General features: G+C 71.2%; 47 protein-coding genes, 8 tRNA genes and 1 other RNA gene. 33 read left to right on the top strand and 23 right to left on the bottom strand.

Translation table 11 applies throughout. The features are described 5' to 3' along the window. Positions 1–82 precede the first annotated feature (82 nt). Together ACFQ7Q_RS22655 and ACFQ7Q_RS22650 are read right to left on the bottom strand one after the other, a co-directional pair. Complete coding sequence (locus ACFQ7Q_RS22655; RefSeq protein WP_383558113.1) at positions 83–2,305, bottom strand: DEAD/DEAH box helicase; 2,223 nt, start codon at positions 2,303–2,305, stop codon at positions 83–85. Positions 2,306–2,505: 200 nt separating this feature from the next. After that, positions 2,506–3,024 carry a hypothetical protein gene (locus ACFQ7Q_RS22650; RefSeq protein WP_383558110.1) on the bottom strand — a complete coding sequence of 173 codons (519 nt, stop codon included), beginning with the start codon at positions 3,022–3,024 and terminating at the stop codon, positions 2,506–2,508. Between the two features lie 438 nt (positions 3,025–3,462). Between ACFQ7Q_RS22650 and ACFQ7Q_RS22645 the strand changes: the two genes are divergently transcribed. The 15 genes from ACFQ7Q_RS22645 (at position 3,463) to ACFQ7Q_RS22575 (ending at position 13,076) form a co-directional block, all read left to right on the top strand. After that, complete coding sequence (locus ACFQ7Q_RS22645; protein WP_383558107.1) at positions 3,463–4,137, top strand: response regulator; 675 nt, start codon at positions 3,463–3,465, stop codon at positions 4,135–4,137. Continuing rightward, on the top strand, positions 4,134–5,357 hold the full coding sequence (locus ACFQ7Q_RS22640) for a sensor histidine kinase (protein ID WP_383558104.1): 1,224 nt from the start codon (positions 4,134–4,136) through the stop codon (positions 5,355–5,357). Before ACFQ7Q_RS22645 ends, ACFQ7Q_RS22640 begins: the two co-directional genes overlap by 4 nt. A 125-nt stretch (positions 5,358–5,482) precedes the next feature. Beyond that, positions 5,483–5,797: a response regulator transcription factor gene (locus tag ACFQ7Q_RS22635; protein ID WP_383558102.1), complete on the top strand. Its 315-nt coding sequence runs from the start codon at positions 5,483–5,485 to the stop codon at positions 5,795–5,797. Between the two features lie 123 nt (positions 5,798–5,920). After that, complete coding sequence (locus tag ACFQ7Q_RS22630) at positions 5,921–6,202, top strand: hypothetical protein (RefSeq protein ID WP_383558100.1); 282 nt, start codon at positions 5,921–5,923, stop codon at positions 6,200–6,202. An 82-nt stretch (positions 6,203–6,284) separates the two neighbouring features. Continuing rightward, positions 6,285–6,836 (top strand): stage II sporulation protein M, encoded by a 552-nt coding sequence (locus ACFQ7Q_RS22625; protein ID WP_383558097.1) that lies wholly within the window; start codon positions 6,285–6,287, stop codon positions 6,834–6,836. After that, positions 6,821–7,495 carry a hypothetical protein gene (locus tag ACFQ7Q_RS22620; RefSeq protein ID WP_383558094.1) on the top strand — a complete coding sequence of 225 codons (675 nt, stop codon included), beginning with the start codon at positions 6,821–6,823 and terminating at the stop codon, positions 7,493–7,495. The genes ACFQ7Q_RS22625 and ACFQ7Q_RS22620 overlap by 16 nt, the downstream gene beginning before the upstream one ends. A 110-nt stretch (positions 7,496–7,605) precedes the next feature. Further along, entirely contained in the window at positions 7,606–8,142 is a 537-nt protein-coding gene (locus ACFQ7Q_RS22615) for a hypothetical protein (protein ID WP_383558091.1), read from the top strand. Next, a complete protein-coding gene (locus ACFQ7Q_RS22610; protein WP_383558088.1) occupies positions 8,132–9,853 on the top strand; it encodes a hypothetical protein in 1,722 nt (573 codons plus the stop codon). Before ACFQ7Q_RS22615 ends, ACFQ7Q_RS22610 begins: the two co-directional genes overlap by 11 nt. Continuing rightward, positions 9,850–10,494: an ATP-binding cassette domain-containing protein gene (locus ACFQ7Q_RS22605; RefSeq protein WP_383558085.1), complete on the top strand. Its 645-nt coding sequence runs from the start codon at positions 9,850–9,852 to the stop codon at positions 10,492–10,494. The genes ACFQ7Q_RS22610 and ACFQ7Q_RS22605 overlap by 4 nt, the downstream gene beginning before the upstream one ends. After that, positions 10,491–11,465: an ABC transporter ATP-binding protein gene (locus ACFQ7Q_RS22600; protein WP_383558082.1), complete on the top strand. Its 975-nt coding sequence runs from the start codon at positions 10,491–10,493 to the stop codon at positions 11,463–11,465. Before ACFQ7Q_RS22605 ends, ACFQ7Q_RS22600 begins: the two co-directional genes overlap by 4 nt. Further along, positions 11,458–12,213 (top strand): ABC transporter permease, encoded by a 756-nt coding sequence (locus ACFQ7Q_RS22595; RefSeq protein ID WP_383558080.1) that lies wholly within the window; start codon positions 11,458–11,460, stop codon positions 12,211–12,213. Before ACFQ7Q_RS22600 ends, ACFQ7Q_RS22595 begins: the two co-directional genes overlap by 8 nt. A gap of 121 nt (positions 12,214–12,334) precedes the next feature. Further along, entirely contained in the window at positions 12,335–12,685 is a 351-nt protein-coding gene (locus tag ACFQ7Q_RS22590; RefSeq protein ID WP_383558077.1) for a metallopeptidase family protein, read from the top strand. 109 nt (positions 12,686–12,794) lie between these two features. Next, positions 12,795–12,867: transfer RNA gene (locus ACFQ7Q_RS22585), tRNA-Glu, on the top strand. Positions 12,868–12,906: 39 nt separating this feature from the next. Then, positions 12,907–12,980, top strand: a tRNA-Asp gene (locus ACFQ7Q_RS22580). Positions 12,981–13,002: 22 nt separating this feature from the next. Continuing rightward, a tRNA-Phe gene (locus tag ACFQ7Q_RS22575) sits at positions 13,003–13,076 on the top strand. Between the two features lie 95 nt (positions 13,077–13,171). Here the strand turns inward: ACFQ7Q_RS22575 and ACFQ7Q_RS22570 are convergent. Genes ACFQ7Q_RS22570 through ACFQ7Q_RS22560 form a run of 3 tightly spaced genes read right to left on the bottom strand, consistent with a single transcriptional unit; the run spans position 13,172 to position 15,134 of the window. Beyond that, positions 13,172–14,002: a cytochrome c biogenesis CcdA family protein gene (locus ACFQ7Q_RS22570; RefSeq protein ID WP_383558075.1), complete on the bottom strand. Its 831-nt coding sequence runs from the start codon at positions 14,000–14,002 to the stop codon at positions 13,172–13,174. After that, positions 13,999–14,730: a DsbA family protein gene (locus tag ACFQ7Q_RS22565; protein ID WP_383558072.1), complete on the bottom strand. Its 732-nt coding sequence runs from the start codon at positions 14,728–14,730 to the stop codon at positions 13,999–14,001. Before ACFQ7Q_RS22565 ends, ACFQ7Q_RS22570 begins: the two co-directional genes overlap by 4 nt. A 56-nt stretch (positions 14,731–14,786) precedes the next feature. Then, complete coding sequence (locus tag ACFQ7Q_RS22560; RefSeq protein WP_383558069.1) at positions 14,787–15,134, bottom strand: hypothetical protein; 348 nt, start codon at positions 15,132–15,134, stop codon at positions 14,787–14,789. A 100-nt stretch (positions 15,135–15,234) separates the two neighbouring features. Here ACFQ7Q_RS22560 and hrpA point away from each other — a divergent pair, with 100 nt between their 5' ends. From hrpA to ACFQ7Q_RS22545, 3 genes are all read left to right on the top strand, one after another. After that, positions 15,235–19,173, top strand: coding sequence for an ATP-dependent RNA helicase HrpA (gene hrpA / locus ACFQ7Q_RS22555; protein WP_383558066.1), 3,939 nt, complete (start codon positions 15,235–15,237; stop codon positions 19,171–19,173). Between the two features lie 109 nt (positions 19,174–19,282). Continuing rightward, a tRNA-Asp gene (locus ACFQ7Q_RS22550) sits at positions 19,283–19,356 on the top strand. A 126-nt stretch (positions 19,357–19,482) separates the two neighbouring features. Continuing rightward, the gene (locus ACFQ7Q_RS22545) at positions 19,483–19,662 is read left to right on the top strand and encodes a DUF6274 family protein (protein ID WP_383558062.1); all 180 of its coding nucleotides are present in this window, start codon (positions 19,483–19,485) and stop codon (positions 19,660–19,662) included. 319 nt (positions 19,663–19,981) lie between these two features. Here ACFQ7Q_RS22545 and bldC read toward each other — a convergent pair whose 3' ends face one another. Further along, complete coding sequence (gene bldC / locus ACFQ7Q_RS22540) at positions 19,982–20,188, bottom strand: developmental transcriptional regulator BldC (protein ID WP_003949541.1); 207 nt, start codon at positions 20,186–20,188, stop codon at positions 19,982–19,984. A gap of 536 nt (positions 20,189–20,724) precedes the next feature. After that, positions 20,725–21,591, bottom strand: coding sequence for a hypothetical protein (locus ACFQ7Q_RS22535; protein WP_383558059.1), 867 nt, complete (start codon positions 21,589–21,591; stop codon positions 20,725–20,727). A gap of 158 nt (positions 21,592–21,749) precedes the next feature. Here ACFQ7Q_RS22535 and ACFQ7Q_RS22530 point away from each other — a divergent pair, with 158 nt between their 5' ends. Together ACFQ7Q_RS22530 and ACFQ7Q_RS22525 are read left to right on the top strand one after the other, a co-directional pair. After that, positions 21,750–22,844 carry a Leu/Phe/Val dehydrogenase gene (locus tag ACFQ7Q_RS22530; protein WP_383558057.1) on the top strand — a complete coding sequence of 365 codons (1,095 nt, stop codon included), beginning with the start codon at positions 21,750–21,752 and terminating at the stop codon, positions 22,842–22,844. A 312-nt stretch (positions 22,845–23,156) separates the two neighbouring features. Next, positions 23,157–23,417 carry a DUF3073 domain-containing protein gene (locus tag ACFQ7Q_RS22525; protein ID WP_383558054.1) on the top strand — a complete coding sequence of 87 codons (261 nt, stop codon included), beginning with the start codon at positions 23,157–23,159 and terminating at the stop codon, positions 23,415–23,417. A 142-nt stretch (positions 23,418–23,559) separates the two neighbouring features. Here ACFQ7Q_RS22525 and purM read toward each other — a convergent pair whose 3' ends face one another. Together purM and purF are read right to left on the bottom strand one after the other, a co-directional pair. Further along, entirely contained in the window at positions 23,560–24,627 is a 1,068-nt protein-coding gene (gene purM / locus ACFQ7Q_RS22520) for a phosphoribosylformylglycinamidine cyclo-ligase (RefSeq protein ID WP_383558053.1), read from the bottom strand. A gap of 42 nt (positions 24,628–24,669) precedes the next feature. Beyond that, positions 24,670–26,196 carry an amidophosphoribosyltransferase gene (gene purF / locus ACFQ7Q_RS22515; RefSeq protein ID WP_376445131.1) on the bottom strand — a complete coding sequence of 509 codons (1,527 nt, stop codon included), beginning with the start codon at positions 26,194–26,196 and terminating at the stop codon, positions 24,670–24,672. A gap of 305 nt (positions 26,197–26,501) precedes the next feature. On the opposite strand from purF, the gene ACFQ7Q_RS22510 reads away from it, so the two are divergent. Together ACFQ7Q_RS22510 and ACFQ7Q_RS22505 are read left to right on the top strand one after the other, a co-directional pair. Continuing rightward, entirely contained in the window at positions 26,502–26,594 is a 93-nt protein-coding gene (locus tag ACFQ7Q_RS22510; protein WP_374214546.1) for a putative leader peptide, read from the top strand. Between the two features lie 172 nt (positions 26,595–26,766). After that, entirely contained in the window at positions 26,767–28,209 is a 1,443-nt protein-coding gene (locus ACFQ7Q_RS22505) for a sulfatase (RefSeq protein WP_383558049.1), read from the top strand. Positions 28,210–28,247: 38 nt separating this feature from the next. Here ACFQ7Q_RS22505 and ACFQ7Q_RS22500 read toward each other — a convergent pair whose 3' ends face one another. After that, the gene (locus tag ACFQ7Q_RS22500) at positions 28,248–29,078 is read right to left on the bottom strand and encodes an META domain-containing protein (RefSeq protein ID WP_383558046.1); all 831 of its coding nucleotides are present in this window, start codon (positions 29,076–29,078) and stop codon (positions 28,248–28,250) included. A 58-nt stretch (positions 29,079–29,136) separates the two neighbouring features. Further along, positions 29,137–29,925, bottom strand: a complete 789-nt coding sequence (locus ACFQ7Q_RS22495; RefSeq protein WP_383558043.1) for a sterol carrier family protein — start codon at positions 29,923–29,925, stop codon at positions 29,137–29,139. A gap of 77 nt (positions 29,926–30,002) precedes the next feature. On the opposite strand from ACFQ7Q_RS22495, the gene ACFQ7Q_RS22490 reads away from it, so the two are divergent. Continuing rightward, a complete protein-coding gene (locus ACFQ7Q_RS22490; RefSeq protein ID WP_383558041.1) occupies positions 30,003–30,407 on the top strand; it encodes a nuclear transport factor 2 family protein in 405 nt (134 codons plus the stop codon). Here the strand turns inward: ACFQ7Q_RS22490 and ACFQ7Q_RS22485 are convergent. From ACFQ7Q_RS22485 to purS, 5 genes are all read right to left on the bottom strand, one after another. Next, positions 30,395–31,225: a M23 family metallopeptidase gene (locus tag ACFQ7Q_RS22485; protein WP_383558040.1), complete on the bottom strand. Its 831-nt coding sequence runs from the start codon at positions 31,223–31,225 to the stop codon at positions 30,395–30,397. The genes ACFQ7Q_RS22490 and ACFQ7Q_RS22485 overlap by 13 nt on opposite strands. Positions 31,226–31,250: 25 nt before the next feature. Next, on the bottom strand, positions 31,251–31,757 hold the full coding sequence (locus tag ACFQ7Q_RS22480) for an ArsR/SmtB family transcription factor (RefSeq protein ID WP_383558038.1): 507 nt from the start codon (positions 31,755–31,757) through the stop codon (positions 31,251–31,253). Between the two features lie 112 nt (positions 31,758–31,869). Beyond that, positions 31,870–34,119: a phosphoribosylformylglycinamidine synthase subunit PurL gene (purL, locus tag ACFQ7Q_RS22475; protein WP_383558036.1), complete on the bottom strand. Its 2,250-nt coding sequence runs from the start codon at positions 34,117–34,119 to the stop codon at positions 31,870–31,872. Continuing rightward, positions 34,119–34,799 carry a phosphoribosylformylglycinamidine synthase subunit PurQ gene (gene purQ / locus ACFQ7Q_RS22470; protein WP_329118159.1) on the bottom strand — a complete coding sequence of 227 codons (681 nt, stop codon included), beginning with the start codon at positions 34,797–34,799 and terminating at the stop codon, positions 34,119–34,121. Before purQ ends, purL begins: the two co-directional genes overlap by 1 nt. After that, positions 34,796–35,041, bottom strand: a complete 246-nt coding sequence (gene purS, locus ACFQ7Q_RS22465; protein ID WP_015035032.1) for a phosphoribosylformylglycinamidine synthase subunit PurS — start codon at positions 35,039–35,041, stop codon at positions 34,796–34,798. Before purS ends, purQ begins: the two co-directional genes overlap by 4 nt. Before the next feature lie 323 nt (positions 35,042–35,364). Between purS and ACFQ7Q_RS22460 the strand changes: the two genes are divergently transcribed. The 8 genes from ACFQ7Q_RS22460 (at position 35,365) to ACFQ7Q_RS22425 (ending at position 39,860) form a co-directional block, all read left to right on the top strand. Beyond that, positions 35,365–35,718 (top strand): Lsr2 family protein, encoded by a 354-nt coding sequence (locus ACFQ7Q_RS22460; protein ID WP_383558033.1) that lies wholly within the window; start codon positions 35,365–35,367, stop codon positions 35,716–35,718. Positions 35,719–35,830: 112 nt separating this feature from the next. Continuing rightward, a tRNA-Gly gene (locus ACFQ7Q_RS22455) sits at positions 35,831–35,902 on the top strand. An 80-nt stretch (positions 35,903–35,982) separates the two neighbouring features. Then, positions 35,983–36,055, top strand: a tRNA-Gly gene (locus ACFQ7Q_RS22450). 169 nt (positions 36,056–36,224) lie between these two features. Next, entirely contained in the window at positions 36,225–37,142 is a 918-nt protein-coding gene (locus ACFQ7Q_RS22445; protein ID WP_383558031.1) for an ABC transporter ATP-binding protein, read from the top strand. After that, positions 37,139–37,903, top strand: a complete 765-nt coding sequence (locus ACFQ7Q_RS22440; protein WP_383558029.1) for an ABC transporter permease — start codon at positions 37,139–37,141, stop codon at positions 37,901–37,903. Before ACFQ7Q_RS22445 ends, ACFQ7Q_RS22440 begins: the two co-directional genes overlap by 4 nt. An 18-nt stretch (positions 37,904–37,921) precedes the next feature. Beyond that, positions 37,922–39,148 (top strand): sensor histidine kinase, encoded by a 1,227-nt coding sequence (locus ACFQ7Q_RS22435; protein WP_383558026.1) that lies wholly within the window; start codon positions 37,922–37,924, stop codon positions 39,146–39,148. Then, the gene (locus tag ACFQ7Q_RS22430; RefSeq protein ID WP_383558023.1) at positions 39,145–39,762 is read left to right on the top strand and encodes a response regulator; all 618 of its coding nucleotides are present in this window, start codon (positions 39,145–39,147) and stop codon (positions 39,760–39,762) included. The genes ACFQ7Q_RS22435 and ACFQ7Q_RS22430 overlap by 4 nt, the downstream gene beginning before the upstream one ends. Before the next feature lie 22 nt (positions 39,763–39,784). Continuing rightward, positions 39,785–39,860, top strand: a tRNA-Gly gene (locus tag ACFQ7Q_RS22425). Between the two features lie 54 nt (positions 39,861–39,914). Here ACFQ7Q_RS22425 and ACFQ7Q_RS22420 read toward each other — a convergent pair. The 6 genes from ACFQ7Q_RS22420 to ffs form a co-directional block, all read right to left on the bottom strand. Continuing rightward, positions 39,915–40,814: a phosphoribosylaminoimidazolesuccinocarboxamide synthase gene (locus ACFQ7Q_RS22420; RefSeq protein WP_383558020.1), complete on the bottom strand. Its 900-nt coding sequence runs from the start codon at positions 40,812–40,814 to the stop codon at positions 39,915–39,917. 119 nt (positions 40,815–40,933) lie between these two features. Continuing rightward, entirely contained in the window at positions 40,934–42,394 is a 1,461-nt protein-coding gene (locus tag ACFQ7Q_RS22415; RefSeq protein WP_383558017.1) for a N,N-dimethylformamidase beta subunit family domain-containing protein, read from the bottom strand. Between the two features lie 209 nt (positions 42,395–42,603). Further along, positions 42,604–44,478: a hypothetical protein gene (locus ACFQ7Q_RS22410; protein WP_383558014.1), complete on the bottom strand. Its 1,875-nt coding sequence runs from the start codon at positions 44,476–44,478 to the stop codon at positions 42,604–42,606. Between the two features lie 217 nt (positions 44,479–44,695). Further along, positions 44,696–45,946: a phosphoribosylamine--glycine ligase gene (gene purD / locus ACFQ7Q_RS22405; protein ID WP_383558011.1), complete on the bottom strand. Its 1,251-nt coding sequence runs from the start codon at positions 45,944–45,946 to the stop codon at positions 44,696–44,698. 61 nt (positions 45,947–46,007) lie between these two features. Next, the gene (locus ACFQ7Q_RS22400) at positions 46,008–48,143 is read right to left on the bottom strand and encodes a DNA polymerase III subunit gamma and tau (RefSeq protein WP_383558008.1); all 2,136 of its coding nucleotides are present in this window, start codon (positions 48,141–48,143) and stop codon (positions 46,008–46,010) included. A gap of 36 nt (positions 48,144–48,179) precedes the next feature. Further along, an RNA gene (gene ffs / locus ACFQ7Q_RS22395) (signal recognition particle sRNA small type) lies at positions 48,180–48,278 on the bottom strand. Positions 48,279–48,386: 108 nt separating this feature from the next. On the opposite strand from ffs, the gene ACFQ7Q_RS22390 reads away from it, so the two are divergent. Beyond that, positions 48,387–48,474: transfer RNA gene (locus ACFQ7Q_RS22390), tRNA-Ser, on the top strand. A gap of 227 nt (positions 48,475–48,701) precedes the next feature. On the opposite strand, the gene ACFQ7Q_RS22385 is transcribed toward ACFQ7Q_RS22390, so the two are convergent. Then, complete coding sequence (locus ACFQ7Q_RS22385; protein ID WP_383558114.1) at positions 48,702–50,150, bottom strand: helix-turn-helix domain-containing protein; 1,449 nt, start codon at positions 50,148–50,150, stop codon at positions 48,702–48,704. A 269-nt stretch (positions 50,151–50,419) separates the two neighbouring features. Between ACFQ7Q_RS22385 and ACFQ7Q_RS22380 the strand changes: the two genes are divergently transcribed. Continuing rightward, positions 50,420–51,163 carry a DUF4232 domain-containing protein gene (locus ACFQ7Q_RS22380; RefSeq protein ID WP_383558005.1) on the top strand — a complete coding sequence of 248 codons (744 nt, stop codon included), beginning with the start codon at positions 50,420–50,422 and terminating at the stop codon, positions 51,161–51,163. Positions 51,164–51,225: the final 62 nt, after the last annotated feature.

Raw genomic sequence — 51,225 nt, 5'->3', positions numbered from 1 at the left:
CAAAATCCTCGCCCTTACACGCGCTCCGGCCCCGTCCCACACCCAGGTGTCGTACGGGCCCTTCTCTTCAGGTCACACAGCGTCAGCCGTTGCGCTTCCAGCGCGGCTTGTCGTCGCGGCGGCCGAAGGAGCCACCGGTCGAGCCGGTGCCGCGGTGGTCGCCGCCGCGGTGGTCGTCACGACGGCCGTACGGGCGGTCGCCGCCACCGGCGCGGAAGCCGCCCGCGGGGCGGTCGTCGCGACGGTCGCGGTTGAACGGACGGTCACTGCCTCGGTGGCCGCCGGTCGGACGGTCGTCGCGACGGAAGCCACCACCCGACGGACGGTCGTTGTCACGACGGTCGTCGCGACGGAAGCCGCCACGGTCGTCGCGGTTGAAGCCACCCGAGGGGCGGTCGTCGCGGCGGAAGCCACCGGACGGACGGTCGTTGTCACGACGCTCGTTGTCGCGGCGGAAGCCACCGGACGGACGGTCGTCACGGTTGAAGGAACGGCCGCCACGGTCGTCGCGGTTGAAGCCACCCGACGGACGGTCGTCACGGCGGAAGCCACCGGACGGACGGTCGTTGTCACGACGGAAACCACCCGACGGACGGTCGTCACGGCGGAAGCCGCCACCACGGTTGTCGTCGCGACGGAAGCCACCACGGTCACCGCCACGGTCGTCACGGCGGTCGTCGCGGCGGAAGCCGCCACGGTCGCCACCGCGGTCACGGCGCTCGTAGTTGCCCCGCTCGTCGCGGAACGCCGGGCGCTGCTCCTCGCGGCGCTCCTGGACCGGCTCGGACGCGACCACGGCCGCGGCGACCTCGGCCTCGGCGGCCTCCGTCACCTCGGCGACAGCGGCCTCCGGGTCCTCGCCCCGCTCGCGCGCGGAACGGGCGACCAGACGGTCGGCCTCCTCGCGGAGCTCGGCGGCGCGACGGGTCAGACGCTCCAGCTGCTTGGTGAGGTCGGCGACCTCACGCTCGGCCTGCTTGGCGGCGTTGTTCGCGGAGTCGGCCTGGACCTCGGTGAGCGAACGCGCACCGGTGATCTCGGCGACCTCCGGGTCGAACGCGCCGGCGCCGCCCACGATGTGACGCGAGGCGTCGACGCCCGCGTCCTCCATCAGACGGAAGATCTGACGGCGCTGGTGCGGCAGAGCCAGGGAGACCACGACGCCCGAACGGCCGGCACGGGCGGTACGACCCGAGCGGTGCAGGTAGTCCTTGTGGTCACCGGCCGGGTCCACGTTCAGGACCAGGTCGATGCCGTCGACGTGGATACCGCGGGCGGCGACGTCGGTGGCGACCAGCGCGTTGACGTAGCCGTCCTTGAAGTCGGCGAGGACGCGGGTACGGGCACCCTGCGTCATGCCGCCGTGCAGCGCGTCGGCCTTCACGCCGGCCTCGACGAGCTGCTCGGCGATGCGGTCGGCGCCCAGCTGGGTGCGGACGAAGATGATCGTGCGGCCCTTGCGGGCGGCGATGGCGGCCGTGACCGGCGCCTTGTCCTTCGGCTTCACGACGAGGACGTGGTGGGTCATCGTGGTGACGTTGCCCTGGGCGCTGTCGACCTCGTGGCTGACCGGGTTGTTCAGGTAGCGCTTGACCAGCGTGCCGATCTCGTTCTCCATGGTGGCGGAGAAGAGCATGCGCTGGCCGCCCTCGGGGACCTGGTCCAGCAGCTCGGTGACCTCGGGCAGGAAGCCCAGGTCGGACATCTGGTCGGCCTCGTCGAGGACGGCGACCTGGACGTTCTCCAGGGAGCAGGCGCCACGGTTGATGATGTCGCGCAGTCGGCCCGGGGTGGCGACGAGGATGTCGACGCCGCGCTCCAGGGCGTAGATCTGGTTGCCCATGGACGTACCGCCGCAGACGACCTTGATCTTCAGGCCGAGCACGTCGCCGTACGGCTGGAGGGCGTCCGCGACCTGCATCGCGAGCTCACGGGTCGGGGTGAGGATGACCGCGCGGGGCTTCTTCTTCTCGGTGTGGCCGCCGGCCAGCTGGGCCAGGGTCGGCAGACCGAAGGAGAGGGTCTTGCCGGAGCCGGTGCGGCCGCGGCCGAGGATGTCCTTGCCGGCCAGGGCGTCCGGGATGGTCGCCGCCTGGATCGGGAAGGGGGTGGTCACGCCGTTCTGCGCGAGCTTGCGCACGACGCCCTCGGGCAGGCCCAGGTCGGCGAAGGTGACGGTGGGCTCGGAGGACTCGGCCTCGGTGACGTCGGAAGCCTCGGTCTCGACGATCTCGGTGGCCTCTACGGCCTCGACGATCTCGTCGTTCTCGGGCATGACGGCGTGGTCAGAACTGAAAATGGACATGCGAAATGCGAAACCTTCCGGAGTCTCGGCACGCGCCCGTCAACTCCGTGAAAATCGCAAATCGACCGCCTCAATGCGGTCCAGCCACGGCTAGGGAGAGTACGCGCCACGCGGCGCTCTTCTGTGTCGGCGCCGGGCAATGGGATCAAACGATCTACCACCATACGCACCCTCCCCCACCTATGGCAAACCGGACTCCGTCACACCGGTCCGACCTGCGGCGATGCCTCCGGCTCCACCGACGCGCCCGGCCCGTCCGCCGCCTTCATGGCACCCATGTGGGTGTCCGCGCCCGGCGTCGAGGTGGGTGCGTCGGTCGGCTGCGTGGTGGGCTCCGCGCTCGGGGTCGGCTCGGGCTCCGGCTCCGGGGTCGGCGTGGGCGTCGGCTCCGGCGGATCGACCGGCGGTGGCGTGACCTCGCCACCCGGCGCGCTGGGTCCACCGGCCCCACCCGCCCCACCGGGCTCCTGGCCGGGCTTCGGCCCGCTCCCCGGGCCCACCGGCGAGTCCGGTGCCGGCTTGCCTGAGGGCGACGCGGATCCGCTCGGCACCGGCGAGGCCGAACCGGCCCCGTCCGCGTCCGGCCCGCTCTTCCCTCGGCCCCCGGCCCCGCCGTGCCGGCCCGACATCCCGACCCCGCCGTCCGACTCGGCCGCCACGCCCTGCTTCCCCGCGGACTTGCTGGGCGCCGGCTTCGCACCCTCGTCACTCACACTCATACAGCCGCTCATACCGGCACAGGCGGCGACCGCCAACGCGGTCGCGGCCCATCTCACGCGGGTGGGCAAAGGGCGCACGGAGGGCACCTCCAGGACATATCGTGCAGAGCGGGGAACGTAGCGTCCTGCCCAACTCCCCCGACACCACAAGGGACACGCCCGGGCGCGCCCCGGCACCACGGACCCCTCCGCCACCGCCCCGGCCGCCATGGAGTCGCCACAAAGCCTCCACAGGGCCCGCCCAAACCCCCCTGTATCCTCACTCCCTGTAACGGTGACCTGTCTCCTGGGGCGGATGCGGCGTCGAAATTCGCACTTTCACAGGTCGGCGGCGCCGCTTGCCATCGAAGTGTCGGATCCCAGAGTGCGACCGAACAGCCGGGCTGGCCCTCAGCCCTCAGCCTTCAGCCGCGCTGGGCAACGGGGGAGGAGGGGTTCATGCATCCCCTCAGCGTCATGGTCGTCGACGACGACAAGCTGCTGCGCCACGGCCTGCAGCGCATCCTGGAGAGCGCCGGGGACATCACCGTGCCCGTGGTGTGCGGCGGGGACGAGGCGGTGGAACTGGCCGTACGGCACCGGCCCGGTATCGCGTTGGTCGACATCCACATGGGCGACATCGACGGGATCGACGTGCTCAAGGCGCTGCGGGCGCTGGACGAACCGCCCGTGGTGGCCATGCTGACCGGGTTCGGGACCAACGAGAACGTCTCCCGTGCGCTGGCCGCGGGGGCCGCCGGGTTCTTCCTCAAGGATGCTGCGGTCCGGGAGTTGATCCCGGGAGTCCGTCTCCTCGCGGCCGGGGGCAGTGCCCTCTCCTCGCGTGTGGCGCGATCGATGGCCAGGGCGCCCGCCTCCGATGCCGCGTTCGCCGGGGCGCCGCTGTCCAGCCTGGCCGACGCCCCGCTGACCGACCGGGAGCGGGAGGTGCTCTCCCTGCTGTCCGCGGGACTGACGAACGGCGAGATCGCCGGGCGGCTCACCCTGAGCGTGGCCACGATCAAGGACCACGTGAGCTCCGTCCTGGGCAAGCTCGGCGCGGCCAACCGCATCCAGGCGGCGGTCCTCGCCCACACCCGCCCGGCAGGCAGGGGCGGCGGGGAGCCGCGATGAGGTGGCGTCCGCCGACGTGGGCGGTGGATGCCACGTTCGTCGCCGTCGCCGCCGCGGAGCTGGGGACGGTACTGGGCCGCATCGGCCCGGCGGCGGTCGGCGTGTACTCCCTGGCGGTGGCTTCGCTGGCGGTACGGCGGCGGTGGCCGCTCGCCGTGGTCCTCACGACCCTGCCCGCCGCCGTCCACGGCTATCTGTGGCTGGCGCCGATGATCGCCCTCGGCACCGCGGCCTCCCTGCTGCCCCGGAGGCGCGTGGTCTACGGCTGCGCCGCCCTGTTGTTCCTCGCGCCGTTCGTCCAGGTCGAGGAAGCCGAGGAAGCGGGCCCGGCCAGGGAGGAGTGGGCCGTCGACGAATGGGCGGAGGACGACTTTCCGATGGACGAATGGGCCGACGCCCTTCTCGGTCACGCCCTGTTCTGCGCGGGACCGACGGCGCTCGGCCGGCTCGCCCGTACCCGGCGTGAACTCGCCACGCACCTCGCCGAGCTGGTCGCGAGCCGGGAGCGGGAGCGTGCCGTGGCGGCCGAGCGGGCCGTCGTCGCCGAACGGGCCCGGCTCGCCCGCGAGATCCACGACGTGGTGTCCCACCAGGTGAGCCTGATCGCCGTGGAGGCCGGGGCGCTCCAGCTCACCGCCGCCGACGCCGAGGCCCGCGGCAGCGGCGAGCGGATCGGGGCGCTCAGCACCAGGACCCTGGAGGAGCTGCGCGACATGCTGGGCGCACTGCGCGTCCCGGATTCCCGGGACGGCCCGCCCGGCCTCGCCGAGCTGCCCGCACTCGTCGCCGACAGCGGGATCGCCGTCCTCGACGGGGAGCCGCCCGAGCCCGTGGGGGCTGCGGCGGCCGAGACCGGCCGGGCGGCCTTCCGGATCGTCCAGGAATCCCTGACCAATGCGTCCAAGCACGCGCCCGGCAGCACGGTCCGGGTCAGCGTCACGGCCGAGCCGGCCGCCGGTGTCCTGGTGGTCGAGGTGGTCAACGGCCCACCGCCCGTGCGTGTCCCCGCGCCGCGGACCGGCGCCCGGCCGCCCGTCTCCGGCTACGGCCTGGTCGGCCTGGCCGAGCGGACGGCCGTACTCGGCGGCACCCTGCTCAGCCGCCCGACGGCGGACGGCGGCTTCGAGGTCCGGGCGGAGCTGCCCTGGCCCGGCACCACCCACCGGACGCTGCCCGGACCCGCCGGTTCGGGGAACCCCCGCCGGCCGACCCCCCGGTGAGAACCGGTCCAAGGGCGGATGTTCACCCGCTGAGCGAGATGCCATGATCCATCGAAGAGAATGCCTTCCGGTCTGACCGCCGGGAGGTATACGGGGAATGCAAGTGAACACAATGGGGGCACACCATGCCGACTTCCGGAGGGCATCGTGGGCAAGCACGTCAGACCTTTCCGACCACGGTCGACGTAACCGATCTGGAGCGTCTCACCGCGCGGGAACGTGAAGTACTGCACGCTCTGGCGCACGGAGAGACGAACCGGGTACTCGCGCGAAGATTCGGCATAGCCGAGCGCACGGTCAAAGCCCATATCACCAGCGTCGTACGGAAATTGGAGTTGAGCTCACGGATCGAAGCGACTCTGGTTTCGCTTCACCACCAGGATCGCCTGAACAGTTGCGATCATCCCTCACTCGGTGCCCCGGAATCCATTGCCTCATGAGGCAATGCCCCTGAGGGTCATGCCCTTTGAGGCAATGGCGGGCATCCCCTTCCAAGGCCAAGATCGAGAAGTGCCTCGGCAGCGAATGCCGTGGCTCTCGTATGGGAAGGGAAGTACCGAGTAATGAACCGCTCGTTCGTCCGCCGCGCCCTGCCGGCGGCCGCAGTCTCCTCCGCCGTCCTCGGCGCCTTCATGGTGGCCGCGGTGGCCGCCCCGCTCTTCCTCAAGAGCACCTTCAAGATGAGCAGCGACTCCGCGTCGGTCGCCTACCAGTCGATCATGGCGGGCATGGACGTCGCTTCGGCCATCGGTCTCGTCTCCGGTGGTCTGGCCATCGGCGGCGTTCTCATCTTCGCCGCGAAGCAGGCCATCAAGAAGGGCGGCCGCAAGGCCTTCATCGCCTGACGTACGGCATTTTGATGAACGGCTCGCCGGGACTCCGCCACTCGCGGAGTCCCGGCGAGTCCGGGCAGAACAGGCGGAGAACATGACCGAGAACATGACCGAGAGGAAGGCCGGGCTCTTCCGCCGTCAATGGCCGAGCCTTCTCTGCGGCGCACTGCTCTGGTTCGCCGCTTTCGCCGTCGGGTGGGCCAATTCCCCCACAGACCCGACGGACATGACACGTATTCGAAGAGAACCCAGCGGGACTCTCTTCCTGGAGATCCTGGGGACGAACGTCAGCGTCTCCGCCGCGCTGTTCCTGGGCGTGGTCACCGCGGGTCTGGCGACCCTGCCGGCCGCCATCGTCAGCGGGGCGCTCGCCGGATACAGCTGGGGCCAGGCCCTGCCGCTGCTGGGCGGCGACGGGTTTGCCCGCCATCTGCTCCCGCACATGCCGCTCGAACTGGCGTCGATCGCGGTCGCCGCGGGCGCGGGTCTCGTACCGCTGGTCGCCTGGGTGCGCTCCGGGATCGGGCGGCGACGGCTCGACCGGGCCGGCTGGTGGCTGCAGTTCGTCGACGCCAGCCGTCTGTGGGGAGTGTCCCTGTTGGGTCTTGTAGCAGCTGCGGGAGTGGAGACATGGGTGAGTACGTAGACCGGGCGCCGCGCACGAGCGGGCTTCCGGTCCTTCCGGCAGAACCGGCGGAGGCCGCGGAGCGGAGTGCGGTGGAGGCTGGGCAGCCCGGTCCCCGCGACCCGTCCGACGGCCTCTGGGCGCGGCTGCGGACCCGGCGCGGGCATGCGCTCGGCATCATCGTGCTGCTGTTCGCCACCGCTCTGTTCAGCTGGCCGCTGCATGCCGAGATACGCGCCCAGGTCGAGACGCGGCTGCCCGACGCTCCCGAGGGGGCGCTGGGGATCGGTGCGGCCGTCGGCTGGTCCACCGCGACCCTGGCCAACATCGCCACGGTCGGAGTGCTCGCGGTTCTCTTCGGCGTCCTGGGCGCGCTGGGGATGAAGTGGGCCGCTCCCTCGGAGGAGTTCACCGCGCAGCGGAGGACGTTCACCCTCGCCTGGGCACTCTTCGTCCTCGTGAAACTGGTCGGCTGGACCCTGCTCGCGCCCCTGCTGGGCGGAGAGGCGGCCCAGGCCGTGCCGTCGCTGACCCGGATCGACTGGGCCCTGCCGCTGCTCTTCGGCGCGCTGCTGTGGGCCGCCCGGGCCGCGGGGCGCGCGCCCTGGCCGCGTGCCTGCGCGGTGGCATGCGCGGTCACGGGACTGTACGTGGGAAGCCTGCTGGCGCTGCCCTCGTGAGCCGCGGCTGAACCTGCCGGGCCGACGATCCGTCTAACCGACCGCAAGAACGCGACCGCGAGAACCCGACCACTCGAACCGTCCCGACCCGCCCGCACCGCCGGAGAGCCGTGATCCACCGCTTTGTCTTCAGCATCCTGGGAAACCGGAAGCTCATCGAATTCGCCCTGCGCTGCTGGACCGCGATCACGGAAGGGCTGGCCCATCCGGGCTTCCGTATCGCGGGCGGCTCGGCGGCCACGGCGGCCGGGGTCTGCGCCCTCGCGTACGTCGTCCGCTTCCGCGCGACCGTCGAGGAGACCCGCCACGCGGTGGAGACCTCCACCGACCTCTCCGGCGACCCCGGCGACGTGATGGACATCGTCCAGCTCCTGAGCATCGTGTGGCTGATCACCGGGATCGTCCTCGTCGTGGTCGGCCTGCTGGTGGCGGTCGCGCGATCCGGGAGCCTGCTGCTCATCGTCGGCGGGGTGGTGTGGTGGGCGCCGCTGGGGTTCCTCGCGCTGAACCTCCCGGCGGCCTCGGGGCTGCACGCGCTCGCCGGCGTGTTCCTGGCGCTCCTCATCCCCGCTGTGCTGCTCTGTCCCGCCGAGCGGTACGCCGGAAGCGGACGACGCCGGACGGAGCCCCAGCCCGATGAAGCCTGAGCCCCGTCCCGACGCCATGGGGGCGCCGACGGGGATACGGGTGGGGATACGGCCCTGGAGCCGTACCGTCTTCGTGCTCTGCCTGGCCGACCTGCGCAGGCGCCTCAACCTGACGGCGGGCCCCGGGGCCGCCGGGCGCAGCCGCCGCCGTATCGCCGGGCTCGTCCTGGGCGCGGGCGCCGCGGCCGGCTTCGGGGCCCTGTTCCTGCTGGGGCGCACGCTCGGAGCCCTCGCGCCGGCACGGTCCGCGACCGCCGACGATCTGGCGGCCTGGACCTGGATCCCCGCCGCGCTCTGGGTCCTCCATCAACTTCTCAGCGCCGAACCGGCGTTGGGGCGCTCCCTGGTACTGCCTCCGGACGAGTCGGTGCTGCGGACGCTGCCGGTCGACCGGGGGCAGCTGTTCACCGCGCGCCTGGTGCTGCCCGCGGCCGGGATCGGGCTCGCGGTGCTGCTCGCCGCCGGCGCGGTCGCGGTGCCCTGGCTCGCGGCCACCGACCCGGGCCGGGAGCTGCTGCCCGCGCTGCTGGTCAACCTGTGCGGCGCGGTCGCGGCCGCCGCTGCCCTGCGGGCGTTGCTGGTCAGCGCGTTCATGGTGCGGGTGGTCCGGGTGGCCCATCTGCCCCGGCTGGTCCTCGCGGCGGTGGCGGGCTGGCTCCTCGGCAGACTCGCGGCTCCGCTGCTCGGGGCGCTCGGGTCGACACCCGGCCAGGCCGAGTCGCGGCTGGCGCGGCTGCTCGGGCAGGTACTCACCGACAGCCGTCCCCAGCTGTGGACGGACATGCACACCCCGGGCCGGCTGGCGTGGACGGCCGCCGGATACCTCGCACTGGTCGTGGCCGCGGGGACGGCCGTCACGCTACGGGTCCGTGCCACCGCCCGCCGCGACGCACCGGGCGCCCGCCCCACCGAGGCCCGGCCGCCCACCTCCTCCCGGCTCGCCCTGCCCACCACGTCGCCGCTGGCGATCTGCCTGCGCCTGGCCTGGGCGCGGCTCCGGCGCGGTGCCCCCGCGGCGGTCGGCGGTGCGGCCCGGCTGCAACGGCTGAGCATGCTGCTCGGAACGGCCTGTGCGAGCGCCGCGGCCGCCGCCCCCGCGCCGCCCTGGCAGCTGCCGGTCCCCGCGCTCGCCGGCCTGCTGGTGGCGGTCTCGCTGATCGCCACGGGCGAGGTGATGCAGGTCTGCGGCATCGAGGCGGAGCGCGGCTGCTGGGACGTCCTGCGCCAGTCCCCCCTGCCGACCGGGGCCTGGCCCGCGGCCAAGGCCGTCGTCTCCGCCCTGGGGGTACTGGCCGTGACCACGCCGTTCTACCTCGGCGCCGCCGCGCTCTGCGGAGTACGGGGAGGCGACTGGGCGGTGGTGCTCCTCGCCCTGCCCGTGGTGGCGCTCGGTGTGGGCTGCGCGATGGTCCTCACCTGGTACGCGGTCCCGCGCACCGAGAGCTTCGAGGGGGCCAGGGTGACCCGGGCCCCGGCGGCGGACGTGGTCGAGGGCGTACTCGCCGCGCTGCTCACCGCCCCGGTGACCGGCGGCCTGGCGCTGTGCGCCGCCGCGGCGGCGCACAGCGGCACGCTCGGCACCTGCCTGCTCGCGCTCGTCCTGGCGGCGTACGTGCTGGGGCTGCGCCGGCTGAGCCGCAGCGATCTGCCCACGCTCCCCGCCACGGCGCGAGCGCGACACAATCCACGGACTACGGGGGAACTGAAGTGATCGACATCGCCGGCCTGACGGTCCGGCTCGGGGACAGCGAGATCCTCGGCGGCCTCACCACGCGGGTCGCGGAAGGGGAAGCCGTCCGGCTGGCCGGCCCCAACGGCTGCGGCAAGAGCACCCTCCTGAACGTCCTCGCGGGACTCCGGGCCCCGGCGACAGGAGAGGTCACGGTCTGCGGCCGCTCCCCCCGGCACCGGTCCGTGCGAGCGGTGCGCGGCTTCCTCCAGGAGCCTCCCCCGCTGTACGAACAGCTCACCGCGCGCGAACAGCTGGGCCTGGTGGCCGGGTTGTGGGGCGTACGTCCGCGTCTCCTGCTGGAGCGGGCCGACGCGCTCGGGCTCGCACGCCACCACGACGTCCTCGTGGGCGAACTCTCCCTCGGGCAGCGCAAGAAGCTCGGCTACGTGTGCGCCACCGCGCACGAGCCCCGCCTCCTGCTCCTCGACGAGCCCTTCAACGGTCTGGACTCCGCCGCTGTCACCGCCGTGTCCAAGGACCTGGCCCGCTGGAAGCGCGAGGGCCGGACCATGATCCTCGTCTCCCACACCGACCCCGCCGAAGGGCTCCTCGACCGCACCCTGGACCTCGGCGCCCCAAGCCCCCGGGCAACCCTCCGACCGACAGGAGGCGGCGCGTGATCGAGGTACGGAATCTGGTGAAGTCGTACGGGGGGAGGCGGGTCCTGAACGGCCTGTCCTTCCAGGTCGCTCCGGGGCGGGTGACCGCGTTCCTCGGCCCCAACGGCGCCGGCAAGTCGACCACCCTGCGCATGATCACGGGCGCGGGACGGCCGGACTCCGGCAGCGCCACCGTGCTCGGGGTGCCCTACCAGGACCTCGCGTCGCCGCTGCGCTCCGTAGGGACGCTGCTCGACGCGGCGGCGGTGCATCCGGCCCGCAGCGCGCGCGGCCATCTCGACTGGCTCGCCAGGACCCACCGGCTGCCTCGCGACCGCGTGGTGGAGGTGCTGGAGCTCGTGGGCCTGTCCTCCGTGGCCCGGCAGCCGCTGCGCGGCTTCTCGCTGGGCATGCGGCAGCGGCTCGGCATCGCGGCCGCCCTGATCGGCGACCCCGAGATCCTCATCCTGGACGAGCCGATGAACGGACTCGACCCGGAGGGCATCCGCTGGCTGCGCGGGCTGCTGCGGGCCCTGGCCGACCAGGGGCGGACCGTGCTGGTCTCCAGCCACCTGATGAACGAGATGGCGGCCACGGCCGACCACGTCCTGGTCATCGGCCGGGGCCGGGTGCTCGCCGACGGAGCCATCGGCGAGCTCACGGGACGCGCGACGAGCGGCGTCCGTCTGGGCTCGCCCGACCTGACGGAACTCGCCGAGGTCCTGCGGACGGCGGGCGGACAGGTCGCGTACGACGGCGACACGGCGGCCGTGGTGACCGGGCTGACCTCCGGCGGTATCGGCGACCTCGCCGCGGTCCACGGCTTCCGTGTCCACGAACTCACCCCGATCCGCCCGGGCTTGGAGGAGATCTACCTCCAACTGACCGACGAGGCCACGGAGTACCGAGCCTCGCCGCACCACAAGGACACGCGAGAGGAACGGGGAGCAGCAGTGGACAGGGAGCGCGAGAAGGTGGCTGGCCGTGCGTGACGCGATGGCCGCCGAGTGGATCAAGCTCCGCTCGGTGCGCTCCAACTCGGCACTGCTGCTCGGCGGAAGCGCGATCACCGTGCTGACCGGGGTGCTGGTCTGCCTGCTGATCGGCTCCGAGTTCCGGCGGGCGGCACCCGACGACCGGATGGGTTTCGACCCGATCGGCCTGTCCTTCACCGGGGTCCAGTTCGGCCAGCTGGCCGTGGCCGTCCTCGCCGTGCTGGCGGTCGGCTCGGAGTTCGGCACCGGAATGATCCGCACCTCACTCGCCGCGGTACCGCGCCGGGGCAGGCTGCTGGCCTCCAAGCTCGCCGTGCTGGGGCTCGTCGGGCTGGCCTGGGGGCTGGCCACCGGGCTGATCTCGGTACTGGCGGCCACCCAGGCCCTGGGCGCGGAGCTGTCCACCCTGCCGCCGGCCACCGTCGCCCGCGCCGTGGCCGGGGCCGGGATCTACGCCGCGCTGCTCGCCGTGCTCGCCGGGGCGGTCACCTTCGTGACCCGTCGCTCCATCGGCGCCCTCGGCATCCTTCTGCCCATGCTGTTCCTGGTCTCCGGCATCCTGGCAGCGTCCTCGCGGCTGCGCCCGCTGGCCCGGCTGCTGCCGGACCGCGCGGGACTGCAGCTGATGCAGGCCCACCACGAGGCCGGGGACCTCACCCCGGCGGCGGGGGGCGCGGTGCTGCTGCTGTGGACGGCCGCCGTGGTGACGCTGGCGTACGTACTGTTCCGGCGGCGCGAGGCATAGGAGCGAGGAGGGCGGGGAATCGGGCCGGGCGACGCGGATCCGCCCCACTCGTCCGGCGACGCCCCGGAACCGGTTCGGCCATGCGCCCCGCAACCGGGCGGCCGTCACGGACAATGGCGGTGTGCTGGAGATGACACGCGACACGTTCGAAGAGCTGGTGGCCCAGGCCCTGGACACGATCCCGCCGGAACTCACGCGGGTCATGGACAACGTGGCCGTGTTCGTGGAGGACGAACCCGACCCCTCGGACCCCGAACTCCTCGGGCTCTACGAGGGCACGCCGCTCACCGAGCGAGGGGAGTGGTACGCCGGTGTCCTGCCGGACCGCATCTCCATCTACATGGGCCCCACCCTGCGCTACTGCGAGAGCCAGGAGGACGTGGTCCACGAGGTCGCGGTGACCGTGGTGCACGAGATCGCCCACCATTTCGGCATCGACGACGAGCGGCTCCACGAGCTGGGCTGGGGCTGACGGGAGCGGCGGTCCTGCCTCCGGAGTAAACCGTTTTGGCGATAGCGGCCGCCATCCCATATGCTTCTCACGTCCCCGACGCGCTGCGAAGCGCGCAGGTGAGCCCCTAGCCCTCATCGTCTAGTGGCCCAGGACGCCGCCCTTTCAAGGCGGTAGCACGGGTTCGAATCCCGTTGGGGGCACGCAACATCCTGTGCGAGACTGGTGCTCGCACATCGCAAGGTCCTGTGGAGCAGTTGGTTAGCTCGCCACCCTGTCAAGGTGGAGGTCGCGGGTTCAAGTCCCGTCAGGATCGCTGAGGCTGGAAACAGTCTCGTGGCTGGGTAGCTCAGTTGGTACGAGCGATCGCCTGAAAAGCGATAGGTCGCCGGTTCGACCCCGGCCCCAGCCACAAAGAGAAGGCCCCGTTCGAGAGAACGGGGCCTTCTTCGTGTCCGTGGCGGGACGGGCGGGGCACCCGGTCGGCGGACCGGGCGCCCCCACTCCTCAGGCCGCGCGGCGGCGCCCCCGCCACGCCCGGACCGCGAGCACCACCGCCACCACCGCGACGACGGCCACCAGCAGGGCCCAGTCCGGCACCGAACGGCTCAACGACCCCACCCGCTCCTCCACGGCGAACGAGTCGTCCACCGACAGCAGCCCCGGCAGCGCGGTCGTGCCGTCGAAGACCAGGAAGAGCGTGCCGAGCACCACGAAGAAGAGCCCCGACAGCAGCGAGGTCGTGTGCAGCTCGAAGCGGCCGACGCGGACCGTCCGCCCGCGCAGCCAGCGACGCCGGCCCAGCTCGTACCGCTCCCAGAGCAGCGCGAGCAGGAAGAGCGGCACCGCCATGCCCAGCGCGTACACCGCCAGGAGCAGCCCTCCGTACACGGGGCTTCCGCTCAGCGCCGCCACCGTCAGGACGCTGCCGAGGATCGGACCCGCGCAGAAGCCGGCGAGGCCGTAGACCAGGCCGAGGGCGTAGACCGAGACGGCCGTCGTGGGGCGGATCCGGCCGCTGACCTCCGCGATCCGGCGCGAGGCGAAGCCCATCCCGAGGATCTGGAGCACGCCGAGCACGATGATCGTCCAGCCGCCGAGCGCCACGAGCAGATCCCGGTGCCCGTAGAAGAGCCGCCCGGCGAACGAGCCGGCCGCCCCGAGCGGGACGAGCGTGGTCGCCAGACCGGCGTAGAAGATCCCGGTACGGGCGACCAGCCGGCTCGTCGAGTCGATCGAGTACGCGAAGAAGGCCGGGAGCAGCAGGGCGCTGCACGGGCTCAGCAGGGCGAGGAGACCACCGAGGAACGCGGCCAGATAGCCGATGTCGGAGGTCATCGGCTCCCCTTCGGCGCCTTCGCCGCCTTCGCGGCCGCGTCGATCGCCTCCGTGAAGGTCTCCATCGGCTGCGCCCCGGCGATCGGCCGCCCGTTGACCAGGAACGACGGGGTCGAGGTCGCGCCCAGCGAGTACCCCTGCTCCTGGTCCTTGCTCACCGCCGCCTTCGCCGCCGCGCCGTCCGTGTCCTTCGCGAAGCGGGCGAGGTCGGGGACCCCGGCCTCCTCGGCGAGCGCGGTCAGCCGCTCCTTGCCGAAGCCCTGCTCCTTCGCGCCCTCGGCGTAGGCCGCCCTGTGGAACTCCCAGAACCGGCCCTGCTGCCCCGCCGCCCACGACGCCCGGGCCGCCGCCTCCGACTCCTCGCCGAAGATGGGGAAGTTCCGCCACTCGATGCGCAGGGTGCCGTCGTCGACGTACTTCTTGATCAGCTCGGGCTCGGTGTCGCGGGCGAACTGCCCGCAGTAGCCGCACTTGAAGTCGGCGTACTCGATCAGGACGACGGGCGCGTCGGCCCGCCCCAGGGCTAGCTTGTCGGAGGCGTCGCGCCGGGCGTACGCCTCCAGCTCGGGGTAGACGCCGTCGGCCGGGTCGGCGGAGACCTCGGCGACGGCCGACGGACCGGAGGAGCCCTCGGACGCGGGCTTGGTCGCGGTGTAAGAGACGACTCCGAGGAGCGCGGCGGCGAGGGCCACCCCGGAGACGATCACGATCGGCTTGGACTTGGACATGCGGAAAGGCTCCTGAACACGACGGGAGAGGACGGACGACGACGGCGGTCGGCCCTCTACACGCGCAGGATCGACAGCTCCACGGGTGACGGTGGTACGAGCTCCGGCGGCTCGGGACCCGGCAGCGGGTCGCGTGGGGCAGCATCCGCGCCCCAGACGCCACCGGCCGTCCGCTCGCCCGCCAAGGCGGGCAGCAGCTCCCCGAAGCCGTTCGGGCGCGGCGGCGTGGCCGGCCGGGCGGCGCCGTCGGCGGTGTGACCCTGGCCGCAGCCCGGCGACGCGCTCCCCGCCTCCACGACCACCGCGGTGCTCGCCACCGCCGTCGTCGTCCCACACGCCAGGACCCCGAACACCACTCCCACCAGCGCGGCGAGCGCCGCGAACGCGCGGACGGTGCGGGACATGGGGGTACCTCTCGGCTCGACGTGCCCGAAATATTACGGGCCGGACCCAGCGGAAATCGGTTCGCCCGTTCTCGGCCCGGGGTGCGATCCTGGATTCCGTATGTCTACTTCCTTCGCCGCCCTCCAGTCCGTCCTGGCCGAGGTCTCGCTGCGGGACGCCCACCGGCTCGGCCGCCGCCTCGAGGGCGCCCGCCGCATCCGCAAGCCCGAGGCCCGTGAGGCCGTCCTGGACGAGATCGCCGCCGAGGCCGGCAAGGCCAAGGAGCGCGTCGACGGGCGGGCCTCCCGCGTGCCCGCCGTCACGTACCCCGAGCAGCTCCCGGTCTCGCAGAAGAAGGACGCGATCCTGGAGGCGATACGTGACCACCAGGTCGTGATCGTCGCCGGTGAGACGGGTTCCGGAAAGACGACGCAGATCCCCAAGATCTGTCTGGAGCTGGGCCGGGGCGTCCGGGGCATGATCGGCCATACGCAGCCGCGCCGGATCGCCGCCCGCACGGTCGCCGAGCGGGTCGCGGAGGAGCTCAAGACCCCGCTGGGCGAGGCGGTCGGCTGGAAGGTCCGCTTCACCGACCAGGTGAACCCCGACGCGACCTTCGTGAAGCTGATGACCGACGGCATCCTGCTCGCCGAGATCCAGACCGACCGCGAGCTGCGCGCCTACGACACGATCATCATCGACGAGGCCCACGAGCGGTCCCTCAACATCGACTTCCTGCTCGGCTATCTGGCCCAGCTGCTGCCCAAGCGCCCCGACCTCAAGGTCGTCATCACCTCCGCGACCATCGATCCCGAGCGCTTCTCCCGCCACTTCGGCGAGGCGCCGATCGTCGAGGTCAGCGGTCGGACGTACCCGGTCGAGGTCCGCTACCGGCCCCTCCTGGAGGAGGACTCCGAGGAATCGGACCGCGACCAGATCACCGCCATCTGCGACGCCGTCGACGAGCTCCAGTCCGAGGGCCCCGGCGACATCCTCGTCTTCCTCTCCGGCGAGCGGGAGATCCGCGACACCGCGGACGCGCTGATCAAGAAGCAGCTCCGGAACACCGAGGTCCTCCCCCTCTACGCCCGCCTCTCCCACGCCGAGCAGCACCGCGTGTTCCAGGCGCACACCGGCCGCCGGATCGTCCTCGCCACCAACGTGGCCGAGACCTCGCTGACCGTCCCCGGCATCAAGTACGTGATCGATCCGGGCACCGCCCGCATCTCGCGCTACTCCCACCGGACCAAGGTCCAGCGCCTGCCGATCGAGCCGGTCAGCCAGGCCAGCGCCAACCAGCGCAAGGGCCGCTGCGGCCGTACCTCCGACGGCATCTGCATCCGGCTCTACTCCGAGGACGACTTCCTCACCCGCCCGGAGTTCACGGACGCCGAGATCCTCCGGACGAACCTGGCCTCCGTCATCCTCCAGATGACCGCGGCCGGCCTCGGCGAGATCGAGAAGTTCCCCTTCATCGACCCGCCGGACCACCGCAACATCCGCGACGGCGTACAGCTCCTCCAGGAGCTCGGGGCCCTGAACCCCGCGGAGAAGGATCCGAAGAAGCGGCTGACCGAGCAGGGCCGCAAGCTCTCCCAGCTCCCGGTCGACCCCCGCCTGGCCCGGATGGTCCTGGAGGCCGACAGGAACGGCTGCGTACGGGAGGTCATGGTGATCGCGGCCGCGCTCTCCATCCAGGACCCCCGCGAGCGCCCCGCGGAGAAGCAGGCCCAGGCCGACCAGCAGCACGCCCGCTTCAAGGACGAGACCAGCGACTTCCTCGCCTTCCTCAACCTCTGGCGCTACATCCGCGAGCAGCAGAAGGAGCGCGGTTCCAGCTCCTTCCGCCGGATGTGCAAGCAGGAGTACCTGAACTTCCTGCGCATCCGCGAGTGGCAGGACATCTACGCGCAGCTGCGTACGGTCGCCAAGCAGATGGGGATCCACCTCAACGAGGAGGACGCGCCGGAGCAGTCCGTGCACACCTCCCTGCTCGCGGGGCTCCTCAGCCACATCGGCATGAAGGACGTGAAGGAAGGCGCGAAGAACGAGTACCTGGGCGCCCGCAGCGCCAAGTTCGCCGTCTTCCCGGGCTCGGCGCTCTTCAAGAAGCCCCCGCGCTTCGTCATGTCGGCCGAGCTGGTGGAGACCTCGCGCCTGTGGGCCCGGGTCAACGCGAAGATCGAGCCGGAGTGGATCGAGCCGCTCGCCCAGCACCTGATCAAGAAGACGTACAGCGAGCCGCACTGGGAGAAGGACCAGGCGGCCGTCATGGCGATCGAGAAGGTGACGCTCTACGGCGTGCCGATCGTCACCGACCGCAAGGTGAACTACGGCCGGATCGACCCCGAGGCGAGCCGCGACCTCTTCATCCGCAACGCGCTCGTCGAGGGCGACTGGCGCACGCACCACAAGTTCTTCGCCGACAACCGCAAGCTCCTCACCGAGGTCGAGGAGCTGGAGCACCGCGCCCGGCGCCGGGACATCCTCGTCGACGACGAGACGCTCTTCGACTTCTACGACAAGCGGGTGCCCGAACACGTCGTGTCGGGCGCGCACTTCGACTCCTGGTGGAAGCACAAGCGCCGTGAGGAACCGGAGTTCCTCGACTTCGAGCGCGAGATGCTCATCAACGAGAAGGCCGCCGGGGTCACGAAGGACGACTATCCGGACTCCTGGCGGCAGGGGCCGCTGAAGTTCCGGGTGACGTACCAGTTCGAGCCGGGCGCGGACGCCGACGGTGTGACCGTCCACGTCCCGCTCCAGGTCCTCAATCAGGTCACGGACGAGGGCTTCGACTGGCAGATCCCGGGTCTGCGCGAGGAGGTCGTCACGGAGCTGATCCGTTCGCTCCCGAAGCCGATCCGCCGCAACTACGTGCCGGCGCCGAACTTCGCGACCCGCTTCCTGGACTCGGCCGTCCCCCGCCAGGAGCCGCTGCCGGTGACGCTCGCCCGCGAGCTGCACCGGATGGGCGGGGTCCCGGTCTCGCCGGACGACTTCGACCTGTCCCGGATCCCCGACCATCTGAAGATCACCTTCCGGATCGTCGACGAGCGGCGCCGCAAGCTCGCGGAGGACAAGGACCTGGAGGCGCTGAAGCTGAAGCTGCGCCCCAAGGCCCGCCAGGCCCTCTCCAAGGCCGCCGCGGCGGCCACCGCGGGCCCGGACGGCTCCGGCCAGTCCCTGGAGCGCACGGGCCTCACGGAGTGGACGATCGGCACGCTCACGAAGGTCTTCGAGACCCGGCGCGCCGGGCAGCCGGTCAAGGCGTTCCCGGCGCTCGTCGACGCCGGCGACACCGTCTCCGTAAGGCTCTTCGACACGGAGGCCGAGCAGGCGCAGGCGATGTGGCGGGGCACCCGGAAGCTGATCCTGCTGAACATCCCGGTGAACCCGGCGAAGTTCGCCTCGGACAAGCTGACCAACCAGCAGAAGCTCGCCCTGTCCCGTAACCCGCACGGCTCGATCCAGGCGCTCTTCGACGACTGCGCGACCGCGGCCGCCGACAAGCTGATCGCCGACCACGGCGGTCCGGTCTGGGACGAGGAGTCCTTCCGGAAGCTGTACGACAAGGTCCGCGCCGACCTCGTCGACACGACCGTCCGCACGGTGAGCCAGGTCCAGCAGATCCTGGCGGCCTGGCAGGCCTGTGAGCGGCGCCTGAAGGCCACGAACAGCCTGGCCCTCATCAACAACCTGGCGGACGTGCGCGAGCAGCTGGCGTGGCTGATGCCGGCCGGCTTCGTCACGAAGACCGGGCTGGGGCGGCTGCCGGACCTGATGCGCTATCTGGTGGCGGTGGACCGACGGCTGCAGCAGATGCCGACGGGCGTCCAGCGGGACACCACCCGTATGGAGAAGGTCCACGAGATGCAGGACGAGTACGCCTGGCTGCTCGAACAGCTCCCGCAGGGGCGACCGGTGCCGAAGGAGGTCACCGACGTCCGGTGGATGATCGAGGAGCTTCGGGTCAGCTATTTCGCCCATGCGCTGGGCACGGCGTACCCGGTCTCGGACAAGCGGATCGTGAAGGCGATCGACGCCCTCGCACCCTGATTCCGACTCCGTCGACCCCCGGCCGTGAGTGTCGCCTTGCGCCGGTTCGACCTCACCCTCTGACCTGCTGTACAGTCTTCCTCGCAGCCCCACGCAGGGCTGCGAGCAAGGTCCTGTGGAGCAGTTGGTTAGCTCGCCACCCTGTCAAGGTGGAGGTCGCGGGTTCAAGTCCCGTCAGGATCGCTTCCAGGAAGGCCCGCACCGATCGGTGCGGGCCTTCTTCGTTGCCTTCCCATGTATTGACGCCGCCCGCCGGCCGCCGGTACCCCAGACATCAGGGAATCGGGGGCCCACAGGAGGTGGTCGCGCATGGCCGCGGCATCCGCAGCACGTGAGTCGAAACACGAGATACGCGCCCTGCTACGTGCCCATCTGGCGGCCGCGTCCCGCTACGGGCACGTCACCCGGCAGTGTTCGGTCTGCCATCGCCTCCTGGCGCTCGCCATCGAGCTGGAGCGCGCGGAGGACGAAAGTCCCACCGACCCATGACCAACGGCGGGTTGGAGCCCGTCCCGGGAGTGGGAGGCTGTTCGTTGGCAAGAGTTCGCCAGTGTGACGGGAGTCACCGAACGAGTTTCAGAAACCGGTTCACTTACACCCTCCCTACACGGGCCCCATTTAATATGTGCAATTGCACCAGACTTCAAGGGGTCCGAGAGGGCACAAAAAAGATCGCGCTGGACCCGGCGGAGTCCAGCGCGATCGTTGACGAAGAGCCTGTTGGGGCAGGCGCCCGTCGGCAGTGCTTGGGTGGGCGATCCAGGTTGGGGGACCCGGAAGTGCCCGGTCGAGCGGGGTGTTGCGTACCTCAGGCCTCGCTGCGCTGCTGCGGAATACCCGCGAGCAGGGCGCGGACCTCAGCCTCGCGGTAGCGGCGGTGTCCACCCAGCGTGCGGATGGACGTGAGCTTTCCTGCCTTCGCCCAACGGGTCACCGTCTTCGGGTCCACACGGAACATCGTGGCAACCTCGGCGGGGGTCAGCAGCGGCTCGGCATCAGGGGTGCGAGCGGTCATGAGCGGCCTCCTCGGGAGAACCGAACCTTCTCGGTTCTTTCCTCTAAATTCTGCACCTTGACCCGCGTTGCCCGAAATGGCAGAAGCGGGCCGAGTCGGTTATAGGACGAACGGCTTGTCCTCGGCACTACAACTACACCATCCGTCCAGCCACGTCGGCCAAACCGATGGAATTGCCCTCGCAGGTGTTCATCAGCGGCGGAAGTCGATGGACCATGCCATAACGGACAGTCACGCCGCTGTGACGATCAGTCACAGAGCGATCAGGAGTCCTCAGACCCCCCATAGAGTGCAATGCTGAGCGTTCCGCCCATACTTGGACGGAAGGAACCCTCCCCGGACTCCTTGTCCTATTTTGGCACGAGGGAGGGTGATGGACGCAAGGGCACGGTAAGTGCTGTCCGTCACGCTTGAGCCAAAGGCCCGGATCGGGACCTACGTCCCGCCACGAACTCACCAAGGTCCCCCCAAGGACCCGCCAAGTACTCGCGGCGCTAGATGATCATTTACATCAGCCGGACGTGTTCTGTCGATGATCAATTGGCGAACTGGCGGTTCCGGACCTCTCGCCAGCGCTCCGCGAGCCGCCCGTACGCCTCGCTCGCGCTCTCGCCGTCGCCGTCCCGCAGGGCCGCGATCCCCTCGGCCACATCCGCCGCCGAGCGGTCCGCCGCGAGCCACTCGGCCGACACCGCGTGCACCAGACCGCCGTAGTCCAGCTCCACCAGCGCCCGCGGATGGAACTCCTCCAGCCACCGGCCCACCTCGACCAGACCCTCCGTCAGCGGACCCTCGTCGATCGACTCCCGCAGCGCCCGCAGCGCCCGCGCCAGCCGCCGGCGCGCCTGCACCATCGGCGTCCGGTACCGGAACACCGTCGGCGTCCCCTCGCCCCCGGGGACGTACTCCCGCTCCTCGTCCGCGAAGAGGGTGAACCAGCGCACCGGCACCTGCCAGACCGCCGTACGGATCCACGGACGCGCGTCCGGGTTCCGCTCCCGCCAGCGCTCGTGGTCCGCCGTCACCTGCGCGCGCACCACCGGCGGCAGCATCGCGTCGAGCACCACACCCGGCAGCGAACGCCCCGGCTCGGCCTCGCGCGCCTGCCCCAGCTCCTCCAGGGCCAGCCAGCCCCGCAGCCGGGTCCGCCACGGGCAGACGACGACCACCCCGTCGATGGACGCGACGAACGCGTCACCGCTCTCGTGGACCGGCACCGGAACCGGCGGCGTCGGCACCAAGTCCGCCAGCGAGCGACGCAGTTCGTCCTGGGCCGTCGGGGTGTCCGCCCGCTGCGCGTACCGGGCCCAATGCCCCCGCTCCGGCTCCGGAAAGGCCGCCAGCGGCTCGTAGACCCGCAGATAGGAGGCGTACGGAACGAGGACCGAAGAGGCGACCGACATGTCGCGATCCTTCCACGGAGGTACTCCGGGAGGGGGTGATCCTCGGCACTGCGGCTGATCTACGCACGCGTAGGACTTACTCTCTTGCCGAACCGGTCCCGCCACCACCCATCGGAGGGACCGGCCAAACCGCCGCTTCGTACTTGGGAGTCACCACCGTGACCGATGTGACCGGCGTTCCTGCTGCTGACGTACTGCACACCCTGTTCCATTCGGAGCAGGGTGGCCACGAGCAAGTCGTGCTCTGCCAGGACCGCGCCTCCGGCCTCAAGGCCGTCATCGCCCTCCACTCCACCGCCCTGGGCCCCGCCCTCGGCGGCACCCGGTTCTACCCGTACGCCTCCGAGGCCGAGGCAGTCGCCGACGCGCTGAACCTCTCCCGGGGCATGTCGTACAAGAACGCCATGGCCGGCCTCGACCACGGCGGCGGCAAGGCCGTGATCATCGGCGACCCCGAGAAGATCAAGTCCGAGGAGCTGCTGCTCGCCTACGGACGCATGGTCGCCTCCCTCGGCGGCCGCTACGTGACGGCCTGCGACGTCGGCACGTACGTGGCCGACATGGACGTCGTGGCCCGCACCAACCAGTGGACCACCGGCCGCTCCCCCGAGAACGGCGGCGCCGGCGACTCCTCGGTCCTCACCGCCTTCGGCGTCTTCCAGGGCATGCGCGCCTCCGCGCAGACCCTCTGGGGCGACCCCACGCTGCGCGACCGCAAGGTCGGCGTCGCGGGCGTCGGCAAGGTCGGCCACTACCTGGTCGAGCACCTCCTGAAGGACGGCGCCCAGGTGTACATCACCGATGTCCGCGAGGAGTCGGTGCGGCGGATCACGGACAAGTTCCCGCAGGTCACGGTCGTCGCGGACACCGACGCGCTGATCCGCGTCGAGGGCCTGGACGTGTACGCGCCGTGTGCTCTCGGCGGCGCTCTGAACGACGAGACCGTGCCGGTCCTCACCGCGAAGATCGTCTGCGGCGCGGCCAACAACCAGCTGGCCCACCCCGGTGTCGAGAAGGACGTCGCGGACCGCGGGATCCTCTACGCGCCGGACTACGTCGTCAACGCCGGTGGCGTGATCCAGGTCGCCGACGAGCTCCACGGCTTCGACTTCGACCGGTGCAAGGCGAAGGCCACGAAGATCTTCGACACCACGCTCGAGATCTTCGCTCGTGCGAAGTCGGACGGCATCCCGCCGGCCGCCGCCGCCGACCGGATCGCCGAGCAGCGGATGGCCGAGGCTCGCCGCGGCTGATTCTTGACAGGGCCGGCCCGCGGGGCGCTCCAAGGGGTGAACTTTGTAGGTTCACCCCAATCGAGAGATGACTCACCCCGGTCGGCGGGTCGGCCCTCAAGAAGAGGTTAAAATCGCGATTGACCAGCGAGGACAGGGCACCTCGATGGTTCTGTACCGGGTCATGTGATGCGTGCGGCGTACCGTATGGCCACGGAAGCAGGTACCGTTGAAGCCCTACGGACCGGTCTCTCTGTCGAGAGCCCGTTCCGAATCATGAACGCGTGTCAAGACTCTGGGGCCGCCGAGCCCCGTCACCGAGGGGGTCGAGCCATGGGGCGCGGCCGGGCAAAGGCCAAGCAGACCAAGGTCGCCCGCCAGCTGAAGTACAGCAGCGGCGGGACTGACCTGTCGCGTCTGGCCAACGAGCTGGGCGCTTCGACTTCGAACCAGCCGCCGAATGGCGAGCCGTTCGAGGACGACGACGAGGAAGACGACCCGTACGCACAGTACGCGGATCTCTACAATTCGGACGACGACGAGGACGAGGACGACGAGTCCGGTCCCGGCGCGTCGTCCCAGCGTCGCGCTTGACCTCTTAAACAGCGCTGCTTCAACACCGAACCCGGTCCGGACATACCCGGACCGGGTTTCTGTGCGTCCTCGGGACGCTCCGTGGGATGGCCGACGGATCCGGTGGGCGGGCGCTGTGGCCCACCCACCGGATCGGAAGGCGTCAGACCGCGTAGTCGCCGACCAGCTCCGCGCCGGTCGCGTGGTCGCCGCGCTCGGTGATCTCACCCGCGACCCACGCCTCGACGCCCCGGTCCTCCAGGGTCGCCAGGGCCACGTCCACGGACTCGGCCGGCACGACGGCCATCATGCCGACGCCCATGTTCAGGGTCTTCTCCAGCTCCAGGCGCTCGACCTGTCCGGCCTTGCCGACCAGGTCGAAGATCGCGCCCGGGGTCCAGGTCGAACGGTCCACCGTGGCGTGCAGCCCGTCCGGGACGACCCGCGCCAGGTTGGCGGCCAGGCCACCACCGGTGATGTGGCTGAAGGCGTGCACCTCGGTGGTCCTGGTGAGCGCCAGGCAGTCCAGCGAGTAGATCTTGGTGGGCTCCAGGAGCTCCTCGCCCAGGGTCCGGCCGAGCTCCTCGACACGCTGGTCGAGGGTCATGCCGGCGCGGTCGAAGACCACGTGCCGGACGAGCGAGTACCCGTTGGAGTGAAGGCCGGAGGACTCCATCGCGATGACGGCGTCACCCGTACGGATGCGATCGGGGCCGAGCAGCCGGTCCGCCTCCACCGCGCCCGTACCGGCGCCGGCGACGTCGAAGTCGTCCGGTCCGAGGAGGCCGGGGTGCTCGGCGGTCTCGCCGCCGATCAGGGCGCAGCCGGCCAGGACACAGCCCTCGGCGATGCCCTTGACGATCGCGGCGACCCGCTCGGGGTGGACCTTGCCGACGCAGATGTAGTCGGTCATGAAGAGCGGCTCGGCGCCGCAGACGACGATGTCGTCCATGACCATCGCGACCAGGTCGTGGCCGATGGTGTCGTACACGCCCATCTGGCGGGCGATGTCGACCTTCGTACCGACACCGTCGGTGGCGGAGGCGAGCAGCGGACGCTCGAAGCGCTTGAGGGCGGAGGCGTCGAAGAGGCCGGCGAAGCCGCCGAGGCCACCGAGGACCTCGGGGCGCTGCGTCTTCTTCACCCATTCCTTCATGAGCTCGACGGCGCGGTCACCCGCCTCGATGTCGACGCCCGCGGACGCGTAGGAGGCACCGGTGGTCTCAGACATAGGTGAGAGCTTTCGTGTCGTTACTGCGGTACTGCGGGGGTCTTACGGCCGGCGGAGCGCGTCGGCGGCCGCGGTGGCGGCGGGGCCGGCGGCCAGCTCGTTCTCCAGCAGCTGCTTGCCGAGCAGCTCGGGGTCCGGAAGCTCCATCGGGTACTCGCCGTCGAAGCAGGCTCGGCAGAGGTTCGGCTTCTGGATCGTGGTCGCCTCGATCATCCCGTCGATGGAGATGTACGAGAGCGAGTCAGCGCCGAGCGACGTGCCGATCTCCTCGATCGTCATGCCGTTGGCGATCAGCTCCGCGCGGGTGGCGAAGTCGATGCCGAAGAAGCAGGGCCACTTCACCGGCGGGGAGGAGATCCGGATGTGGATCTCGGCCGCACCGGCCTCACGGAGCATCTTGACCAGGGCTCGCTGGGTGTTGCCGCGGACGATCGAGTCGTCGACGACCACCAGGCGCTTGCCCTTGATGACGTCCTTGAGGGGGTTCAGCTTCAGCCGGATGCCCAGCTGGCGGATGGTCTGGGAGGGCTGGATGAAGGTGCGGCCCACATAGGCGTTCTTCACCAGGCCCGCGCCGAAGGGGATGCCGCTGGCCTCGGCGTAGCCGATCGCCGCGGGGGTGCCGGACTCCGGCGTCGCTATGACCAGATCCGCCTCGACCGGGGCCTCCTTGGCGAGGCGACGGCCCATCTCCACGCGGGAGAGGTAGACGTTGCGGCCGGCGATGTCCGTGTCCGGGCGGGCCAGGTACACGTACTCGAAGACACAGCCCTTGGGCTTCGCTTCCGCGAATCGCGAGGTGCGGATGCCGTTCTCGTCGATCGCGATCATCTCGCCCGGCTCGACCTCGCGGACGAAGCTGGCGCCGCAGATGTCGAGGGCGGCGGACTCGGAGGCGACGACCCAGCCGCGCTCCAGTCGGCCGAGGACCAGCGGGCGGATGCCCTGCGGGTCACGGGCCGCATAGAGCGTGTGCTCGTCCATGAAGACGAGAGAGAAGGCGCCCCGGACGTCGGGGAGGACCTTCGCGGCGGCCTGCTCGATGGTGAGCGGCTTGCCGTCCTCGTCCACCTGGGCGGCGAGGAGCGCCGTCAGGAGGTCGGTGTCGTTGGTGGCCGCCACACGGGTGGTGCGGCCTTCCTGCTTGGGCAGGTCCGCGACCATCTCGGCGAGCTGCGCCGTGTTCACCAGGTTGCCGTTGTGGCCGAGCGCGATGGAGCCGTGGGCGGTCGCCCGGAACGTCGGCTGCGCGTTCTCCCACACGGAGGCACCGGTGGTCGAGTAGCGGGCGTGACCGACCGCGATATGACCTTGGAGGGAACCGAGAGAGGTCTCGTCGAAGACCTGGGACACGAGGCCCATGTCCTTGAAGACGAGGATCTGGGAGCCGTTGCTGACCGCGATTCCCGCGGATTCCTGACCCCGATGCTGGAGGGCGTAGAGCCCGAAGTACGTGAGCTTTGCGACCTCTTCACCCGGAGCCCAGACACCGAAGACGCCACAAGCGTCCTGGGGGCCTTTCTCGCCGGGGAGCAGATCGTGATTGAGTCGACCGTCACCACGTGGCACGCCTCCGAGTGTAGGCGAGGTCGACCACTGGTCCGAATTGGGGAAATCCAAGGGGCCTCGTACTGGTGTGATCGCACAAACTGATCCATTGACGTGCGTAGATGCCCTCTCGCCTAGGCGGGAGGGGGCTTCCGGTCGCCCGGGCACATGCAAGCGGACGCTCGTACGGTGCCCCGGGCGGGCCGGGAGTGTGACGGGAGTCGCACCGGGCGGGGGCGTTCCCGCCGGCGGACGCCCCGAGAGCGCGTTCCGGGGACTGGGACGGCCGTTGACAGGTGCACGCGCTCTGGACCAGGCTCCTGGCCATGCAGCCTGTGCGTGACCGTGCGGTCACCCTCGTCGCGCGCCGACACGTGGACCTCGTCCGTGTCGCCAGCGCCATCTGTCGCTGCGTCTGATCCCACCCACGCGCCCTTGATCGCGGGAGTCCGCCCGGACCTCCGCGGCCGTCGCCTGCCCTGCGTCCGGGGCGCCCTTTCCTGAGCCATGGCCCGTGTCCGGGCCGTGTCGCCGCGCGCCGTCCCGCGCCGCCAGGACCTCCTCGCCTTCCGCACCTTCCAAGGAGCCTCCATGCCCACGCCCAAGATCCCCCTGTCCCGACGCGCCTTCGGCGGGGCGGCCGCCGGGGCCGCCGCCGTCGGCGCGCTGGGTGCCGGCACCGCACAAGCCGGGACCGCGCAGGCCGGGACCGCGCAGGCCGATGCCGGGACCGCGCAGGCCGGTGAGCGGCCGTTCCGTGCCGCCCGCGGCCGGCACTCCCGGCGGCCGAACATCCTGTTCATCCTCGGCGACGACCTCGGCTGGGCCGACCTGTCCTCCTACGGGTCCCCGCACATCCGGACCCCGCACCTGGACCGCCTCGCCCGCCAGGGCGTCCGCTTCACGAACGCCTACTCCGGCTCCGCGACCTGCTCCCCGACCCGCTTCAGCCTCTACACCGGCCGTTTCCCCGGCCGTACGAAGGGCGGGCTCGCCGAACCGATCGCCGACAAGTCCGTCGGCCTGGAGCCGACCCATCCCACCCTCGCCTCCCGGCTGCGCGAGGCCGGATACGCCACCGCCCTCATCGGCAAGTGGCACTGCGGCTACCTCCCCGACTACTCCCCCACCCGCTCGGGCTGGGACGAGTTCTTCGGCAACTTCGGCGGGGCCCTGGAGTACTACTCCAAGCTCGGCCTCGGCGGCGAGTACGACCTCTACGAGGGCGACGCCCAGTACAAGGACCTGCGCTACTACACCCGGATCCTGACGGAGCGGGCGAGCGAGTACGTGGCCCGCGACCACGAGAAGCCCTGGCTGCTCAACCTGAACTTCACCACCCCCCACTGGCCGTGGATCGCCGACGGCGACGAGGAGGCGAGCGCCGAGATCGTCCGGCGCATCAAGGCGGGCGACCGCTCCGCCCTCTGGCACCAGGACGGCGGCTCGATCGAGAAGTACAAGGAGATGGTCGAGGACCTCGACCGGTCGGTGGGCGAGGTCCTGCGGGCACTGAAGCGCTCGGGCCAGGAGGACGACACTCTCGTCTTCTTCGCCAGCGACAACGGCGGCGAGCGCTTCTCCTACAACTGGCCGCTCGCGGGGAACAAGGGCTCCCTCCAGGAGGGCGGCATCCGCGTGCCGTCCGTCCTGCGCTGGCCCGCCCGGATCGACGGCGGGCAGGTCAGCGACCTGCCGGTGTACACCCCCGACTGGACCGCGACCCTGCTCGAACTGGGCGGCGCCCGCCCCCACCCCGCCTACCCGCTGGACGGCACCAGCCTCGCCGGGCACCTCCTGCGCGGCGAGAAGGTCGCCGAGCGCGACCTGTTCTGGCGGGTGCGGGGAGAGCGGGCGCTGCGCCGCGGCGACTGGAAGTACTACCGGGGCAAGAGCGGCCGCGACCAGCTCTTCCACCTGACCGAGGACGCCCGCGAGCAGGCGGACCGCGCCCCGTACGAGCAGGAGCGGCTCGCCGAACTCCGGTCGGCGTGGGAGCGGACGGACGCCGGTCTGCTGCCGTACGGAACCTGAGTTCCGGCCCTCCGCAGCGGCCCGTAGGGCCTGGGGCCCTACGGAGTCGCGCTCGCCGCGGGCTTCCCGGTCGCGGTGAAGCCCTCGCCGTCGGCGCCGGTGAGGGTCAGGGTGCGGTGGCGCAGCTCGTACGAGAGGGGTCCGTCGAGGAGCTCGTACAGCTTCGTCTCCAGCTCCATCTGCGGGCCGGAGCAGATCATGCGCGTGGTCGCGACCGGTCCCGTGACGGTGAGGGTCTTCGCGGTGACCTTCGCCGCGGCCGTGAACCGGTTGCAGCCCAGGTTGCCGCGGATCCGGCCCTCCTCGTCGATGACGAAGTCGGCCTTGCCCTCGCTGCCCTTGGGCAGCGAGGAGGCCGTCTCGCCGGAGACCAGGGAGTCGACGGTCCACTTGGTGCCGTTCAGCGGGGCGGGCGGCTCGGACGTCAGTGCGACGGTGTTCTTGCCGTCGTCCGAGGTGAGGGTGAGCCGGTCGCCGTCCAGCCGAGCCTTCAGCGAGCCGGCGAAGGCCTTCTGGAGCACGGCCTCGAAGGCGCCCCGCTCCCCCGGACACGCCATCTCGGTGCCCTGGCCCTGCTTCACGGTGACCGTGTCCCCCTTGACGGACACCTCGGCGCCGAAGCCGTTGCAGCCGCTGTTCCCCGACGCCTGGCCGTTCGCGGCGATCTCGATGTGGGCGCCGTCGGGCGCCCGGGTCTCCTTGCCGGCCACGGTGACGGCGTCGAAGGTCCAGTGGACTCCGGCGACGGGCACATCAGGGGCGACGGTGCCGGCGCCGGGATCGGAACCGGCCTTCTCGGTGCCGCACGCCGAGAGCACGACGAGCGAGGCCAGGACCGCGGTGGCTGCGATGGGACGTGTCTTCAGCATGGGGATGGGACGGGCGAGCGGTACGGACGGTTCCGCCCGCTTCCCGCACGGTGCACGCTCACCCCATCAGCGGCAGCAGAGCGGAGAGGTCGGCCCGCTCCCCGCTCGCGCCGACCTCGGCCGCGTCCAGGGCCTCCGCCCAGTCGGTACGGCCGGTGGCGAGCCGGAGCCAGGTCAGCGGATCGGTCTCGACCACATTGGGCGGAGTGCCGCGGGTGTGCCGCGGACCCTCCACGCACTGCACGACCGCATAAGGGGGGATCCGCACCTCGACCGCGCCGCCGGGGGCCTTCACGGCGAGCGCGTCGGCGAGCAGCCGGGTGCAGGTGGCCAGGGCCTGCCGGTCGTACGGGATGTCCAGTCCGGTCGCCGCGTTGAGGTCGTCGGTGTGGACGACGAGTTCGACGGTGCGGGTCACCAGGAAGTCGGCCAGCCGCATGGCGCCGAAGCTGATCGGGAGGAGCCGGTCGTCGGAGGCGCCGGCGATCCCCTCCTCGTACGCCTCCAGGGTCCGCGTGTACAGCGCCGGCAGATCGGATGCCTCGATCTCCCGGGTGTGCTCGTCGATCCGATCGGCGCCGGAGGCGGTCACGAACGGCCAGTCGAGCAGTGCGAGTTCCTGCTGAGCCGGCTCGGGCATCCCCAGGCAGTGCGGGACGGAGTCGACCATCCACGCGATGTGCGCCGCCAGCTCCCGTACGGTCCACTTCCCCAGCCGGGTCGGCCCGTCGAGCTGCTCGGGCGTCAGCGCGAGCACCCCCTCGCGTACGTGCCGGAACTGGGCGCGCACCGCGGCCCGGGTCTTGGCGGAGTCGTAGCTGCGGGTGCGCTTCTTGGCCGGTGGCATGGGGGCGAGGGTAGTCGGAGACTGGAGAGGGAGGGCCGCCAGCAGACACCTACGCGTAGGAGAGGGGTCGATCAGTCATGGCTGAGCACCCTGACACCGTCCTGGTCCGCCGGGGCTACGAAGCGTTCACCCAGGGAGACATGGACACCATCCGCTCGCTGATGACCTCGGACTGCACCCACCACGCGCCGGGCGACAACCGGATATCCGGGCACCACAAGGGCGTGGACAACTGCATCGCCTACTACGAGCAGCTCGGCGCGCTCACCCACGGCACCATGCGGGTCGACCTCGAAAGCATCACCGTCGACGGCCGCGGGCACGCCATAGCGGCCCACAAGTTCCACGCCGACCGCGGCGACCGCGGCCTCGAGATGCACGGCGCCCTCTTCTTCACCATCGTCGGCGGCAAGATCACCGACGTCGACGAGTGCGTCGAGAACATGGACGAGAACGACGCCTTCTGGGGTCAGGCCGAGTAGGCGGAATCCCGCCGCGCCACGAACGCTTCCCCGTTCTTCGGCACGCCGACACCGCGCCAGGTGAACGGCACGCCCTGCGCCGTGTCCAGGTCCGGGCCGTCCATCAGCTGGAAGTGCACGTGCGGCTCGGTGGAGTTGCCGGAGTTCCCGCACCGGGCCAGCTCCTGGCCCGCCACCACCCGGTCGCCCGCGCGCACGCCGAGCGAGCCGCGCTTCAGATGCGCGTACATCGCGTACATACCGTCCCCGAGATCGAGGACGAGGTGGTTCCCGGTGACCCGGCGGGCTCCCGAGAGCGCCCGGACGGTGGACTCGACCAGCATCAGATAGACCAGGGCGGGCAGCGAGTTGCGGCTGAGGTGGTCCCGCTGGCCGTCCTCTGCGTGGACGACGGTCGCGTCGGCGACGGCGAGCAGCGGTGCGTCGAAGGCCGGGAAGTCCTCGCTCCGGCGGAACACCGGCCACAGCCAGGCGAAGGACGGCCGGGGGCGCGCCTCGTCCTGTGCGACCACGTCGATGGCGTACGTCTGGCCGAACTGGTGGGTGCCGTGGCTGGGCGTCCGCTCCGCCGGGCTGTTGAGCGCGGACCATATGCCGGAAACCGGTGGGTCCACCTCGACGGTGGCCCGCGGCGCCGCCGCGACCCGTCGGCCCGCGGTCCTGGCGAGCGTGATCCCGAGCGCGGCGCCGGCGAGGGCCGGCAGCCAGCCCACCCAGTACGGATAGGGCAGGTCGACGAGGACCGAGGCGAGTGCCTGTACGACGAACAGCAGCCAGAGCGTGCGGTGGAGGACCACCGCGGTCTTGCGCGCAGACATGAACGTTCCCCCTGAACGATCGCGGTTACGGACGGGCGGCGGTGAGCACCACCAGGAGCGGGACGACCCGGGCTCCCGGGACCTCGTAGCGGCCGCGTCCGACGGTGTGGAGCCAGCCGGCGCCGGTCAGCTGGCGCAGGTGGTGGTAGATCTGGCCGGTCGTGCCGATCTCCTCGAGCTCCGCCAGTTCGGCGGCGGTGCGCCGGCCGCCGAGGATCTCCCTCAGCAGCCGGAGCCGTACGGGATGGCCGAGCGCGGCGAAGGAGTCGGCGGTCTCGGCCCAGTCCTCGTCGAGCAGCCGCTCGGTGAAGGCGCCGAACTGCCACTCGTACCGCTCCTGGGTCGGCAGTCGGACCGACCCCGTGAACAGCACCGCGCCGTCCTCGCCCTGCGCGCCCGCGTCCGCGAGCTGCGCCTTGAGCCCTTCCAGGGCCCAGAAGGTGGCGTCGACGGTCTCGGGTGCGCGGCGCTCCGCGCCCTCCAGGGCCGCCATCCGGCGTTCCAGCTCGGCGACCCGCTCTTCCAGCTCCATACGTCGAGATTACGTAATTACGTAATCTCACGCAAGCAGGGAACGAGAAAGCCCCCGCCCGGACCCGAAGGTCCGGACGGGGGCTCCCGTACCGCGATGTGTCAGACGCCGCTCAGACCAGCAGGCCCGGGATGGTCGCCTCGTGGGCCGCGCGCAGCTCCTCCAGCGAGATGCTGAACTCGCCCTGCACGTCGACCTCTTCGCCGTCCACGACACCGATCCGCGTCGCGGGCAGACCCCGCGCGCCGCACATGTCGGTGAAGCGGAGCTCCTCGCTGCGCGGGACGGCGACGACCGCACGGCCGGCCGACTCGCTGAAGAGGAAGGTGAAGGCGTCCAGACCGTCCGGGACGACCAGGCGCGCGCCCGTGCCGCCGCGCAGGCAGGACTCGACGACCGCCTGGACCAGACCGCCGTCCGACAGGTCGTGCGCCGCGTCGATCATGCCGTCACGGGAGGCCGAGATCAGGATCTCGCCGAGCAGCTTCTCCCGGTCGAGGTCCACGGCCGGCGGCAGACCGCCGAGGTGCTTGTGGACGACCTCGGACCAGGCCGAGCCGCCGAACTCCTCACGCGTGTCGCCGAGCAGGTAGAGGAGCTGGCCCTCTTCCGCGAAGGCGATCGGCGTACGACGGTTGACGTCGTCGATCACACCGAGCACGGCCACGACCGGCGTCGGGTGGATGGCGACCTCGCCCGTCTGGTTGTACAGCGAGACGTTGCCACCGGTCACCGGGGTGCCCAGCTGGAGGCAGCCGTCCGCCAGACCACGGGTGGCCTCGGCGAACTGCCACATCACGGCCGGGTCCTCGGGCGAACCGAAGTTCAGGCAGTCCGAGATCGCCAGCGGCTTGGCGCCGGAGGCGGCGACATTGCGGTACGCCTCCGCGAGCGCGAGCTGCGCACCGGTGTACGGGTCGAGCTTCGCGTACCGGCCGTTGCCGTCGGTGGCCATGGCCACGCCGAGGTTGGTCTCGTCGTCGATGCGGACCATGCCCGCGTCCTCGGGCTGCGCGAGAACGGTGTTGCCCTGCACGAACCGGTCGTACTGGTCCGTGATCCAGGACTTCGACGCCTGGTTCGGGGAGGAGACCAGCTTCAGGACCTGGTCCTTCAGCTCCTCGCCGTTCTGCGGCCGGGGCAGCTTGTTCGCGTCGTCGGCCTGGAGCGCGTCCTGCCACTCCGGGCGGGCGTACGGCCGGTGGTAGACCGGGCCCTCGTGGGCGACCGTGCGCGGCGGGACGTCGACGATCTGCTCGCCGTGCCAGAAGATCTCCAGGCGCTCGCCGTCGGTCACCTCACCGATGACGACCGCGATGACGTCCCACTTCTCGCAGATCTCCAGGAAGCGGTCGACGTGCTCGGGCTCGACGATGGCGCACATGCGCTCCTGCGACTCGCTCATGAGGATCTCCTCCGGCGAGAGCGTGGCGTCGCGCAGGTGGACCCGGTCGAGCTCGACGCGCATGCCGCCGGAGCCGGCGGAGGCCAGCTCGGAGGTCGCGCAGGAGAGTCCGGCGCCACCCAGGTCCTGGATGCCCGCGACCAGCTTCTCCTTGAAGATCTCCAGGGTGCACTCGATGAGGAGCTTCTCCTGGAACGGGTCGCCGACCTGGACCGCGGGGCGCTTGGTGGGCTTGGTGTCGTCGAAGGTCTCGGACGCGAGGACCGAGACACCGCCGATGCCGTCGCCGCCGGTGCGGGCGCCGTAGAGGATCACCTTGTTGCCGGGGCCGGAGGCCTTGGCGAGGTGGATGTCCTCGTGCTTCATGACACCGATGCAGCCGGCGTTGACCAGCGGGTTGCCCTGGTAGCACTCGTCGAAGACGACCTCGCCGCCGATGTTCGGCAGGCCCAGGCAGTTGCCGTAGCCACCGATGCCCGCGACGACTCCGGGGAGCACGCGCTTGGTGTCGGGGTGGTCGGCCGCGCCGAAGCGCAGCGGGTCCACGACGGCGACCGGGCGGGCGCCCATGGCCAGGATGTCGCGGACGATGCCGCCGATACCGGTGGCCGCGCCCTGGTAGGGCTCGATGTACGAGGGGTGGTTGTGCGACTCGACCTTGAAGGTGACCGCGTATCCCTGGCCGACGTCGACGACGCCCGCGTTCTCGCCGATGCCGACGAGCATGGCGTCGTTCTCCGGGACCTTCTCGCCGAACTGCTTCAGGTGGACCTTGCTGCTCTTGTACGAGCAGTGCTCGGACCACATGACGGAGTACATGGCGAGCTCGGCGCCGGTGGGACGGCGGCCGAGGATCTCGCGGATGCGCGCGTACTCGTCCTCCTTGAGGCCGAGCTCCTTCCAGGGCTGCTCGCTGTCCGGCGTCTCGGTCGCGTGCTTGACCGTGTCCAGAGTCATCAGGCGTTGACCAGCTTCTTGAGGATCGAGGTGAAGAAACCGAGGCCGTCGGTGCGGCCCGTACCGATCAGCGGCTCGACGGCGTGCTCGGGGTGCGGCATGAGGCCGACCACGTTGCCCGCGGCGTTGGTGATGCCCGCGATGTCACGGAGCGAGCCGTTGGGGTTCATGTCCAGGTAGCGGAAGGCCACCCGCCCCTCGGCCTCCAGCTCGTCGAGCACCCGCTCGTCGGCGACGTACCGGCCGTCCATGTTCTTGAGCGGGACCTGGATCTCCTGGCCCTGCTCGTAGTCCACGGTCCACGCGGTGTCCGCGTTCTCCACCCGCAGCTTCTGGTCGCGGCAGATGAAGTGCAGGTGGTTGTTGCGCAGCATCGCGCCCGGCAGCAGATGGGCCTCGGTGAGGATCTGGAAGCCGTTGCAGATGCCGAGGACGGGCATGCCCGCCTTCGCCTGCTCGATGATCGTCTCCATCACCGGCGAGAAGCGGGAGATGGCTCCGGCCCGCAGATAGTCGCCGTAGGAGAAGCCGCCGGCCAGGACCACGGCGTCGACCTGCTTGAGGTCCTTGTCGCGGTGCCAGAGCGAGACGGGCTCGGCGCCCGCGAGGCGGGCCGCGCGCAGCGCGTCCTGGTCGTCGAGCGTTCCGGGGAACGTGACGACCCCGATGCGTGCGGTCACGACTCGACCTTCACGACGAAGTCTTCGATCACGGTGTTTGCAAGGAAGGTTTCGGCCATCTCATGGATGCGGGCGAGGGCGGCGTCGTCGACCGGTCCCTCCACCTCCAGCTCGAAGCGCTTCCCCTGACGGACGTCGGCGATTCCGGCGAATCCCAGGCGGGGCAGTGCACGCTGCACCGCCTGCCCCTGGGGGTCGAGGATCTCCGGCTTGAGCATGACGTCGACTACGACGCGTGCCACTGGCACTCCCGGTGGTGTGTTGCGTGGGCGGTTCCCTCAGCGTACCTGCCTCCAAATTCTACGCGGGTAGAAGTCTGGAGGACCCTACAAAGAGACCCAAAGACCCTCACGGAAAATTCAAGTGAAATATCGCGCGGCCCATTGCGGCGGGACACGCTGATGCAATTGGCTGGGCTTCACAATGCGACGCCGACCGCTGTACAAAGGAATACAGAGGAAAGAAGCACTTCCCCGGGGTAGCCGTAAAGCCGGTGTCGCCGCACGTCAGAGGCGTTCCATACGCCGACACGACACGGCGGACCGACACGAAAGGATCGATATCCGTGGCTCAGCGAGTAGTGGTCACTCTCTTCGACGACATCGACGGCGGAGAAGCGGCGGAAACGGTTGCGTTCGGCCTCGACGGGAAGACGTACGAGATCGACCTGAATCCCGCCAATGCAAAGAAACTGCGCAAGGCGCTGGCGCCCTACCTCGCGGCAGGCCGGAAGCTCACCGGCAAGGCCGCCGTCGCCAGGGCCGGCGGCTCGACCCCGTCCGTGGCTTCGTACAAGCACACCGCCCTGGCCCCCGACCCGGCCGCGGTCCGCGCCTGGGCCCAGTCCAACAAGATGGACGTGCCCGCCCGCGGACGCATCCCGAAGCGGGTCTACGAAGCCTTCCGCGAAGCGAGTTGAGGGGACGAACCACCCCGGAGCCGGAAGTCGAGTTGCACTGCACCCCCGCCGATCGGCTAGAGTCTGGATCACGCCGAGGGGCGAGGCCGCAGGGCCGGACCTCAAGCAGCGTGCGGGTGTAGTTCAGTAGTAGAACATCCCCCTTCCAGGGGGAAGGCGCAGTGTGCAATTCCTGTCACCCGCTCTGCATCGCATTACCGACTCCAGTTGTGGATCAGGTACAGTGGTGCTCGCACCGCCCAGTGAGAGCTGAGCGGCAGCAATGCGGACGTGGCTCAGTTGGTAGAGCATCACCTTGCCAAGGTGAGGGTCGCGAGTTCGAATCTCGTCGTCCGCTCGGGAGCAAAGGCCCCGGTTCTCAGGAACCGGGGCCTTTGTCGTACGCCGAGTTGAGGCCGTACGCGCCAACTGGCGGCCGTACGTGCCGAGCGGCATCTGACATTTGTCATGCGCAGCGATGACAGCGCGCACTGCCGACCGGCTCCACCCGCCGCGAAGCTGAAGTCATGACCAACGTGATCGAGGCCGACGACCTCCGCCGGACCTACTCCGGCGGCTTCGAAGCCGTCAACGGGATCTCCTTCGCCGTCCCCCAGGGCGAGATCTTCGCCCTGCTCGGGACCAACGGAGCCGGCAAGACCTCCACGGTCGAGCTCCTGGAGGGCCTCGCCGCTCCCAGCGGCGGCACAGTCCACCTCCTCGGCCACGACCCGTACCGCGAACGGGCCGCCGTCCGGCCCCGGATCGGGATCATGCTCCAGGAGGGCGGCTTCCCCTCCGACCTGACCGTCACCGAGACCGTACGCATGTGGGCGGGCTGCACCACCGGCGCCCGGCCGACCGGTGAGGCACTGGAACAGGTCGGCCTCGCCTCCCGCGCCCATGTGCGGATCAAGCAGCTCTCCGGCGGCGAGCGGCGGCGCCTCGACCTCGCACTCGCCCTCCTCGGCCGCCCCGAGGTGCTCTTCCTCGACGAGCCGACCACCGGACTCGACGCCGAAGGCCGCCGCGACACCTGGGCGCTCGTCAGGACGCTGCGGGACGCGGGCACGACCGTCGTCCTCACCACGCACTACCTGGAGGAGGCCGAGTCGCTCGCCGACCGGCTCGCGATCATGAACCAGGGCCGGATCGTGCTCTCGGGCACCCCGGCGGAGGTCACCGCGGCCCGGCCCGCCCGCATCCGCTTCGTCCTCCCCGAGGGCGTGGCACCCGGCCGGATCCCGCTCGGACTGAAGGCCGCCGCCGAAGGCCGGCGCGTGGAGATCCGTACGCACCACCTCCAGGACGCGCTCGGCGAACTCCTCGGCTGGGCCCGCGAGGCCGGTGTGCGGCTGGACGGGCTCGACGCCCGCTCGGCCTCCCTCGAAGAGGCGTTCCTGGAGATCGCCTCCCGCAACGACGCCCTGGAGACTGTTCGATGAACGCGACCGCACGCCGGATGACCTCGCTGGGGCGGGCCGAACTCACCCTCCTCGGGCGGAACAAGAACAACCTCTTCATCGCCCTCCTGATGCCGCTGTTGATGATCTTCGTGCTGCGGTCCTCGCTCTCGCAGATGACCACGGACGACCTGCCCATGGGCATGGCGGGAGCCACCCTCGTCGGCGGGACCGGGCTGGTCCTCGTCCTCGTCGTCTACATGGGGCTGACATCCGCCCTCGTGGCCCGGCGCGAGGAGCTGGTCCTCAAGCGGCTGCGCACGGGCGAGGCGAGCGACCTGGAGATCCTCGCCGGAGCCGCGCTCCCCTCCGCCGCCATCGCGCTCGCCCAGTGCGCCGTGCTGACCATCGGCGGTGCCGTCGCCCTCGACGTGCCCGCGCCGCGCCGGCCGGAGCTGCTCGTGCTCGGACTGCTCGCCGCGATCGTCCTGCTCGCCGGACTGGCCGCCGCGACCACCGCCATCACCCGCAACGTGGAGAGCGCCGGCCTCACCACCCTGCCGTTCTTCCTCGTCTCCGCCGTGGGCTCCGGGCTGATGCTCCCCAGCGACGTGCTCCCGGACCTCGTCGCCGACATCTGCCGACTGCTGCCGCTCAGCGGCGTCATGGAGCTCGTCCGCGCCGGCTGGCTCGGCGTCGGCGACACCAAGGACCTGCTGACCGCCGTCCTCAACACATTGGCCTGGGGCGTGATCACCGTGTTTGCTGTCCGACGGTGGTTCCGCTGGGAACCGCGTCGCTAGAAGAGGGGGGCCGGGCGCGTGTCCAGGCTGACGGGGTGGTGGAGCGGCCGCAGCACTGCGGCCAAGGTCGAGCTGTACACCCGGTGGAGCTTCCACTTCTTCATGGTGATCGAGATCGGCGCGATCGGTCTGGTGCCCTTCTCGAACGCCGGGGACGACCCGCTCGGTGCCCCGCTCGCCCTCCCGCTGTCCCTGCTGGTCTGCGTGCACGCCGTGCTGACCGCCGTGCTCTCCTCGCGCGCCCTGGACTGGGCCCTGGACCGGCGCGAGCGGCCGATCTGCCTGGCGACGGCGCTCATCGCCCTGACAGCGGCCGGTTCGCTGATCGTGATCGCACTGCGGGCCACGGGGGTGCTCGCGGACATCTCGGTCGCCGCCGCCGTCGTCACCGGCCTGGTCACCTTCACCCTGGGCAGCCTCGTGCTGTGCGTGCGACGCCCCAGGCGCATGGTGTACGTGGCCCCGGCCGCCGCGCTCGCGACAGGCGCCGCCGTCGCGGTCATGGGGATCGACCCCGCGGAGGCGTTCGGCTACGCGATCGGGATCCTCCTGGGCGGTGGCGGACTCGTCGCCGCCTGCGGGTTCTCCGGCTGGCTGATGAAGATGGTCTGGGAGCTGGAGCGCTCGCGCGATCTGAAGGCCCGGCTCGCCGTCGCCGAGGAACGGCTGCGCTTCGGCCGCGACCTCCACGACGTCATGGGCCGCAACCTGTCGGTGATCGCGCTCAAGAGCGAACTCGCCGTGCAGCTCGCCCGGCGCGAACGGCCCGAGGCCGTCGACCAGATGATCGAGGTGCAACGGATCGCGCAGGAGTCCCAGCGGGAGGTGCGGGACGTCGTGCGCGGCTATCGCGAGGCGGACCTGCGCGTCGAGCTGGAGGGCGCGCGCGGAGTGCTCGGCGCCGCCGGGATCGACTGCGCGATCGACCCGGTCACGGTCGAACTGCCCGGCACCGTCCAGTCGGTGCTCGGCTGGGTCGTCCGGGAGACCACGACGAACGTACTGCGGCACGGCGACGCGAAGCGGTGCGCCATCTCGCTGCGGGAGAAGGACGGTTCGGTGCTGCTGACGGTACGGAACGACGGCGTACGGGAAGGTGCGGCGATGGGACACGGCTCCGGCCTGGCCGGGCTGCGGGAGCGGCTCGCGGCGGTGGACGGGACCCTGGAGGCGGGACCGGGCGACGGCGGTACGTTCCGCGTGACGGCCCTCGTACCCGTACAGCGGTCGGGGGCGACCGCGTGAGCGCCGGCACCGTACGCGTCCTGCTCGCCGACGACGAGCACCTGATCCGGGGCGCCCTCGCCGCGCTCCTCGCCCTGGAGGACGATCTCGTCGTCGTCGCCCAGGCCGCCACCGGGCCCGAGGCGCTCGCCATGGCCCGCGCCCACCGCCCCGACGTCGCGGTCCTCGATCTGCAGATGCCGGGCCTCGACGGTGTGAGGGTCGCCACATCCCTCCGGGACGAACTGCCCGACTGCCGGACCATGATCGTGACCAGTCACGGCCGCCCCGGGCACCTCAAGCGGGCGCTCGCGGCCGGAGTGCGGGGCTTCGTTCCCAAGACCGTCAGCGCCCAGCGGCTGGCCGAGCTCATCCGTACCGTGCACGCCGGAAACCGTTACGTGGACCCGGAGTTGGCGGCCGACGCGATCGCCGCCGGGGACTCCCCGCTGACCGCGCGCGAGGCCGAGGTCCTGGAGTTCGCGGCCGACGGGGCGCCGGTCGCGGAGATCGCCGAGCGGGCGTCGCTGTCACCGGGAACGGTCCGGAACTATCTCTCCTCCGCCGCCGCGAAGCTCGGTGCCGAGAACCGTCATACGGCAGTGCGTCTCGCACGGGAGAAAGGTTGGGTATAGTTGGCTCCGCGCTACGGCGCAGGCGGACGTGGCTCAGTTGGTAGAGCATCACCTTGCCAAGGTGAGGGTCGCGAGTTCGAATCTCGTCGTCCGCTCCATGAAAGAAGCCCCCGGTCCTCTCGGACCGGGGGCTTCTTCGTGTTCCGGGGCCGCTACTCCCAGGCGTTGCCGGTCAGCAGCTCGTACGCCTCGATGTACTTGGCGCGGGTCGCGTCCACGATCTCCTGCGGGAGCGCCGGCGGCGGCTGCTCGCTCTTGCGGTCCCAGCCGGACGCCGACGAGGTCAGCCAGTCACGGACGAACTGCTTGTCGTACGAGGGCTGCGCGCGGCCCGGCTCCCAGCTCGCGGCCGGCCAGAAGCGGGAGGAGTCCGGGGTCAGGACCTCGTCGGCGATGATCAGGCTGTCGCCGTCGAAGCCGAACTCGAACTTGGTGTCGGCGAGGATGATCCCGCGCTCGCGGGCGATGTCCCGGGCCCTGCCGTAGACCGCGAGGGTCGTCTGGCGCAGCTGGGCCGCGGTCTCCGCACCGACCTGGCGGGCGACCTCCTCGTAGCTCACGTTCTCGTCGTGGTCGCCGACCGCGGCCTTGGTCGCGGGGGTGAAGATCGGCGTCGGCAGCTCGGAGCCGTCGCTGAGGCCCTCGGGGAGCGCGAGGCCGCAGACCGTACGGGACTCCTTGTACTCGACCAGGCCGGAGCCGGTCAGATAGCCGCGGGCCACGCACTCGACCGGCACCATGTTCAGCGACTTGCAGACGAGGGTGCGGCCGGCCCAGTCGGCGGGGGCGCCGGCCGGGAGGTCGGTGGAGATGACATGGTTGGGGACCAGGTCGGCGAGGCGGTCGAACCACCACAGGGAGAGCTTGGTGAGGACCCGCCCCTTGTCGGGGATCTCGGTCGGCAGCACCCAGTCGTACGCGGACATGCGGTCGCTGGCCACCATCACGAGGTCGCCCGCCTCGTTCTGGTAGAGCTCGCGCACCTTGCCCGTGTGGAGGTGGGTCAGGCCCGGGACCTGAACAGGCTCGGGCTTTTCTACGAATCCGGACACGGTTCCTCCGCGTAGGTTGATCCAGGAACGTTTCGATTCTCTCGCACTCTCCGGGCTGCCCGGTGAGCGGCCCCTCGAACGAACCCGGTCAGTCCCGTCCGCCGATCGGTCCGCGTGGGTCAGTCCCGCTTGCAGATGCGGTCGAGGAGATTCGCAGTGGCGCGCTGGATCCGCTGGTCGACATGGCCCGGCCGGTCCAGGGCGGGCGACCAGGCGAAGGTGCCGGAGGCGAAGACCCAGGCTCCGGACGGTGCCCGGTAGAGCGAGGTCTCCTGGTGCCGCAGGGCGCCTTCGCTGTCCTGGTAGGGCGAGTGGGCGAGCAGGATGCGGCCCTGGTGCTCGGGGAGCGCGGTGCGCGGGTAGTAGCGGTCGGCCTCGCCCGCGACCAGGCCCGGGATCTCGTCCCCGTCCCCGGCCCCGGTCGCGTCCCAGAGCCAGTGCTCCGCGTTCCGCACGACCAGGGGGTGCGGCTCCGGCACCCGCCCCGCGTACTGGATCCCCAGCAACTGCTGCTCCGGGCGGTCGATCTCGCGCCACAGGGCGGGGCGGCCGGGGCCTCGGCGCTTGCGGCAGGTGAGGAGCCGGTCCGGGACCCCGGACGGCGAGGGGCCGAGCTCGACCTGCCAGTACATGGTGTTGGCGGAGAGGAAGACGAGCGAGGTCCCCTGCTCGCGGGCCAGCTCGACGGTCCGGCGCATGGGGATCGACCAGTACTCGTCATGGCCGGGGAAGACCAGGCCCCGGTAGCGGGTCGGGTCGACGCGGCCGGCGTGCAGATCGCGGGTCTCGGCGTAGGCCAGGTCGTAGCCGTACCGCTCGGCCCAGCGGATGAAGTCGTAGGCGTGACCGACGTGGAGGGGCAGTCCGGCGCCCGCGTAGGGCCGGTCGAACGAGACCGTGCAGGCCGCGTCCTTCTCGCCGAGGAGTCGGCCCTGCTCGTCCCACGCGTGGTAGAGGCTCGCGCCGGTGCGGCCGTCCTCCGGGTAGAGGTTGTACGCCTGCCAGGTCACGTCCGGAAGGACGAGAAGGAGGTCGGCGGGGTGGTTGTCGCGGACGGTGAAGGGGATGTGGGACCGGTAGCCGTCGGCGGTCGTGAGTACGGCGACGTACGCCCCGATCGACCAGAGGGACGGGATCTGCAGACGCCAGGACTGCCACCAGTGGTGGCAGGAGACGGTCCGGTCGGCGGTGAGCGGAGCCGGCTGGACGATGCCGGAGAGCCGGGGACTGGTGGTGATCTTGGCGGCGCCGTCGCCCGCGTAATGACCGATCCGGTAGATGTCGACCGAGAACTGCTGCGGCGGGTCCACCGTGATGTGGAAATCGATCGCCTCACCGGGGGCGACGGCTCCGTTCGACGCGAAGCCCTTGATCTGGCTGCGGACGTCGTCGGCCGTGCGAGGGCCGCCGCCACCGCCACGGGCCAGCGTCTCGTCGGCGTACCAGGGGACGACCTGTCCGGTGTCGTCGAAGTAGTTCTCCGAGCCGCGCAGCCAGGGCAGGGGCCCTTGCCCGAAGGGGTCCGAGACGGCGTGGGCGAGCGCGCCCGATTCCCACCGCCTGATCTGCTCCGCCCCCATGTCGCACCCCTCCCTCGACTCCCCCGCGCCGAATCCGTCATGTGCTGTCGTGTGCCGTCGTGTGTGCCCTCGCGCGCTGTCCGCGGTGCGGGCTGTCATGTGCTGCTGTCAGTGCCGGTCCCCAGCACATCACATAACGCACGCACTCCGTCACCGTTCGTCGCGAATTGACGTGAATGGAAGGCGGGCTTCCGGGGTGTCGACGTGTCTCAGACGAGGCGGACGGGCTTCTCGGGGCGGACGCCGGTCTTGGCGAGCCAGCTCCGCAGGGGCTCGGGGTCGCCGTCCTCGACCAGGGCGAGGACGCGGGCGGCCAGGTCGGTGTTCCGCTCGCCGCCGACGAGGAGCGCGGGCCCGTCGAGCCAGTCGAGGCCGGGGGCGGCGCCCGCCGTGTCGACGGCGGCGCAGCAGACCATGGCCGTCACGTGGTCGGCCAGCAGGTCCCGGCCGGTCCTGGGCGGCTGGAGCGGGAAGAGCGGCAGCGTGTCGTCGCCCGCGGCGGAGGCATGGGGCGCGGGAGCGGGGGCCGCGGGCCTGGCCGCCTCTTCGCGGGCGACATGCGCGGTGAGCGCGGCGGCGAGGACGTCGGCGGCCGGGTTGCCCGCTCCGGCGTGCTCGACGGAGTCGTCGGGGTCGTCTTGGGAGGGGCCGGTGGGGTCGCTGAGGCCGGGATCGTCGGGGGTGAGGCCGGGATCGTCGGAGGCGGGGACCTCGGGTGTGGCCGGTTCGGGCGGTGACTCGTCCTGGGAGGCGGCCTCCCCCTCGGCGTGGGTCGAGAGGTGGGACATCACCCGGGTCAGGGTCGGGCCGTCGGCGGCCGCGGAGCCGGTTCCCGCACCCGTACCCGTACCGACGCCCGTAGCCGTACCCCTGCCGGTGTCGGCGGGAAGGACGCCCAGCTCGTCGAGGACGAGGTGGAGTCGGGCCGCGTCGGCGCGCCACTTACGGTCGACGACCTCTTCCGGGTACTGGTCCCAGTCCACCGGGGACCAGTCCGGGCCGGTCTCCGCCGGGCCGCCGTGGAAGAGGCGGGCGGCGAGCAGCGAGGCGGCCTCGTCGACGGCACCGGGCTCCTCGAGCAGGTCACAGGCCGGGCGTTCGCCCAGCCGGGAGGTGAAGCCCTCGGCGAGGCGGTCGCGCCGGGAGAGCTCGGTGAGGGCCGCCACCACGCCCACGTCGAGGCTCGAAGGCCAGCGGCCCATCCGCCACGCGGGCAGCGCGACGCGGGTGAGCAGCCGGTCCCAGCCCGCGTAGGCGAGGCCGACCTGCTCCTGGGCGACGATCCGCACTCCGTAGTCCACAGCCTGCGCACGCTCGGAGCCGGCCACGGCGACGCCCCGCTCCATCTCGGCGGCATGCCCGCGGCAGAGGCGCAGCAGGACCCGGGCGACCCGCCCGATGCCGTGGGCGCCGAGCCTGCTGACCGGGTCGAGCCCCTCGCGGCGGGGAGCGGCGACGGCGGCGTCGAGGCCCTGCACGAAGCGGCGGGCCGCGGCTATGTCGGGGTGCGCGGCCGGAGCCGTACCGGCGACGACGGGGGCGAGGACCGCCCGCAGCTCGCCGACGCGCATCCACCACAGGAAGGGCGAGCCGATGACGAGGACCGGGGCGTCGGAGGAGCGCCGGAGTCCCGCCGTACGACCGGCGCCGTGTGCCGGGTGCGTACGGTCCTCGAGCCAGCTGTCGCAGTCCGGCGTCAGGGCTATCGCGGAGGGCGCCGGGACGCCGAGCCGGTCGGCGAGGTCCCGGACCATCCGGTAGAGATCGGGGGCCGAGGTCTCGGCGAGCTCCACGGTCGGGGTGACGGCGGGCCGGGACCGCGCGATCACCAGCGCGACCGCCGCGGCGGCCAGCAGGACGACCAGCGCGAGCACGGTGGTCACCCAGCGGGCCGCGTCCCAGCCTGCGCCCGTGAAGTGACCGGTCACCCCTCCCGCGTAGAGGATCACGGCCGCGGCGGCCGGGAGCAGGGCGAGGCCCAGCGCCCTGCCGCGGACCCGGAGCACGGCGAGGGCACGGGCACGCGCGGCGCGTGCGCCCATCTCCTCGCCGACAACGGAACCTGTACCGGACACGCCGTACATCACCCCCTCCTGCCCTCGTCGGGACTGCCTGTGGCGGTGTTGCTCACTCCCCCACTGTGGCACCCGCCACTGACATCGCAATGCCGGTGGGCCAAGTGCCGGAACGCCTTCGCCGCACCCTAGTTGGGGCTTCGGCGGGCGTCATCCGGATGGCTCAGCCGTCACTCGATGGAATGGCTTTGGGCAAAGGTGATGACGGTTCGGGCGGGTTAGAGGTTCACTCCCCCGCGGCCTTGCGCGCGATGTCCGTACGGTGCTGCGAGCCGTCCAGACGGATCCGGCCGACCGCCGCGTACGCCCGCTCGCGGGCCTCCGCCAGGTCCGTTCCGGTCGCGGTGACCGACAGGACGCGGCCGCCGGCGCTCACGATCGCCTCGCCGTCGCGCTTCGTCCCGGCGTGCAGGACGTAGGCATGCGGGGCATCCTGCGCCGCGACCTCGTCGAGACCCTCGATCGGGTCACCCGTGCGCGGGGTCCCCGGGTAGTTGTGCGAGGCGACGACGACGGTCACCGCCGCGTCCTCGCGCCAGTTGAGCGGCGGCTCGTTGTCGAGGGTGCCGTTGGCGGCGTTCAGCAGGACGCTCGCCAGCGGGGTCCGCAGCCGGGCCAGGACGACCTGGGTCTCCGGGTCGCCGAAGCGGGCGTTGAACTCGATGACCCGTACGCCACGGCTGGTCATCGCCAGACCGGCGTACAGCAGGCCCTGGAACGGGGTGCCGCGGCGGCGCAGCTCGTCGACGGTGGGCTGCAGGACGGTGTCCATGACCTCGTCGACCAGCTTGGGGTCGGCCCAGGGCAGCGGTGAGTAGGCGCCCATGCCGCCGGTGTTCGGGCCCTCGTCGCCGTCGAGCGCGCGCTTGAAGTCCTGCGCGGGGGTGAGCGGGAGGACGGTGACGCCGTCGGTGATCGCGAAGAGGGAGACCTCGGGGCCGTCCAGGAACTCCTCGATGACGACCCGGCCGCAGGCGAGCGCGTGCGCGCGGGCCTCGGCGAGGTCGTCGGTGACCACGACACCCTTGCCGGCCGCGAGGCCGTCGTCCTTGACGACGTAGGGAGCGCCGAAGGCGTCGAGCGCCTCGTCGATCTCCTCGGCGGTGGTGCAGACGTAGCTGCGGGCGGTCGGGACGTTGGCCCCGGCCATGACGTCCTTGGCGAACGCCTTGGAGCCCTCCAACTGCGCCGCCTGCTCGGACGGGCCGAAGCAGGGGATGCCGGCCGCGCGGACGGCGTCGGCGACACCCGCGACGAGCGGGGCCTCCGGGCCGACGACGACCAGGTCCGCCTGGAGGTCGGTGGCCAGTCGCGCGACGGCTTCGCCGTCCAGCTGGTCGACGGGGTGCAGCTCGGCGACCTCCGCGATTCCGGCGTTGCCGGGCGCGCAGTGCAGAGCGGTGACGTCGGGATCGAGGGAGAGAGAGCGGCACAGGGCGTGTTCGCGGGCGCCGCCGCCGATGACGAGGACCTTCACGCCAGCCAGGGTAGCCCGCGTGGCCGGATGTCCCTTGTGCGGGCCACCGAGCGAGACGCCCCTACTCGTTCGTGTATTCCTCCACAACCGTGGCTCCGAGCTCGCGCACGATCAGCTCGTGGCCGGAGAGGGCGGAGTCGACGAGGTCGGGGTCGTCCTCCTCGGGCACGTCGTCCTCGGGCGCGACGGGCGGCGGCGCATGGTGGACGGGCGGCGCGGCCTGGGGCTGGTTCCGGGGTACGGAGGTGGGTGCGGGCGCCTGCTGGACCGACGGTGCGGGAGGCGTCTGCGGGGGCTGCTGGGTGTGCGGGTTCTGCTGCGTCTGCTGACTCTGCTGTGGGGAAGACCACTGCTGCTGCGGGGCCTGGGCCGGGCGTCCACCGCCGAAGTTGGCCGCGGCGGGAGGCGGATTGGCGCCGCCCGAGGGGTCGATGATCGCCTCGATCTTCCACTGCACGTTGAACTGCTCGGCCAGCACCTGCCGCAGCACGTCCTCGCTGCCGCTGCTCGCGAAGTTGTCGCGGGCACCGGCGTTGAGGAAGCCGAGCTGGAGGGTGGTGCCGTCGAACCCGGCGACCTGGGCGTTCTGACTGAGCAGGATCCAGGTGAAGCGGCGCCGGTTCTTCACGGCGTCCAGGATCGGCTGCCACATGTTCCGCACCTGGGCGGCGCCCTGGGCCATGTCGCCGGAGGGAGCCGGACCCGGCGTCGGGGCGGCGGCCTGCGGCACAGGGGCGGGGGCCTGGGGCGCGGGCGCGGAGGCTCCCGGCCAGGCGCCGGGGGCCGGGGCGGCCGGGGCGGCGGGGGCGCCGGGGGTCGCGGCCCCGGGCCAGGCACCGGGGCGGGGAGCCTCGGCGGCGGGCGCGGGCTGCTGCACGGGTGCGGGGGCCTGCGGGGCCGGGACCTGGGGTGCGGGGGCCTGCGGGGCCGGGGCCTGCGGGGCGGGCGGCGCCATCGGGGCATGGGCCTCCGGGCCGGGGACGTACCCCATGGCGGGCGCGGGCGCACCGGTGGTGAACACGGGCGCCGGGCCGGCCGCGGCACCGCGCTCGAGACGGTCGATCCGGGCCTGGAGCGACCGCTCGTCGTCGAAGGCGGCGGGCAGCAGCACGCGCGCGCAGATCAACTCCAGCTGGAGCCGGGGCGAGGTGGCCCCGCGCATCTCGGTCAGTCCGGTGTTCACGAGGTCGGCCGCCCGGCTGAGCTCGGCGGCGCCGAACACGGACGCCTGCGCCTGCATGCGCTCCACGACGTCCACGGGGGCGTCGATGAGCCCCTTCTCGGCGGCGTCCGGCACGGCGGCGAGGATCACCAGGTCCCGCAGCCGCTCCAGAAGGTCGGCGACGAAGCGCCGGGGGTCGTTGCCGCCCTCGATGACCCGGTCCACGACCTCGAACGCGGCGGCGCCGTCGCCGGCGGCGAAGGCGTCCACCACCGAATCGAGCAGGGACCCGTCCGTGTACCCCAGAAGCGAGGTCGCCATGGCGTATGTCACACCGTCGTCGGCCGCTCCGGCCAGCAGCTGGTCCATCACGGACATCGAGTCACGTACGGACCCCGCACCGGCGCGGACGACGAGGGGCAGGACGCCGTCGGCGACGGGGATGCCCTCGCGGCCGCAGACCTCGCCCAGGTATTCCCGCAGGGTGCCGGGGGGCACGAGCCGGAACGGATAGTGGTGCGTCCGGGACCGGATCGTCCCGATGACCTTCTCCGGCTCGGTGGTGGCGAAGATGAACTTGAGATGCTCCGGCGGCTCCTCGACGACCTTCAGCAGGGCGTTGAAGCCCGCCGAGGTGACCATGTGCGCCTCGTCGATGATGTAGATCTTGTAGCGGCTGGAGGCGGGGCCGAAGAACGCCTTCTCCCGCAGGTCACGGGCGTCGTCCACACCACCGTGGGAGGCCGCGTCGATCTCGATGACGTCGATCGAACCCGGCCCGTTCCGCGCCAGGTCGCGGCAGGACTGGCACTCTCCGCACGGGGTGGGAGTGGGACCCTGCTCACAGTTCAGACAGCGCGCCAGGATGCGCGCACTGGTCGTCTTGCCACAGCCGCGGGGCCCGCTGAACAGGTACGCGTGATTGACCCGGTTGTTCCGCAGGGCCTGCTGCAACGGGTCGGTGACATGCTCCTGCCCGATGACCTCGGCGAAGGACTCGGGGCGATAGCGGCGGTACAGCGCGAGAGACGACACGTATACGAGGTTATAGGCGCCCACCGACAACCCGGGAACGCAAGCGCCCCCCACGCACCCGCCAGAGCCGACCTACCCTTGCTGCCTTCCGGCCCTGGGGGAGTTCAGTCAGATAGCGCCACGTGAGGGGCTCCGCCAAGGGTACCCGATCCTGGAGGCCCCGCGGCCCCCCGATCCCGATCACGGAAACCTCTTCTGGATCACGTTCGCGAGCACCCCTCAGCGTCTTGTATTGTTTGCGGCGGAGGATTCGCCTAGTGGCCTAGGGCGCACGCTTGGAAAGCGTGTTGGGGGCAACCCCTCACGAGTTCGAATCTCGTATCCTCCGCCAGTGCCTCACCGGGCACGATGTCGAAGGGCCCCACCGCTTGCGGTGGGGCCCTTCTTCGTTTCCCGCCGCACCCCCTCCCCTCGCCCCCACCGGCGTGCGGAACGGAAATCCGGCGGCGGGGATGTGGATCGTGCAGAGGAGAGGGAGCGCCGCCGGGGGGAGGCTCCCCTCACGGTGCTCCGGGCGGAAACGGCGGGCCGGCCGGGTAGGGCGAGGCCGCGGGTCCGTCACCCGAACTGGTACGGCTCCCAGGCGCTCGACCCCAAGGGGAACTGGTACGTCGGCATGTTCGCCGTGGCGCTCGTGGTGAACGGCTTGCCCCGGTCGTCCACCCGGAGCACTCCGCTGCGTTCGCCGCTGCTCCACTCCAGCTCCAGGTACCACCGCACGCTCCGGCCCCGCGTGTGCGCGGTGATCGTCAGTACCTGCGGGTCGCTCGCGGACACCGTGTACGGGAAGTCCGACGCCGGGACGTACCGGTCGCCCTTCCACCCCGCCACGGGGACGGGCCGGGGCTGGGCCGCGTCCAGGTTGATGTCCAGGCTCTGCATACGGGCGTCCCCGCCGCAGCCGACGCCCATCGCGTACACGTTGCCCCGCAGCGGCTCGGACGTCTTGACCGTCCGTACGTGCAGAGCCTTGAGGACGACCGTGTCGTCGCCGAGCCCCTGAAGCGACACGTCGATCACCATCTCGCCCCCGGGCACCCCGCCGAGGGCGGTGACCCAGCCCGGCGCGTTCTGCTCGGAGGGCGGCGGCGGCACGACCTTCGGGCTCTGGTCCACGACGTAGAACTGGCTGCACGGGTTCTTCCACACATACGGGTTGACGCTCGCCGCCAGCGGCACCGCGAGGGACTCGTCCCCAGCCCCGTCCGTCTTCCCCGGGGCATCCGTACGCGTACCGGTCGACGGCCCGCCGGGGGTCGGTGTGCTCGACGTCGTACGGCTGGGCTTCGCGTCACCCGTGGCCGGGCCGCCGGGTGTGCGAGCCGCCGAGGACGAGGCCGCGGGAACCTCGGCGAGCCGGTCGCCCTCGCGTGAAGTGTCGTGCGTGTTGGTCCAGACGACCGCGGTACCGACGGCCGCGACGACGACCATCGCCGCGGCGGCGGCCAGGGGCCACAGCAACCGGCGTCGGCGGGACGCCGGGACGGTGGCGGGTTCCTGGGGCGCCGACGCCGCCTCGTCCCGTACCGACTCGGAGTCGGGGTCGAGGCCGGGGTCGGCGTCGGGGGTCGGCTCCGGATGTGGCTTCTGGTCGTGCTGCCGCCCCTGTTCCTGCGGCTCCTGTTGCGGTTCGGCCTCTGCCCGCTCGGTCGGCTCGGTCGGCTCCTTCGCCTCCTTCGCCTCCTTCGCCTCCGTCGGCTCCTTCGACCGCTCAGGGCCCGAAGGGGACTTCTCCGCTGCGGACCCCGTCGTCGCGGTCCTGCCCCGCCGCCGGGTCTCGTCCGCCACGATCCACAGGCGGTGCAGCCGCAGCAGCTCCTCGCGCTGCGCCCCGCAGAGCCGGGCGATCTTCTCCACGGGCGCGAAGTCCGTCGGTACGGCATCGCTGTTGCAGTAGCGGTGCACCGTCGACGGGCTCATGTGCAGGCGCTTGGCGAGGGTGCCGTAGCTGAGCCCTGACCGTTCCTTCAATTCCCTTAGGAAGCCCGCCAGATCATCACTCTGCATCCCCACCCCGAGCAGTCCTTCCGTTCGCCGTGCCGTTCGCCATTGCCGTTCGACGTCCCAGGCAGGCGTTCCAGGGGGAACACGTTTCCCCAGGTCAACCCCACTCCACGCATTCGCGCCTACGACATTGTCCCCGGCTGCTGGTGCGAATGCGAAGGCGGCACGCAAGGTGAGTGCAGCGCCGCCACTCGGGCCGGACGCTCCCACCGATCAGCCGGACGCTTCCGCTGATCGACCGTCACCACCACTCACACAACGGGGAAAACCTCATGCGTACCTTCACTCTCCGCCGCACCGTCCTCGCCGCCACCGTCATGACCACCGCCCTCCTCACCACCGCCTGCGGTGGCACGGAGACCGGAAAGACACCTTCCGCCGGAGCGTCGGGCAAGGGCCCGTCCGCCACGTCGACGGTGTCTCCCACGCCCTCGGTCGGCCAGTCGGGTACGGGTGGCACGAACTCCGGCGGCAAGGAGAGCGCCGGCGGCACGAACAGCGGGACGAACGCGGGTACCGGCGGCGGGACGCACACCGACGACAAGGGGACCACCGGTGGCACCAAGAAGCCGGGCGGTGGTCAGGCCAAGGTCGTCACCTGCACCGGTGACAACACCAGGGTCGTCGTCACACGCCCCTCCCGCCCCATCAACCACCTGCTGCTCACGGCCACCAACAAGGGCCCCGCGTCCTGTGACCTGTACCGGGCGCCGCTCCTCCGCTTCGACGACGAGCAGTCCGCCACCGCCATCGACGACGGCACCCAGCAGCAGAGCGTGATCCGCCTCGCCCCGGGCCAGTCCGCCTACGCCTCCGTCATCCTGATCGGCGAGCGCACCGGCGAGGAGGCCCACGGCCGCACCACGTCCCGGCTCGGCGTGTACTTCGACTCGCGCGACGCGTCCGGTTCGGTCGGCAGTCCGGCGATCCTGAAGCTCCCGGCCGACACGTACAAGACCGACGACGCCAAGGTCACGCACTGGATGGGCAGCCTCGACGAGGCGCTCGGCTACTGACAGCACGCGCGACGCGCGCACCACGATCCGCACGTACGGCGAAGGGCGCGACCGATGTCGGT

The sequence above is a fragment of the Streptomyces sp. NPDC056527 genome, assembly GCF_042794475.1.
In the GTDB taxonomy this organism is placed as follows: domain Bacteria; phylum Actinomycetota; class Actinomycetes; order Streptomycetales; family Streptomycetaceae; genus Streptomyces.
This window is presented reverse-complemented; position numbering and strand designations above follow the sequence as displayed.

Excerpts from the sequence above, each read along its gene's own strand:
- ACFQ7Q_RS22655 (WP_383558113.1), bottom strand. The coding sequence starts at position 2,305 with ATGTCCATTTTCAGTTCTGACCACGCCGTCATGCCCGAGAACGACGAG.
- ACFQ7Q_RS22650 (WP_383558110.1), bottom strand. The coding sequence starts at position 3,024 with ATGAGTGTGAGTGACGAGGGTGCGAAGCCGGCGCCCAGCAAGTCCGCG.
- ACFQ7Q_RS22645 (WP_383558107.1), top strand. The coding sequence starts at position 3,463 with ATGCATCCCCTCAGCGTCATGGTCGTCGACGACGACAAGCTGCTGCGC.
- ACFQ7Q_RS22640 (WP_383558104.1), top strand. The coding sequence starts at position 4,134 with ATGAGGTGGCGTCCGCCGACGTGGGCGGTGGATGCCACGTTCGTCGCC.
- ACFQ7Q_RS22635 (WP_383558102.1), top strand. The coding sequence starts at position 5,483 with ATGCCGACTTCCGGAGGGCATCGTGGGCAAGCACGTCAGACCTTTCCG.
- ACFQ7Q_RS22630 (WP_383558100.1), top strand. The coding sequence starts at position 5,921 with ATGAACCGCTCGTTCGTCCGCCGCGCCCTGCCGGCGGCCGCAGTCTCC.
- ACFQ7Q_RS22625 (WP_383558097.1), top strand. The coding sequence starts at position 6,285 with ATGACCGAGAACATGACCGAGAGGAAGGCCGGGCTCTTCCGCCGTCAA.
- ACFQ7Q_RS22620 (WP_383558094.1), top strand. The coding sequence starts at position 6,821 with ATGGGTGAGTACGTAGACCGGGCGCCGCGCACGAGCGGGCTTCCGGTC.
- ACFQ7Q_RS22610 (WP_383558088.1), top strand. The coding sequence starts at position 8,132 with ATGAAGCCTGAGCCCCGTCCCGACGCCATGGGGGCGCCGACGGGGATA.
- ACFQ7Q_RS22570 (WP_383558075.1), bottom strand. The coding sequence starts at position 14,002 with ATGACCTCCGACATCGGCTATCTGGCCGCGTTCCTCGGTGGTCTCCTC.
- ACFQ7Q_RS22565 (WP_383558072.1), bottom strand. The coding sequence starts at position 14,730 with ATGTCCAAGTCCAAGCCGATCGTGATCGTCTCCGGGGTGGCCCTCGCC.
- ACFQ7Q_RS22560 (WP_383558069.1), bottom strand. The coding sequence starts at position 15,134 with ATGTCCCGCACCGTCCGCGCGTTCGCGGCGCTCGCCGCGCTGGTGGGA.
- hrpA (WP_383558066.1), top strand. The coding sequence starts at position 15,235 with ATGTCTACTTCCTTCGCCGCCCTCCAGTCCGTCCTGGCCGAGGTCTCG.
- ACFQ7Q_RS22545 (WP_383558062.1), top strand. The coding sequence starts at position 19,483 with ATGGCCGCGGCATCCGCAGCACGTGAGTCGAAACACGAGATACGCGCC.
- bldC (WP_003949541.1), bottom strand. The coding sequence starts at position 20,188 with ATGACCGCTCGCACCCCTGATGCCGAGCCGCTGCTGACCCCCGCCGAG.
- ACFQ7Q_RS22535 (WP_383558059.1), bottom strand. The coding sequence starts at position 21,591 with ATGTCGGTCGCCTCTTCGGTCCTCGTTCCGTACGCCTCCTATCTGCGG.
- ACFQ7Q_RS22525 (WP_383558054.1), top strand. The coding sequence starts at position 23,157 with ATGGGGCGCGGCCGGGCAAAGGCCAAGCAGACCAAGGTCGCCCGCCAG.
- purM (WP_383558053.1), bottom strand. The coding sequence starts at position 24,627 with ATGTCTGAGACCACCGGTGCCTCCTACGCGTCCGCGGGCGTCGACATC.
- ACFQ7Q_RS22510 (WP_374214546.1), top strand. The coding sequence starts at position 26,502 with ATGCAGCCTGTGCGTGACCGTGCGGTCACCCTCGTCGCGCGCCGACAC.
- ACFQ7Q_RS22505 (WP_383558049.1), top strand. The coding sequence starts at position 26,767 with ATGCCCACGCCCAAGATCCCCCTGTCCCGACGCGCCTTCGGCGGGGCG.
- ACFQ7Q_RS22500 (WP_383558046.1), bottom strand. The coding sequence starts at position 29,078 with ATGCTGAAGACACGTCCCATCGCAGCCACCGCGGTCCTGGCCTCGCTC.
- ACFQ7Q_RS22495 (WP_383558043.1), bottom strand. The coding sequence starts at position 29,925 with ATGCCACCGGCCAAGAAGCGCACCCGCAGCTACGACTCCGCCAAGACC.
- ACFQ7Q_RS22490 (WP_383558041.1), top strand. The coding sequence starts at position 30,003 with ATGGCTGAGCACCCTGACACCGTCCTGGTCCGCCGGGGCTACGAAGCG.
- ACFQ7Q_RS22485 (WP_383558040.1), bottom strand. The coding sequence starts at position 31,225 with ATGTCTGCGCGCAAGACCGCGGTGGTCCTCCACCGCACGCTCTGGCTG.
- ACFQ7Q_RS22480 (WP_383558038.1), bottom strand. The coding sequence starts at position 31,757 with ATGGAGCTGGAAGAGCGGGTCGCCGAGCTGGAACGCCGGATGGCGGCC.
- purL (WP_383558036.1), bottom strand. The coding sequence starts at position 34,119 with ATGACTCTGGACACGGTCAAGCACGCGACCGAGACGCCGGACAGCGAG.
- ACFQ7Q_RS22445 (WP_383558031.1), top strand. The coding sequence starts at position 36,225 with ATGACCAACGTGATCGAGGCCGACGACCTCCGCCGGACCTACTCCGGC.
- ACFQ7Q_RS22440 (WP_383558029.1), top strand. The coding sequence starts at position 37,139 with ATGAACGCGACCGCACGCCGGATGACCTCGCTGGGGCGGGCCGAACTC.
- ACFQ7Q_RS22415 (WP_383558017.1), bottom strand. The coding sequence starts at position 42,394 with ATGGGGGCGGAGCAGATCAGGCGGTGGGAATCGGGCGCGCTCGCCCAC.
- ACFQ7Q_RS22410 (WP_383558014.1), bottom strand. The coding sequence starts at position 44,478 with ATGTACGGCGTGTCCGGTACAGGTTCCGTTGTCGGCGAGGAGATGGGC.
- ACFQ7Q_RS22385 (WP_383558114.1), bottom strand. The coding sequence starts at position 50,150 with ATGCAGAGTGATGATCTGGCGGGCTTCCTAAGGGAATTGAAGGAACGG.
- ACFQ7Q_RS22380 (WP_383558005.1), top strand. The coding sequence starts at position 50,420 with ATGCGTACCTTCACTCTCCGCCGCACCGTCCTCGCCGCCACCGTCATG.